This window comes from Hydrogenophaga sp. FW305-3-2-15-A-LB1, assembly GCF_058787875.1.
Genome location: NZ_JBYTAE010000030.1, coordinates 1 through 56,802, shown reverse-complemented (window position 1 = coordinate 56,802; position 56,802 = coordinate 1). Strand labels below are relative to the sequence as shown.

At 65.6% G+C, this 56,802-nt stretch carries 42 protein-coding genes, 4 tRNA genes and 6 rRNA genes; 24 read left to right on the top strand and 28 right to left on the bottom strand.

Features of this window, described 5'->3' with window-relative positions; all coding sequences use genetic code 11:
- Positions 1 to 118 precede the first annotated feature (118 nt).
- The gene (locus AC3WPZ_RS11475; RefSeq protein ID WP_382325849.1) at positions 119 to 502 is read right to left on the bottom strand and encodes a PaaI family thioesterase; all 384 of its coding nucleotides are present in this window, start codon (positions 500 to 502) and stop codon (positions 119 to 121) included.
- A 187-nt stretch (positions 503 to 689) separates the two neighbouring features.
- Here AC3WPZ_RS11475 and AC3WPZ_RS11470 point away from each other — a divergent pair, with 187 nt between their 5' ends.
- The gene (locus AC3WPZ_RS11470) at positions 690 to 1,298 is read left to right on the top strand and encodes an IMPACT family protein (protein WP_492439622.1); all 609 of its coding nucleotides are present in this window, start codon (positions 690 to 692) and stop codon (positions 1,296 to 1,298) included.
- On the opposite strand, the gene AC3WPZ_RS11465 is transcribed toward AC3WPZ_RS11470, so the two are convergent.
- On the bottom strand, positions 1,278 to 1,877 hold the full coding sequence (locus tag AC3WPZ_RS11465; protein ID WP_492439620.1) for a TetR/AcrR family transcriptional regulator: 600 nt from the start codon (positions 1,875 to 1,877) through the stop codon (positions 1,278 to 1,280). The two genes, AC3WPZ_RS11470 and AC3WPZ_RS11465, sit on opposite strands and share 21 nt — an antisense overlap.
- Positions 1,878 to 1,942: 65 nt before the next feature.
- Between AC3WPZ_RS11465 and AC3WPZ_RS11460 the strand changes: the two genes are divergently transcribed.
- Positions 1,943 to 2,371, top strand: coding sequence for a VOC family protein (locus AC3WPZ_RS11460; protein ID WP_382322996.1), 429 nt, complete (start codon positions 1,943 to 1,945; stop codon positions 2,369 to 2,371).
- A gap of 1 nt (position 2,372) precedes the next feature.
- Here the strand turns inward: AC3WPZ_RS11460 and AC3WPZ_RS11455 are convergent, their stop codons facing one another.
- The 11 genes from AC3WPZ_RS11455 to AC3WPZ_RS11405 all read right to left on the bottom strand — a co-directional run bounded on the left by AC3WPZ_RS11455 (position 2,373) and on the right by AC3WPZ_RS11405 (position 12,870).
- Positions 2,373 to 2,738 carry a DUF1304 domain-containing protein gene (locus AC3WPZ_RS11455; protein ID WP_382162507.1) on the bottom strand — a complete coding sequence of 122 codons (366 nt, stop codon included), beginning with the start codon at positions 2,736 to 2,738 and terminating at the stop codon, positions 2,373 to 2,375.
- A 71-nt stretch (positions 2,739 to 2,809) separates the two neighbouring features.
- Positions 2,810 to 3,217 (bottom strand): MerR family transcriptional regulator, encoded by a 408-nt coding sequence (locus tag AC3WPZ_RS11450; RefSeq protein WP_291113012.1) that lies wholly within the window; start codon positions 3,215 to 3,217, stop codon positions 2,810 to 2,812.
- Between the two features lie 89 nt (positions 3,218 to 3,306).
- Complete coding sequence (locus tag AC3WPZ_RS11445; RefSeq protein WP_444688122.1) at positions 3,307 to 4,203, bottom strand: M48 family metallopeptidase; 897 nt, start codon at positions 4,201 to 4,203, stop codon at positions 3,307 to 3,309.
- Positions 4,204 to 4,211: 8 nt separating this feature from the next.
- Entirely contained in the window at positions 4,212 to 4,952 is a 741-nt protein-coding gene (locus AC3WPZ_RS11440; RefSeq protein WP_382163766.1) for a lysophospholipid acyltransferase family protein, read from the bottom strand.
- Positions 4,953 to 4,977: 25 nt separating this feature from the next.
- Positions 4,978 to 5,562: a D-glycero-beta-D-manno-heptose 1,7-bisphosphate 7-phosphatase gene (gene gmhB, locus AC3WPZ_RS11435; protein WP_492439617.1), complete on the bottom strand. Its 585-nt coding sequence runs from the start codon at positions 5,560 to 5,562 to the stop codon at positions 4,978 to 4,980.
- Positions 5,563 to 5,569: 7 nt separating this feature from the next.
- Positions 5,570 to 7,690, bottom strand: coding sequence for a glycine--tRNA ligase subunit beta (gene glyS, locus AC3WPZ_RS11430; protein ID WP_492439616.1), 2,121 nt, complete (start codon positions 7,688 to 7,690; stop codon positions 5,570 to 5,572).
- Positions 7,691 to 7,711: 21 nt separating this feature from the next.
- Complete coding sequence (gene glyQ / locus AC3WPZ_RS11425) at positions 7,712 to 8,617, bottom strand: glycine--tRNA ligase subunit alpha (protein ID WP_297395311.1); 906 nt, start codon at positions 8,615 to 8,617, stop codon at positions 7,712 to 7,714.
- Positions 8,618 to 8,721: 104 nt separating this feature from the next.
- Positions 8,722 to 10,551 carry an apolipoprotein N-acyltransferase gene (gene lnt / locus AC3WPZ_RS11420; RefSeq protein WP_492439615.1) on the bottom strand — a complete coding sequence of 610 codons (1,830 nt, stop codon included), beginning with the start codon at positions 10,549 to 10,551 and terminating at the stop codon, positions 8,722 to 8,724.
- Between the two features lie 62 nt (positions 10,552 to 10,613).
- Positions 10,614 to 11,480 carry a CorC family transporter gene (locus AC3WPZ_RS11415; protein ID WP_492439613.1) on the bottom strand — a complete coding sequence of 289 codons (867 nt, stop codon included), beginning with the start codon at positions 11,478 to 11,480 and terminating at the stop codon, positions 10,614 to 10,616.
- 93 nt (positions 11,481 to 11,573) lie between these two features.
- Positions 11,574 to 12,308 (bottom strand): GNAT family N-acetyltransferase, encoded by a 735-nt coding sequence (locus tag AC3WPZ_RS11410; protein ID WP_291113025.1) that lies wholly within the window; start codon positions 12,306 to 12,308, stop codon positions 11,574 to 11,576.
- Between the two features lie 88 nt (positions 12,309 to 12,396).
- Positions 12,397 to 12,870: an Lrp/AsnC family transcriptional regulator gene (locus AC3WPZ_RS11405; protein WP_291113027.1), complete on the bottom strand. Its 474-nt coding sequence runs from the start codon at positions 12,868 to 12,870 to the stop codon at positions 12,397 to 12,399.
- 116 nt (positions 12,871 to 12,986) lie between these two features.
- Here AC3WPZ_RS11405 and hppD point away from each other — a divergent pair, with 116 nt between their 5' ends.
- Together hppD and phhA are read left to right on the top strand one after the other, a co-directional pair.
- Positions 12,987 to 14,108, top strand: a complete 1,122-nt coding sequence (gene hppD / locus AC3WPZ_RS11400; protein WP_382162524.1) for a 4-hydroxyphenylpyruvate dioxygenase — start codon at positions 12,987 to 12,989, stop codon at positions 14,106 to 14,108.
- An 11-nt stretch (positions 14,109 to 14,119) separates the two neighbouring features.
- Complete coding sequence (gene phhA / locus AC3WPZ_RS11395) at positions 14,120 to 14,974, top strand: phenylalanine 4-monooxygenase (protein ID WP_492439611.1); 855 nt, start codon at positions 14,120 to 14,122, stop codon at positions 14,972 to 14,974.
- Here phhA and AC3WPZ_RS11390 read toward each other — a convergent pair.
- Positions 14,896 to 15,876 (bottom strand): alpha/beta hydrolase, encoded by a 981-nt coding sequence (locus AC3WPZ_RS11390; protein WP_492439609.1) that lies wholly within the window; start codon positions 15,874 to 15,876, stop codon positions 14,896 to 14,898. The genes phhA and AC3WPZ_RS11390 overlap by 79 nt on opposite strands.
- A 67-nt stretch (positions 15,877 to 15,943) precedes the next feature.
- Here AC3WPZ_RS11390 and AC3WPZ_RS11385 point away from each other — a divergent pair, with 67 nt between their 5' ends.
- From AC3WPZ_RS11385 to AC3WPZ_RS11375, 3 genes are all read left to right on the top strand, one after another.
- The gene (locus AC3WPZ_RS11385) at positions 15,944 to 16,690 is read left to right on the top strand and encodes an FFLEELY motif protein (RefSeq protein WP_492439607.1); all 747 of its coding nucleotides are present in this window, start codon (positions 15,944 to 15,946) and stop codon (positions 16,688 to 16,690) included.
- Positions 16,691 to 16,801: 111 nt separating this feature from the next.
- Positions 16,802 to 18,502 carry an AMP-binding protein gene (locus AC3WPZ_RS11380; protein WP_444688116.1) on the top strand — a complete coding sequence of 567 codons (1,701 nt, stop codon included), beginning with the start codon at positions 16,802 to 16,804 and terminating at the stop codon, positions 18,500 to 18,502.
- Positions 18,503 to 18,516: 14 nt separating this feature from the next.
- A complete protein-coding gene (locus AC3WPZ_RS11375; RefSeq protein WP_492439605.1) occupies positions 18,517 to 19,479 on the top strand; it encodes an MBL fold metallo-hydrolase in 963 nt (320 codons plus the stop codon).
- Positions 19,480 to 19,590: 111 nt separating this feature from the next.
- Here the strand turns inward: AC3WPZ_RS11375 and rrf (AC3WPZ_RS11370) are convergent.
- The 10 genes from rrf (AC3WPZ_RS11370) to AC3WPZ_RS11325 all read right to left on the bottom strand — a co-directional run bounded on the left by rrf (AC3WPZ_RS11370) (position 19,591) and on the right by AC3WPZ_RS11325 (position 30,626).
- Positions 19,591 to 19,703, bottom strand: a 5S ribosomal RNA gene (gene rrf, locus AC3WPZ_RS11370).
- A gap of 168 nt (positions 19,704 to 19,871) precedes the next feature.
- A 23S ribosomal RNA gene (locus tag AC3WPZ_RS11365) occupies positions 19,872 to 22,750 on the bottom strand.
- 372 nt (positions 22,751 to 23,122) lie between these two features.
- A tRNA-Ala gene (locus AC3WPZ_RS11360) sits at positions 23,123 to 23,198 on the bottom strand.
- Positions 23,199 to 23,225: 27 nt separating this feature from the next.
- Positions 23,226 to 23,302 (bottom strand) — tRNA-Ile (locus tag AC3WPZ_RS11355).
- Between the two features lie 103 nt (positions 23,303 to 23,405).
- Positions 23,406 to 24,934, bottom strand: a 16S ribosomal RNA gene (locus tag AC3WPZ_RS11350).
- Between the two features lie 348 nt (positions 24,935 to 25,282).
- A 5S ribosomal RNA gene (gene rrf / locus AC3WPZ_RS11345) occupies positions 25,283 to 25,395 on the bottom strand.
- Positions 25,396 to 25,563: 168 nt separating this feature from the next.
- Positions 25,564 to 28,442 (bottom strand): 23S ribosomal RNA (locus AC3WPZ_RS11340).
- A 372-nt stretch (positions 28,443 to 28,814) separates the two neighbouring features.
- Positions 28,815 to 28,890: transfer RNA gene (locus AC3WPZ_RS11335), tRNA-Ala, on the bottom strand.
- Positions 28,891 to 28,917: 27 nt separating this feature from the next.
- Positions 28,918 to 28,994 (bottom strand) — tRNA-Ile (locus tag AC3WPZ_RS11330).
- A gap of 103 nt (positions 28,995 to 29,097) precedes the next feature.
- Positions 29,098 to 30,626, bottom strand: a 16S ribosomal RNA gene (locus tag AC3WPZ_RS11325).
- The 16S, 23S and 5S rRNA genes sit together here with 4 tRNA genes alongside, the layout of an rRNA operon.
- Positions 30,627 to 31,183: 557 nt before the next feature.
- Here AC3WPZ_RS11325 and abc-f point away from each other — a divergent pair.
- Positions 31,184 to 33,082 (top strand): ribosomal protection-like ABC-F family protein, encoded by a 1,899-nt coding sequence (gene abc-f, locus AC3WPZ_RS11320; protein WP_492439603.1) that lies wholly within the window; start codon positions 31,184 to 31,186, stop codon positions 33,080 to 33,082.
- 48 nt (positions 33,083 to 33,130) lie between these two features.
- On the top strand, positions 33,131 to 35,350 hold the full coding sequence (locus AC3WPZ_RS11315; RefSeq protein WP_382322987.1) for an ATP-binding protein: 2,220 nt from the start codon (positions 33,131 to 33,133) through the stop codon (positions 35,348 to 35,350).
- 13 nt (positions 35,351 to 35,363) lie between these two features.
- On the opposite strand, the gene AC3WPZ_RS11310 is transcribed toward AC3WPZ_RS11315, so the two are convergent.
- Positions 35,364 to 36,782 carry an aminotransferase-like domain-containing protein gene (locus AC3WPZ_RS11310; protein ID WP_492436209.1) on the bottom strand — a complete coding sequence of 473 codons (1,419 nt, stop codon included), beginning with the start codon at positions 36,780 to 36,782 and terminating at the stop codon, positions 35,364 to 35,366.
- 143 nt (positions 36,783 to 36,925) lie between these two features.
- On the opposite strand from AC3WPZ_RS11310, the gene AC3WPZ_RS11305 reads away from it, so the two are divergent.
- The 11 genes from AC3WPZ_RS11305 (at position 36,926) to AC3WPZ_RS11255 (ending at position 47,252) form a co-directional block, all read left to right on the top strand.
- Positions 36,926 to 37,540, top strand: coding sequence for a LysE family translocator (locus tag AC3WPZ_RS11305; protein WP_291119826.1), 615 nt, complete (start codon positions 36,926 to 36,928; stop codon positions 37,538 to 37,540).
- Positions 37,537 to 38,481: a DMT family transporter gene (locus tag AC3WPZ_RS11300; protein ID WP_492436207.1), complete on the top strand. Its 945-nt coding sequence runs from the start codon at positions 37,537 to 37,539 to the stop codon at positions 38,479 to 38,481. Before AC3WPZ_RS11305 ends, AC3WPZ_RS11300 begins: the two co-directional genes overlap by 4 nt.
- A 12-nt stretch (positions 38,482 to 38,493) precedes the next feature.
- Positions 38,494 to 39,714, top strand: coding sequence for an aminotransferase-like domain-containing protein (locus AC3WPZ_RS11295; RefSeq protein WP_444688114.1), 1,221 nt, complete (start codon positions 38,494 to 38,496; stop codon positions 39,712 to 39,714).
- Positions 39,715 to 39,718: 4 nt separating this feature from the next.
- Positions 39,719 to 40,333, top strand: coding sequence for a glutathione S-transferase family protein (locus tag AC3WPZ_RS11290; RefSeq protein ID WP_382322984.1), 615 nt, complete (start codon positions 39,719 to 39,721; stop codon positions 40,331 to 40,333).
- A 20-nt stretch (positions 40,334 to 40,353) separates the two neighbouring features.
- Positions 40,354 to 41,208, top strand: a complete 855-nt coding sequence (locus AC3WPZ_RS11285; RefSeq protein WP_444688113.1) for a PhzF family phenazine biosynthesis protein — start codon at positions 40,354 to 40,356, stop codon at positions 41,206 to 41,208.
- 15 nt (positions 41,209 to 41,223) lie between these two features.
- Positions 41,224 to 41,919 carry a VOC family protein gene (locus tag AC3WPZ_RS11280; RefSeq protein WP_382322982.1) on the top strand — a complete coding sequence of 232 codons (696 nt, stop codon included), beginning with the start codon at positions 41,224 to 41,226 and terminating at the stop codon, positions 41,917 to 41,919.
- Positions 41,916 to 42,884, top strand: a complete 969-nt coding sequence (locus AC3WPZ_RS11275; protein WP_382322981.1) for a threonine dehydratase — start codon at positions 41,916 to 41,918, stop codon at positions 42,882 to 42,884. Before AC3WPZ_RS11280 ends, AC3WPZ_RS11275 begins: the two co-directional genes overlap by 4 nt.
- Positions 42,885 to 42,992: 108 nt before the next feature.
- Entirely contained in the window at positions 42,993 to 43,694 is a 702-nt protein-coding gene (locus AC3WPZ_RS11270; protein WP_382163768.1) for a response regulator transcription factor, read from the top strand.
- The gene (locus AC3WPZ_RS11265; protein ID WP_492439600.1) at positions 43,691 to 45,064 is read left to right on the top strand and encodes a HAMP domain-containing sensor histidine kinase; all 1,374 of its coding nucleotides are present in this window, start codon (positions 43,691 to 43,693) and stop codon (positions 45,062 to 45,064) included. The genes AC3WPZ_RS11270 and AC3WPZ_RS11265 overlap by 4 nt, the downstream gene beginning before the upstream one ends.
- Positions 45,065 to 45,220: 156 nt before the next feature.
- Positions 45,221 to 45,706, top strand: coding sequence for a tripartite tricarboxylate transporter TctB family protein (locus AC3WPZ_RS11260; RefSeq protein WP_492439598.1), 486 nt, complete (start codon positions 45,221 to 45,223; stop codon positions 45,704 to 45,706).
- A 34-nt stretch (positions 45,707 to 45,740) separates the two neighbouring features.
- Entirely contained in the window at positions 45,741 to 47,252 is a 1,512-nt protein-coding gene (locus tag AC3WPZ_RS11255; protein WP_291119850.1) for a tripartite tricarboxylate transporter permease, read from the top strand.
- A gap of 121 nt (positions 47,253 to 47,373) precedes the next feature.
- Here the strand turns inward: AC3WPZ_RS11255 and AC3WPZ_RS11250 are convergent, their stop codons facing one another.
- Positions 47,374 to 49,689 carry a hybrid sensor histidine kinase/response regulator gene (locus AC3WPZ_RS11250; RefSeq protein WP_492439596.1) on the bottom strand — a complete coding sequence of 772 codons (2,316 nt, stop codon included), beginning with the start codon at positions 49,687 to 49,689 and terminating at the stop codon, positions 47,374 to 47,376.
- A 215-nt stretch (positions 49,690 to 49,904) separates the two neighbouring features.
- On the opposite strand from AC3WPZ_RS11250, the gene AC3WPZ_RS11245 reads away from it, so the two are divergent.
- Complete coding sequence (locus AC3WPZ_RS11245) at positions 49,905 to 50,588, top strand: histidine phosphatase family protein (protein WP_444688111.1); 684 nt, start codon at positions 49,905 to 49,907, stop codon at positions 50,586 to 50,588.
- An 89-nt stretch (positions 50,589 to 50,677) separates the two neighbouring features.
- Here the strand turns inward: AC3WPZ_RS11245 and AC3WPZ_RS11240 are convergent, their stop codons facing one another.
- Entirely contained in the window at positions 50,678 to 51,520 is an 843-nt protein-coding gene (locus AC3WPZ_RS11240; protein ID WP_382322975.1) for a creatininase family protein, read from the bottom strand.
- A gap of 45 nt (positions 51,521 to 51,565) precedes the next feature.
- Between AC3WPZ_RS11240 and AC3WPZ_RS11235 the strand changes: the two genes are divergently transcribed.
- Complete coding sequence (locus AC3WPZ_RS11235) at positions 51,566 to 52,345, top strand: alanyl-tRNA editing protein (protein ID WP_492439594.1); 780 nt, start codon at positions 51,566 to 51,568, stop codon at positions 52,343 to 52,345.
- A gap of 62 nt (positions 52,346 to 52,407) precedes the next feature.
- Here AC3WPZ_RS11235 and AC3WPZ_RS11230 read toward each other — a convergent pair whose 3' ends face one another.
- On the bottom strand, positions 52,408 to 53,628 hold the full coding sequence (locus AC3WPZ_RS11230; RefSeq protein WP_382322973.1) for a class I SAM-dependent methyltransferase: 1,221 nt from the start codon (positions 53,626 to 53,628) through the stop codon (positions 52,408 to 52,410).
- A 224-nt stretch (positions 53,629 to 53,852) separates the two neighbouring features.
- On the opposite strand from AC3WPZ_RS11230, the gene AC3WPZ_RS11225 reads away from it, so the two are divergent.
- Positions 53,853 to 56,072 (top strand): protein-disulfide reductase DsbD family protein, encoded by a 2,220-nt coding sequence (locus AC3WPZ_RS11225; RefSeq protein WP_492439591.1) that lies wholly within the window; start codon positions 53,853 to 53,855, stop codon positions 56,070 to 56,072.
- A 47-nt stretch (positions 56,073 to 56,119) separates the two neighbouring features.
- Positions 56,120 to 56,746 (top strand): thioredoxin family protein, encoded by a 627-nt coding sequence (locus AC3WPZ_RS11220; protein ID WP_492439589.1) that lies wholly within the window; start codon positions 56,120 to 56,122, stop codon positions 56,744 to 56,746.
- The last annotated feature ends 56 nt before the right edge of the window (positions 56,747 to 56,802 follow it).

Below are 56,802 nucleotides of genomic sequence, written 5' to 3'. Positions count from 1 at the left end.
CTCGGCCTGCGCGAAATCGCGCACCGCGTCGCGCAGCGCGTCGATGTCTTCTCCAAGCTGGAAGTTCAGGCCGGGCAGGTTGGTCATGCGGGTCTCCGTGGGTGTTTGGGAAAAGGGCTCAGCCCTGGATATTGTCGCGGCCGACCACCGCCATGAGGGTGCAGCCCATGGTGGCGATCAGCTTCTCGCGCCCGCCGTCGATGGCATAGGCGTGGCCTTCGCACACCGTGACGGTGCGCCCGGGCTTGATCACCGTGCCGACCATGCGAAAGCTCTCGCCTTGCGCGGGCGCCAGCAGGTTGATCTTGAATTCGATGGTGAGCACCGCGGCCTCCAACGCCATCAGCGTGAAGCCGGCGTAGCCGCACGCGGAGTCGAGCGCGGTCGCCACGATGCCCGCGTGCAGAAACCCGTGCTGCTGGGTCAGCGGCTCGGCCCAGGGCAAGGTGATCTCGACCCGGCCGGGAACCACCGAGGCCAGCGTGGCGCCCAGGGTGCGCATGGCGGCCTGGCGCGCAAAGCTCTCGCGCGTGCGCTGGTCAAAACCGGCGTGGCGCGGCTCGAAGGTGGGAGAGGTCAAGAGGTGTCTCGCAACAGGCAGTGAACCGCGATTCTACGTTGACGTTTACGTAAACGTCAATTTCAACGGCGCCGAGCCGCGTCGGCCACAGGGCTATGCTCGACGCCCCATGCCCTACACCCTGTCCGCCCCGGTTCACAGCGAAAGCCTGATCAAGAAAAGCCGCTTCGTCGGTTGCGTGGAGCCGATGGCGGACCGCGCCTCGGCGCTGCGGCGGGTCGCGGCCTTGCGCGCCGCACACCCGGGCGCCACCCACGTGTGCTGGGCGCTCATGGCCGGTGGCCACTCCGCCGCCAACGACGACGGCGAACCCGGCGGCACCGCCGGGCGGCCCATGCTGGAGGTGCTGCGCCACCAGGACCTGGAGGGCGTGCTCGCGACCGTGGTGCGCTACTACGGCGGCACGCCGCTGGGCGCGGGCGGCCTGGTGCGCGCCTACACCGACAGCGTGGCCCAGGCGCTGCTGCAGGCCGACAAGGTGCCGGTGGTGCGCTGGCGCGCACTGCGCTGCGTGCTGCCCTACGCGCTGGAAGGCTGGCTGCGCCGCGAGCTCGACGGCCACGGCGCGCGCCTGGTCGAAGCGCTGCATGGCGACGGCGTGACGGTGTCGCTGCAAGTGCCCGAACCGCAAGCCGAAGCCCTGGTGACGCGCCTCAACGACGCCGGCCAGGGCCGTGTGGTCTGGCTCGAAGAAGCCTCAGACCGGGACGAGGCGTGACAGCAGCAGACGAACCGCCTGCTCATAGGGCTCGGCCGATTCGCCCCGGGCGATCGCCAGTGCCGCGCGGTCGAACGCCGCCGATAGCAGCACGCTGAGCTCGCGCAGGGGCAGCACGGCCTCGGGGCTGTCTTTCAGCGCGTTCTGCAAACCCTCCTGCAAGGCCTGGAAACCCGCGAGGTCGCTCAAACCGAGCACCTGCTCGGCCGTCAGCACGGCCGGGGCTTCGAGCAGCAAGAGGCGGGCGCGGCCGGCCTCGGCCATGGCGGCGAAATAGGCCTGGGCGCCCGCCAGCAGCGCGTCCACCGGCTTCGGCTGGTGCCGCGAACGCTGCGCGATCTCGTCCGCCACCTCCTGCGCCACCTGACGGGCCACGGCATGGAACAGCTCGGTCTTGTCCGTGAAATGGTGGTACAGCGCGCCCCGGGTCACGTTCGCGGCCGCGACGATCTCGGGCGTGCCCGTGGCGGCGAAGCCCCGGGCCTCGAACAGCGCCCGCGCCGCGCTCACCAGCGCGGCGCGGGTGGCGTCGGTGCGCTCACCTTGGGAACGGCGTTGGGGTGGAAGGGTATTTTGCATACATTCAGACTGTATGTTATATTGAAGTTACATGCATATTGTATGTTTTTTACAGGAGATCCGCCATGAAATCCACCTCGTACTATCCCGTCCTCATGACCGACCGCGTGGCCGAGACGGCCCGCTTCTACGAAACCCACTTCCGCCTCACCAGCCTGTTCGACTGCGGCTGGTATGTGCACCTGCAATCCAGCGAAGACCCGACGGTCAACCTCGCCATCCTTGATGGCACGCACACCACGATCCCGGCCAGCGCGCGGGGCGGCCGGGCCTCGGGGGTGCTGATCAACTTCGAGGTGGCCGACGTGGACGCGGAATACGAGCGCGCGATCGCCCAGGGCCTGACCGTGCTGCTCGGCTTGCGGGACGAAGCCTTTGGCCAGCGCCACTTCATCGTGCAAGGGCCCGACGGCGTGCTGATCGATGTGATCAAACCGATCCCCCCGAGCGGGGAATTCGTGCGCCTGTACACGGCGGGCGCCACCGCGGCCTAGATCAGGCCGTGCGGCTCAGCCAGACCAGCACGAGCCCCAGCGCGGCAGGCAGCGCCTGCACGAACAGGATCTTGCGGCTCGCCGTGACCGCGCCGTAGAGGCCGGCGATCAACACGCAAAGCAGGAAGAACACTTTCACGCCAAAGCCCTCGGGGCCCAGCCACAGGCCCCAGAGCAGGCCGGCGGCCAGAAAGCCGTTGTACAGCCCCTGGTTGGCCGCGAGCACCTTGGTGGCCGCAGCCGACTGGGGCGTCTGGCCGAAGGCGCGCATGCCGGCCGGCTTGTCCCACAGGAACATCTCGAGCACGAGAAAGTAGAAGTGCAGCAGCGCGACGAGCGCAACGACGATGCTGGCGATCAGGGACATGGCAACGGCCTTTCACTTTTCTTCGAGGACGCGGCCCCATGGCCACGGACGCCGGCAGCTTACCCCGGCCGTCAGGCCTTGGGGCTTTTTTCGATCTTGCCCAGCAGGGCGCGGGCTTCCTTCTCGTGCGTCTTCACCTCGTCGAGGTTGGCCAGCAGATCGGCCATCTGCTCCTCCAGCTGGTGGCGGTGGTCGGCCAGCACGGTGAGGAACTTGCGCAGCTGCGGTCCGGTGTCGCGCGGGCTGTCGTACATGTCGATGATGTCCTTGGCCTCGGTCAGCGACAGCCCCAGGCGCTTGGCGCGCAAGGTGAGCTTGAGGCGCGTGCGGTCGCGCGAGGTGTAGACCCGGTTGCGGCCCCCCGGGCCTTCGCGCTGCGGTTGCAGCAGGCCCATGTCCTCATAGAAGCGGATGGCGCGCGTGGTCAGGTCGAACTCGCGGGCCAGGTCGCTGATGGTGTAAGTCGGGTTCGTCGCCATGGGGGGTGCCCTGTTATTTGACGTTTACGTCAACGTCAGGCGGCGATCTTAACGGAATCGCTCTGCGGCGAGACCCGCACGCCGGGGTGTCATTCGTCCAGCGGCACGGCCGCCTCGCGCAGCGCGCGGCGGCGCTGGGCGTGGTCGGGCAGGACCCGCGCGACCACATCCCAGAACTGCGGGCTGTGGTCCATGTGGTGCAGATGGCTGAGCTCGTGCACCACGACGTAATCGATCATGTCCAGCTTGAGGTGGATCAGGCGCCAGTTCAGGCGGATCGACCCGTCGGCGCTCGCGCTGCCCCAGCGCGTGCCGGCGCTGGACAGGCGCAGCTTGCTGTAGCGCACGCCCAGTTGTGGCGCGAAGTGGTCCAGGCGCTCGATGAACAGGGCCTTGGCCCGCTTCATCAGCCAGGCCTGTGCGGCGTCGCGGATCTGCGTTTCCTGGGCATTGCGGGCCAGCCCCATGCGCAGCGTCGCCAGGCCACCCGGCGCCACCGCCGGCTCGAACACCCCGCCCACCTGCGTGAAGGTGTGCGTGGGGTCGAGCACCAGGCGCATGCGCTCACCGAGGTAGTCGAACTCGACCCCATCGGCCCAGCGGATGCGCGCCTGCTCCATTTCGCCGGCGCGCTGGCGGGCGCTCTGCAGCTTCTCCAGCACCCAGGCCGACTTGTCGTGCAGCAACGCCTCGACCTCGCCCACCGGCGTCCAGCGCGGCGCGCTCACGCTCAAGCCGTCGGTGCTGACCGACAGGCCGATGGTGCGGCGTTTGCCGCGCTTGAATTCGTAGGCCACCTCGCAGGCGCCCAGCCGCAGCATGCGGTTGGCGCGCGGGTGGTGCCAGGCCGCCGGTTGGAACACCTGGGTCATGGGCAGGGCCGGGGGTGCGGCCACCGCGGGCGGCGGTGGCGGCGATGCGGGCCGCTGGAGCTCGGGCGCGGGGGCGCCAAGGAAGTCGAGCGCCAGTTGCACGAAGCGCTGCATGGCGGTGCTCAGGCAGTGCGGTAGGCCTCGGGATCGAGGCGGCGCATTTCCGCTTCGATCCAGGCCTCGACCTCGCGCATCAGCTCGTCGGGCTCACGGCCCTCGCTGGGGATGGGCTTGCCGATGGAGAACTCCACCGTGCCCGGCCGCTTGATGAAGGCCTTGCGCGGCCAGCACTTGGCCGAGGTGACCGCGATCGGGATCACGGGCGCGCCCGTGGCCACGGCCAGCCGCGTGCCACCGCTCTTGTACTGGCCCTTCTGGCCGCGCGGGATGCGCGTGCCCTCGGGAAACATGATGACCCAGGTGCCCTGATTGAGCAGGCGTTGGCCTTGTTCGACCACCCTGTTGAAGGCCTGGGCGCGCTTGCTGCGGTCGATGTGGATCATGTCCATGCGGCTCATGGCCCAGCCGAAGAAAGGCACGTAGAGCAGTTCCTTCTTGAACACGTAGGCCAGCGGGTGCGGCATCAGCGCGGGCATGCAGAAGGTTTCCCACGTGGACTGGTGCTTGAGCAGCAGCACCGCCGGCGCGGTGCTGCCCACCGGCAGGTTCTCGAAGCCGATCACCTCGTTGCGGATGCCCAGGATCAGCTGGCCGCTCGCCACCGCGAGCTTGAGCCAGCCCGCGCACATCCAGTAGATCTGCGTGCTGTTGAGAAATGGCGCGGCGATCAGCACCGCGAGCGCCCAGGGCACCACGGTCACGGCCATGAACAGGGTGTGCAGGACCGAGCGCAGCAGATGGATGAGGATCATGTTGGGGAATCGAGGATCAGGTGGTGGGCTGCGCGAGCAGCCAGTCGGCGAAGGCGCCGAGGTCGTCGTGGGGGTGCGTGCCGGGCGGCAGGTCGGGCGCGAGCGCCACGAGGTCCACGGCCGCCCCCGAGCCCAGGCGGCCCCGCAGGTGTTCGGACTTGCCCGTCATCAGCAAATGGGTGCGGCAGCCCGCTGCGGCGGCCGCGCGCACGTGGCGCATCGCGTTGCCGGCCGCATGCACCGTGGGCAGCGGCATGCCGAACCGCGCGCCGATCTGCAGGAACAGGCCGGGCGCGGGCTTGCGGCAGGCACACGCGTCTTCGGGCGCGTGCGGGCACATGAACACCGCCTCCACGCGCGCCCCGGCCGCGGCGAGCTGGCGGTGCATCTTGGCGTGGATGGCGTTGAGCGAAGCCATGTCGAACAGGCCCCGACCGATGCCGGACTGGTTGGTGGCCAGCACGATGCGCCAGCCACCCTGGTTGAGCCGCGCCACCGCCTCGAGCGCACCCGGCAATGGCTCCCACTCGTCCGGCGAGGCGACGTAGTCGTCCCGGCTGCGGTTGAGCGTGCCGTCGCGGTCGAGGATGAGCAGCTTCATGGTGGTGTCAGGTCGCCAGACGGGACAGGTCGGCCACGCGGTTCATGGCGTGGTGCAACTCGCGCAGCAGGCCGAGGCGGTTGGCCTTGAGCGCGGGGTCGTCGGCGTTGACCATCACGCCGTCGAAGAAGGCATCGACCGGCGCGCGCAGCGCGGCGAGCGCCTGCAACGAGCCGGTGTAGTCCTCGGCGTCGAACTTCGCGTTGGCGGCGGGCACGGTGGCCTGCATGGCGGCGGACAGCCCCTTTTCGGCGGCCTCGACCAGCAACGCTTCCTGCACCGCCGCACCCTCGCCTTCGGCCTTCTTGAGGATGTTGGCGATGCGCTTGTTGGCAGCGGCAAGCGCGGGCGCTTCGGGCAACGCGGCGAACGCGCGCACGGCCTGCAGGCGCAGGGCCACCTCGCCCAGGCGCGACGGGCGCAGGGCCAGCACGGCATCGACCTCCTGGGCGCTGTAGCCCTGCTCGCGCAGGCCACCGGCGAGGCGGTCGTAGATGAAGTCGGACAAGGCCGCACTGGGGTCGGTGATCAGCGCGCCGAAAGCGGGCACGGCCGATTGCAACAGGGCGCTCAGATCGATCGGAAGGTTCTTCTCGACCAGCATCCGCACCACGCCCAACGCATGCCGGCGCAGCGCAAACGGGTCCTTGTCGCCGGTGGGCAGGTTGCCGATGCCGAACATGCCGACCAGGGTCTCCAGCTTGTCGGCCAGCGCCACCACCACACCGGTCGTGTTGCGCGGCAGCTCATCGCCGGCAAAGCGGGGACGGTAGTGGTCTTCGATCGCGAAGGCGATGTCCTCGGTCAGGCCATCGTGGCGCGCGTAGTAGCCGCCCATGATGCCCTGCAGCTCGGGGAACTCGCCCACCATGTCGGTCAGCAGGTCGGTCTTGGCGAGCTGCGCGGCGGTGTCGGCCTGTTGCGCGAGCACCTCGCCCCCCAGTTGCTGGCCGATGGCCCGCGCGATGGCGCGCACGCGCTCCATGCGCTCGCCCTGCGTGCCGAGCTTGTTGTGATAGACCACCTTGCCCAGGCCGTCGACGCGCGAGGCCAGCGTCTTCTTGCGGTCCTGGTCGAAGAAGAACTTGGCATCGGCCAGGCGCGGGCGCACCACGCGCTCGTTGCCGCCGATCACCGCGCTCGGGTCCGCGGGGCTGATGTTGCTGACCACCAGGAAACGGTGGGTCAGCTTGCCCTGGGCATCGAGCAAGGGGAAATACTTCTGGTTGGCCTTCATCGTGAGGATGAGGCATTCCTGCGGCACGTCGAGAAACTGGGTCTCGAACTCACAGATGAGCACGTTGGGCCGCTCGACCAATGCGGTCACTTCGTCCAACAGTGCGTCGTCCTCGATCGGCCGGCAACCGCCGCCCACCTTCGCGGCGGCCGCCGCGAGCTGGCGCGCGATCTCGGCCTTGCGTTCGGCGAACGAGGCGATCACCGCGCCGTCTTGGGCGAGCGTGGCGGCGTAGCTGTCGGCGTCCGTCAGCACCACCGGCGAGACCAGCGCCTCGAAGCGATGACCCTGCGTGGTGTGGCGCGCGGTCAGCCCCAGCGCCTTCACCGGCACGACGCTGCCGCCATGCAGCGCGACCAGGCCGTGCGCGGGGCGCACGAAGTTCACGCTGCTCCAGCCGGGCAGTTCGCAATCGGTCTCGAGCTGGTAGCTCATGACCTTGGGGATCGGCAGCTTGGCAATGGCTTCATCCAGCGCCTTCTGCAGGCCGACGGCCAGTTCAGCCCCGGGCGCGATGCTGTCGTGGAACAAGGCCTCGGCCTTGCCGTCCGGCGCGCGCTTGAGGCCGGCCACGGCCGACGCGTCGGCGCCGAGCGCGGCCAGGCGCTTGAGCAGGGCGGGCGTGGGCTGGCCGTTGGCGTCCAGCCCCACGCTCACGGGCATGAGCTTCTGCGACACGGCCTTGTCGGCCGCGCGCGCCAGCACGCCGGTGACGTGCGCGGCCAGGCGGCGCGGCGAGGCGAAGGGGGTCACGGCCGCATCGGCCGGTGCCAGGCCCTGGGCCCTGAGCTGGTCACCCAGCACGCTGGCGAAGGCATCGCCGAGTTTCTTCAGCGCCTTGGGCGGCAGCTCTTCGACAAACAGCTCAACGAGCAGGTTCTGTGCGGTCATTCTTGTTCTTTCACCCGGCGCTCACGCGGCCTTCTTCACCATCTGTTCCACCCACTCGCGCGGCGCCATGGGGAAGCCCAGGCGCTCGCGGCTGTCGTAGTAGCTCTGCGCCACGGCGCGCGCCAGGTTGCGGATGCGGCCGATGTAGGCAGCGCGCTCGGTCACGCTGATGGCGCCGCGCGCGTCCAGCAGGTTGAAGCTGTGCGCGCACTTCAGCACCTGTTCGTAGGCGGGCAGCGCGAGCTGTTGCTCCATCAGGTGCTTGGCCTGTTTCTCGTGCGCGTTGAAGGCGGTGAAGAGGAAGTCGGCGTCGCTGTGTTCGAAGTTGTAGGCCGACTGTTCCTTCTCGTTCTGCAGGTAGACGTCGCCGTAGCTCAGCGTGTCCGTCCATTTGAGGTTGTAGACGTTGTCCACGCCCTGCAGGTACATGGCCAGGCGCTCCAGGCCGTAGGTGATCTCGCCGGTGATGGGCTTGCAGTCGATGCCCCCCACTTGCTGGAAGTAGGTGAACTGCGTCACTTCCATGCCGTTGAGCCAGACCTCCCAGCCCAGGCCCCAGGCGCCGAGTGTGGGGTTCTCCCAGTCGTCCTCGACGAAGCGGATGTCGTTTTTCTTCAGGTCGAAGCCCAGGGCCTCCAGGCTGCCGAGGTAGAGCTCGAGGATGTTGCTCGGCGCGGGCTTGAGCACCACCTGGTACTGGTAGTAGTGCTGCAGGCGGTTGGGGTTCTCGCCGTAGCGGCCGTCCTTGGGGCGGCGGCTGGGCTGCACGTAGGCGGCCTTCCAGGGCTCAGGGCCGAGCGCGCGCAGGAAGGTGGCGGTGTGGCTGGTGCCGGCCCCCACCTCCATGTCGTAGGGCTGCAGCAGCGCGCAGCCCTGGGCGTCCCAATAGGACTGCAGTTTCAGAATGATGTGCTGGAAGGTCAACATGCGAAAGAAGCCGGGAACGAAGCCCGGCCGAGGGATGGTATGGGTGGGGGCGTGGCGCGGCATCGCGCCAGGAATGCCCCAAGTGCCCGATTTTACGGGCGCGCTCAGCGGCGGCGGGTGCGCCCGCCCCGGCGGCCCAGGTTGCGGGTGGAGGCAATCAGCAGCGCCAGCACGGCGCAGACCACCCACAGGGGCACCAGGCCCCAGCGCGCGGTCCACTGTGCGTACGGCGTGAGGCCGCTGCGGCCCTGCACCGAGGCCTCCAGACGGCCGCGCGTGAGCCGCTGCAGCTCGTGCGTGACCTGGCCCTGGTGGTCGATGACGGCCGTGGCGCCGGTGTTGGTGGCCCGCAGCATGGGCCGGCCCAACTCGATCGCGCGCAGGCGCGAGATCTGCAGGTGCTGGTCGATCGCGATGCTGTCGCCGAACCAGGCGATGTTGCTCAGGTTGACCAGCACGGTGGGCGCGGCCGTGGGATCGCGGAACGAGGCCGCGAGCTCTTCGCCGAACAGGTCTTCATAGCAGATGTTGGGCGCCACGCGCTGCCCCGACACCGCCCAGGCCGGCTGCGCCAGGGCGCCCCGGTTGAAGTCCCCGAGCGGGATGTTCATGAGGTCGGTGAACCAGCGGAACAGCGGCGGAATGAACTCGCCGAAGGGCACCAGGTGGTGCTTGTCGTAGCGGTACAGGCCGTTGTCCGGCGTGTCCAGCCGGGGCTGAGCCTGCAGTCGATGGGCCGAGCCCGAGTGGATCCCCCAGACCGAGTTTGTGTAGCCCCGCTCCATGCTGCCCAGCGGCAAGCCCACCAGCGCGCCGACGCCGGTGCCAGCCGGTTGCTCGGCCAGGTGTCCCAGCAGCGGCTGCCAGAAGTCGGGGCCCAGTTGGCCGGGCAGCAGGGGAATGGCGGTTTCCGGCGCGACCACCAGCTGCGGGCCGGTCGCGGAACTGCGCGCGGCCTGCACGGCCTCGGTGATCTGTTGGGGGTACCAGTTCAGCGCCTGGGCCACGCCCGTACCGGGCTCGAATTTCTGATCCTGGGCGATGTTGCCCTGCAGCAGCCACACCCGCAACTCACCCGTCGCGGCGGTGTCCCGGTGACCCAGGCCGCGCCACACCGTGCCGCCGCCGATCAGGCTCACCAGCAGCACCCCCACCACCAGGAACAGGGCCAGCGACCGCAGCACACCGGGCCAGCCATCGGCCAGGCCCGGCACCAGGCGGGCCTGCACCCGGGGCGCCGGCGCCACCATGCCACCCGCCGTGCGGCCCACCGGCCGGCTGACGGGCGACTGCATCCAGACGCTGAAGCGCCGCCAGAGGCCGGAGACGATGGAGGCCAACGAATAGGCCAACACGGCCGCCAGGAAGCCCATGCCATAGACCCCCACCAGCGGCGCCCAAGGGGCCATCAGGTCAACGTGCGCGTAGCCCCCCGCGCCCCAGGGGAAACCGGTGAACCAGTGGCCGCGCGCCAGTTCGGCCAGCGTCCAGAGCGAGGCGAACATCAGCCCTTGAGCGGTGCGCGACACCGGCGCCCAGGCGCAGAGGAAACCCACCACCACCGCGTAATAGATCGACAGCAGCCCCGCCAGCGCGAGCACGGCCAGCACCGCCAGCCAGGCGGGCAGGCCGCCGTAGGTGTGCAGGGAAATGAACAGCCACCAGAAGGTGCCCGCCAGCCAGACAGTGGAAAACACCCAGCCGCGCCACACCGCCTGCCCCACCCGGGTGGCGTACTGCAGCGCCAGCACCAGCAGCGCCAGCGAGGCGATCTGCCACCAGCCATTGGGCTGGCCCTGCACGGCGCCCGGCAGGCTCCAGCCCGCGAAAGGCCAGGCGATGGAGGTCGCCTGCAAGGCACCGCCCAGCAGGCACACGAGGAACCAGGCGAAACCGCTGCCGCGCGCGTTGCGCCCGGGCGGGCGGCGGCTCATCGGGTTGAAACTCGACGGCGTGTGGAGTGACCCGAAAAGGCTTCGCATGGGGTTGGGCGGGCTCAGGCCTCGCCCGGCACGGGCATGACCTTGAACCACTTCACGGCGCCGCCCTTGGTGTGCAGCACGGTGAAGCGCAGGCCGTCGAGCGCATGGACTTCGCCCCGCTTGGGCACGTGGCCCATGGCGTGGGCGATCATGCCGCCGATGGTGTCGAAGTCTTCTTCGGACAGTTTCAACCCGAAGGATTCGTTGATGCGCTCGATCGGCGTGTCGCCGCTCACGCGCCAGGTGCCGTCGGCCAGGGCGAAGATGTCGCCATCGTCCTCGGCCACGTCGAATTCGTCTTCGATCTCGCCGACGATTTCCTCGAGCACGTCCTCGATGGTGATCAGGCCGGCCACGCGGCCAAACTCGTCGATCACGATCGCCAGGTGGTTGCGGTTGCCGCGGAACTCGCGCAGCAGGTCGTTGAGGCCCTTGCTTTCGGGCACGAAGGTGGCCGGGCGCAACAGCGCGCGGATGTTGAGCGCGGGCGCGCGCTGCAGCTTGAGCAGGTCCTTGGCCAGCAGGATGCCGATGATGTTCTCGCGCTCACCCTCGAACACCGGAAAGCGCGAGTGCGCGGTGTCGATGACCAGGTGCAGCAGTTCGTCGAAGGGCGCATCGATGTCCAGCACATCCATGCGCGGGGTGGCCACCATCACATCCCCGGCGGTCATGTCCGCGATGCGGATCACGCCTTCGAGCATGACGCGCGACTCGGCGTTGATGATGTCGTTGTCCTCGGCCTCGGCGAGGGTTTCGATCAGCTCGTCCTTGGAATCCGGTCCGGGATGGATGAATTCCGCAAGCTTTTGCAGAAAACCACGTTTGTCGGCATGCCGCAGGCTGCGCTGCGGCCCGCTACTGGGAGGGGAGTCGGCCACTGAAGGATGGGGGGAGGTTGTAACAGGGCGGAAGGATACCCCATGCGGGTGTCGGCGCGCAAAGCCGCGCGGGCCCCGCGGCCCCGGACGGGCTCAGCCCCGGACGCGCTCGCGTGCTTCGCGCACGCCCTGGCGGATGTCCTGCAGCACCGACAGAAAGCCCCAGAACTGCTTGGCCTGGGCCTTGAGGTGGTAGTCGGTGATGGCCACCTGCTCGTTGACCATTTCTGTCACGCGCGAGTCGAAGTCCGCCGGCGGCAACCGCAGGTGCGCCTCGGACTCGGAGCCGTCGCGCTCGATCACCGCGCCAGCACGGCGGGCGATCTTGAGCATCGCTGTGTTTTCCGACAGCGCATGGATGAACAGCATCTGCACGCCCTCGTTGCGTGCGTGCATGACGGCGCGCTCGAACAGGCGGCCGCCGTAACCCCGGCCACGCGCATGTTTGACCACCGACACGCCGAACTCGGCGCAGCTGGTGTACTGGGGGTCGAGCGAGAACGCGAGGTGGGCCATGGCGATGAGCTCGAGCCGGCGGTTGAAGATGCCGAAGAGCTCGTCGCGATCGAAATTGAGCTGCGCCACGTAGCGGCGGATCTGCTCGTCGTTGGCGGCATACCCGAAGCGCAGGTAGCGGTCGTTCGTATCCAGTTCCAGGAGGTGCGCCTCGATGCGGTCGATCTGCCCGGGACCGATCGACCGGATCGGCACCATCACCGGGTTCGATTTGTCCCCGCGCTCGGGCGTGCCGCCGGTGGACGACGAAGCGCGCACCTCGGCCTGCGCCTGCAGCGGCGTCGACTTGAACCAGCGGGTGGGATCAACCATGGGCACGAATGTACGGGTTATCCCTATAACGACAAGGACGCAAACCCCTAAACCCGCGGGAACCCGACGGACGGGGACGAAAACACCCTCACAACGGCAAAGCCGTGGTGCTTTTCACGCGGTCCATCACGAAACTGGTCTTGCAATCCTGCACGCTGGGGTGCTTGAGCAGGGTATCCATGATGAAGCGCGAATAGGCGGCCATGTCGGCCACCACCAGGCGCAGGTGGAAGTCCATGTCGCCCGTGAGCGCGGCGCATTCCACCACCTCGGGCCACGACAGCACGCTGGCGCGGAACAGGTCCATGGGGTTGCGCTTGGCGCTGTCGGAATGTTTCTCGAGCCGCACGCTCACATGGGCGGTCAGCCCCAGCCCCACCGCCTCGGGCCGCACCAGGGCCACATAGCGGTCGATGACGTGCGCCTCCTCCAGCCGCTTCACCCGGCGCAGCACAGCGCTGGGCGAGAGGCCCACCGCTTCCGCGATCTGGTCGTAGGTGGCGCGGCCGTCGGCCTGCAGGCTGCGCAGAATGTGGCGATCAAGCTTATCGAGTGCTTCCATGCGCGTCATTTTGCAAGATTCCTGCAATTCAGACGAGTGGCGCGCCCCAAAACGCCGGAATCGTGACACCCTGCGCCGATACAGTGGCCCACTGCCCACACACAACGGAGACCGCCATGAACACGCCTTTGCCCGCCGCCGCCCAGACCGCCGCCCCCCCATGGGACAACCCCATGGGCACGGACGGCTTCGAATTCATCGAATACGCGGCGCCCGATCCCGTGGCCATGGGCGCGCTGTTCGAGCGCATGGGTTTCAAAGCGATCGCAAAGCACCGCCACAAGGCCGTCACCCTGTACCGCCAGGGCGAGATCAACTTCATCATCAACGCCGAACCCGACAGCTTTGCGCAGCGCTTCGCGCGCCTGCATGGTCCCAGCGTGTGCGCGATCGCCTTCCGCGTGGCCGATGCCAAGGCGGCCTACGAACGAGCCATCTCACTCGGTGCCTGGGGCTATGCGCAATCGGCCGGGCCGGGCGAATTGAACATCCCGGCCATCAAGGGCATCGGCGATTCGATCATCTACTTCATCGACAAGTGGCGCGGCAAGAACGGCGCCAAGACGGGCGACATCGGCAACATCGGTTTCTTCGATGTGGACTTCGAGCCCCTGCCCGGCGCCGAACTCAACCCCGTCGGCCACGGCCTGACCTACATCGACCACCTGACGCACAACGTGCACCGCGGCCGCATGGAGGAGTGGGCGGGCTTCTACGAACGCCTGTTCAACTTCCGAGAGGTGCGCTACTTCGACATCGAGGGCCAGGCCACCGGCGTGAAGAGCAAGGCCATGACCAGCCCTTGCGGCAAGATCCGCATCCCGATCAACGAAGAGGGCAACGAGAAATCGGGGCAGATCCAGGAGTACCTGGACCGGTACCACGGCGAGGGCATCCAGCACATCGCCATGGGCTCGACCAACCTGTACGACACGGTGGACGCGCTCGAACTCAGCGGCGTGAAGCTGCTCAACACCAGCGAGACCTACTACGAGCTGCTGCCCAAGCGCATCCCGAACCACGGCGAAAACCTCGAGGCCCTGAAGCAGCGCAACATCCTGGTGGACGGCACACCCGGTGAACTGCTGCTGCAGATCTTCAGCGAGAACCAGCTCGGCCCGATCTTCTTCGAGTTCATCCAGCGCAAGGGCAACCAGGGCTTCGGCGAAGGCAACTTCAAGGCCCTGTTCGAGACCATGGAGCTCGACCAGGTGCGCCGTGGCGTGCTCAAGGCCTGAGGGCAGACGCGATGGCCGTTGAACCCGTCGTCTATGGCGCCAGCGACCGCCCGCCGCGCGGCGACTACTCGCGTGCGCGGGGCGACTACACCTGCCCGCAGAACTGGGCCTCGTACACCGAGGCCGACCACGACACCTACCACCGCCTCTACGAGCGCCAGACCGCGCTGCTGCCGGGCCTGGCCTGCGACGCCTTCATCGAGGCCCTGCCTTCGCTGGGCGTGAAGGACCGCATTCCCCGCTTCGAAGAGATCAACGAACGCCTCAAGCCCGCAACCGGCTGGGAAATCGTGGCCGTGCCCGGCCTGATTCCCGAGCGGCCCTTTTTCGACCTGCTGGCCAACCGCCGTTTCCCGGTGACCGATTGGATCCGCACGCCCGCCGAGTTCGACTACATCGTCGAGCCCGATGTGTTCCACGACCTCTTCGGCCACGTACCGCTGCTGTTCAACCCGGTGTTTGCCGACTACGTGCAGCGCTACGGGGCGGGTGGCCTGAAGGCCCACGACCTGGGCGCGGGCGAGCTGCTCTCGCGGCTGTACTGGTACACGATCGAGTTCGGCCTGATCCGCCAGGAAGACGGGTTGCGCGCGTACGGCGCCGGCATCCTGAGTTCGTCGGGCGAGCTGCGCCACAGCGTCACCAGCCCGCAACCCCAGCGCATCGCGCTTGATCTGCTGCGCTGCATGCGCACGCGCTACAAGATCGACGACTACCAGGCCACCTACTTCGTCATCGACGGCTTCGACCAGCTGTTCGAAATGACGGCGCCCGACTTCGCGCCGCTCTACAAGGCGGTGCGTTCGCTCGGCGACCTGCCGGCCGACGCCACGATCGCCAGCGACTCGTCCATCACCCTGGGGTGAAAGGCCAGCGCTACGTGGGCCACGCCGGGCACCAACCGGTTGTCGGCCCCGGGCAAGGTGGCGGTGGAGGCCGGGAACACGATGTTGTCGGCGTTGGAGTACCAGCACACGAAGTCGGCATAGGTGTCCTGCGGCTGGATCTGCGCTTCGCGCCGGGCCAAGGCCGCCAGCCAGTGCCCGTCCTGCCGCATCTGCCGGCCGTTGGCCACACGGCTGAAGCGCCCCAGCCAGGTGCCTCGGTGCGGACTGCCGATGGTGATGACCTGGTGCACCGGCGTGTCCGGCTCGGCCGCCCGCCACGCCCGCGCAACAAGGCCACCCATGCTGTGGCACACCAGCACCGGGGGACGGCCCGTGAGGGCCTGGGCGCGCCGCACGGCGTCGCTCATGAGGGGCACGTAGTCGTCGATGTCGCCGAACACCGGCTCCAGGTTGACCGACACATAGGGCACGCCCTGGCTGCGCAAGCGGCGCATCCAGGGCAACCACAGGCCTCTATTGCACACGAAGCCGTGCACGAACACCACAGCGGGCACCGGGCCTTCGCGCGGGTCGACGTCGTCCGGCAGGCTCGCCCAGAAGAAGGGTTGGCGCCAGGCAAACACCTGCGGCGCCACGCGGACCTCCTGCCACCAGGCGCCCGCCAAACCCGGCCATCCCGCCGGGGGTGCGGCATCGCCCCGGTTCAGCCGGGCCGCGGCCAGCCCCTCCAGGGCGAGCACCAGCGCATAGCCGCCCAGCGACAACAAGGCGCCCACCACAGCCACCGTGGGGGATCGCGGCCACCAGAAGAACACCCACGCCCCCACGAACACCAGCGTACCGAGCACCAGCGCCTGCTGCAAGCGGGCCAGGCTGGAGCGGGGAACGTGTCTTGGGGGCGTCTGCGTCGGAGGGGACATGGCCGAACTATCTCACGGAGTGGGCTGTCCGAATTAGACTGGCACACCGCCTCTGCCTGAGCCCGCCATGACCCAGAACCCCAGCGCCGCCGACCGCATCCGCACGCACCTGGCGCGTGTCAGCGATCTGCGCCAGCAAGCCCGCACGGCAGGCCTCGACCGGGCGGTGAACGAGGTGAAACGGCTGCAGGCCCGGCGCTTCCGCGCCACGTACGCCGACTTCCTTGAGCACCCGGTGTATGCACCCGCGACCCGCTTCTTTCTGGAGGAGCTCTACGGCGTGCACGACTTCGCCCGGCGCGACGCGCAATTCGCCCGCATCGCCGGCGCGTTGGAACGCCTGTTCCCGGAAGCCGTGGCCCAGCTCGCGGTGGATCTGGCCGAGACCCACGCCTTGACCGAAGTGCTCGACCACCACATGGCCACGCACTGGTTGCCGCAGGACGCCACGCTGTCCCCCGCCCTGCGCTACACGCGCGCCTGGCGGCTGACCGGCGACCGCGATGCGCGCGCGCGCCAACTGGCGGTCGTGCAGCACATGGGGCGCGAGTTGCAGCGCCTCACCCGCATGAAGCCCTTGCGGCTGGCCTTGCGCATGATGCGCAACCCGGCCCGCGCGGCGGGCCTCGATGCCTTGCAACATTTCCTGGAAAGCGGCTTCGATGCCTTTGCCTCCTTGGGGGATGCACGGAACTTCCTCGACACCATCAGCGCAAGGGAATCGCGTTGGATCAGTACCCTGTTCGACGAGGGCGAGGCCGCCTGCAGCGCGGCACTGTCCGCCGAGTTGGCCAGGGTCCCTGAGGCTCGTTGAGGCCTCCGGGATCGCGTGTGCTTTGGGTGACAGCGCCTTAGGGCTGGCCCGGTATGCACCCGGGCGCCGGCTTGCCAGAATGGTCCATCCCTCTCTGTCACAGCGAAACCCATGACCCGACCCTGGCTCACCCAATACCCCGAAGGCGTTGCCCCCGAGGTGACGCCCGAACGTTACCGCTCGTTGGCCGACCTGCTCGAAGAGTCGTTCAAGCAACATGCCCGCCAGCCCGTGAGCGTGTGCATGGAACAGTGGATGAGCTACGGCGAACTGGACGGCCTGAGTGCCGCCATGGGGGCCTGGCTTCAGGGCCGAGGCTTGGTGCCAGGTGCGCGCGTGGCCATCATGCTGCCGAATGTGCCGCAGTTCCTGATCACCATGGCCGCGATCGTGCGCGCTGGCTACACCGTGGTGAACGTCAATCCGCTCTACACCGCGCGAGAACTGGAGCACCAGCTCAAGGATTCCGGGGCTCAGGCCATCGTCATCCTGGAGAACTTCGCCCACACGCTCGAACAGGTGATCGACCAGACCTCGGTGGAGCACGTGGTCATCGCCAGCCTGGGCGACCAGCTGGGGTTCTGGTACGGGCGCTGGATCACGTTCGCCGTGCGGCATCTCGCCAAGATGGTCCCGGCCTACAAGCTGGCCCGAACAGGCCCCCTGGGCGAGCGCACCATCGTGAACTTCCGCCACGTCATCGCCGAAGGCAGTGGCATGCGCCTCCAGCCCACCAGCGACACCTTGGACTCCGTGGCCTTCCTGCAGTACACGGGAGGCACCACCGGTTTGTCCAAGGGCGCGGTGCTCACCCACCGCAACATCATCGCCGCCATCCTGCAGGCCGAAGCCTGGTTCAAGCCCGCGCTGCAAAAGGTCGGCGACCTGCGGCAGGTCAACGGCATCGCGGCGCTGCCGCTGTACCACATCTTTGCGCTGACCCTGAGCCTGCTCACCATCCGCTGGGGGGCGCACATGACCCTGGTGCCCAATCCGCGCGACATCCCGCAACTGGTGGCCACCCTCAAGCGGCGCGCATTCCACGTGCTGCCCGCGGTGAACACCTTGTTCAACGCCCTGCTGCAGAACCCCCAGTTCCGTCAGTTGGATTTTTCGAATCTTGCGCTGTCGCAGGCCGGGGGCATGGCCGCGTCGGAAGGCACGGCACGGCAATGGAAGGCCGTCACCGGCTGCACCATGATCGAAGGCTGGGGCATGAGCGAGACCTGCGCGATCGGGACCAACAACCCGGTCACCAGCCAGCAGTTCAGCGGCACCATCGGCCTGCCTCTGCCTGGCATTGACATCGCGATCAAGGACGACGAAGGCCGCAGCGTGGCGCTGGGTGAAACCGGCGAGATCTGCATCAAGGGGCCGAATGTGATGGTGGGCTACTACCAGCAACCCGATGAGACCGCACGCGCGTTCACACCCGATGGTTTCATGCGAACGGGCGATGTGGGGGTCATGGACCCGCAGGGCTTCACGCGCATCGTCGACCGCAAGAAGGACATGATCCTCGTTTCCGGCTTCAACGTGTTCCCCAGTGAGCTGGAGAACGTCATCTCGCTGTGCCCGGGGGTGCTCGAGTGCGCGGCCATCGGCATCGAGGACGACAAGCAAGGCGAGGCGGTCAAGGTGTTTGTGGTGCGTTCGGACCCCACCCTGCGCGAGGAAGACGTGGCACGTTACTGCCAGGACAACCTGACCGGCTACAAGCGGCCCAAGCTCATTGAATTCCGGGACGAGCTGCCGAAGAGCAACGTGGGCAAAATACTTCGGCGCGCCTTGCGCACGCCAGTTGCCCACTGAGGCACTCTCACTGCATGCCATCCCGTTCTTCACCGGCACCGATCGACGACCCCCATTCAACCCTTGCCAACGCCGGTGTCACCTGCCTGGAACGGGGCTGGCTGTCGGCCAACAACATCCTGATTCGAGGCGAGGGCCCTACCGCGTTGGTGGACTCGGGTTATTCGGCGCATGCGCCTCAGACGCTGGCGCTCGTGGCGGCCAACCTGGAGGGGGCGCCGCTGGATCTGCTCCTGAACACGCACCTTCACAGCGACCATTGCGGCGGCAATGCCGAACTGCAGCAAGCCTATCCTGCATTGCGCACCCTGATACCGCCTGGTCAGGCCGCTTCGGTCGCGAATTGGGATCCAGTGGCCCTGACCTTTGAGCCTACGGGCCAGTCTTGCCCTCGGTTCACGCACCAAGGTCTGCTGACGCCAGGCACCTCCATTCGCTTGGGTTCACTGAATTGGGATATCCACGCGGCCAAGGGGCACGATCCTCATTCCATCGTCCTCTTCCAGGCCGAGCATCGGCTGCTGATTTCGGCGGATGCACTGTGGGAAAACGGCTTCGGCATTGTCTTTCCCGAGCTCGAAGGCGTTTCAGCGTTTGATGAGGTAGCGGCCACCTTGGATCTCATGGAAGCACTCACCCCCACGACCGTTATCCCCGGACATGGCCGGGTCTTCAATGATTTTTCTGGAGCACTCGCCCATGCGCGCAGCCGCTTGGAACAGTTCGTGACCCAACCCGACAAGCACCGGCGACATGCCCTGAAGGTGCTGATCAAGTTCAAGCTGCTGGAGTGGCAATCCGTGTCGATGGACGCCTTGCTGGATTGGGTGCTTGCCACCAGCTACTTTTTCAACACCATGCCGCAGGCAGTGCGTCACGACAGAATACAGACCCGCGAATGGCTGGATCAGTTGCTGATCGAGCTTGAACGAAGCCAAGCCCTGTTCAGAAACGGGGACCTAGTCATCAATCGATAGATGGGCGGATCAATAGGTCTGCTGCGACGCGACCCTTTGAGAGATTTCAGCCCATAAATGCCCAAACCCCCAGGTGTCGAAGACACGAGGGGGTTTGGGGGCTGGGTAAGAGCCTGACGATGACCTACTTTCACACGGGAACCCGCACTATCATCGGCGCAAAGGCGTTTCACTGTCCTGTTCGGGATGGGAAGGAGTGGGACCACCTCGCTATGGTCGTCAGGCATAACTTGTTGTTCGGGTTGTGCACACGCACAACCTGAACGAATTCATAGAGCTTCGAATCAGCTATTTTGATTGCTGCCAACGATGGACTCATTGCTGAGCCTTCGGGCATAACATGACTTTTCAGTCGGATGACATTTGACTCTGATGATTTTCATCAAAGTTATAGGGTCAAGCCGCACGAGCAATTAGTATCAGTTAGCTTAACGCATTACTGCGCTTCCACACCTGACCTATCAACGTCCTGGTCTTGAACGACTCTTTAGGGGGCTCAAGGCCCCGGCAGATCTCATCTTGGAACGAGTTTCCCGCTTAGATGCTTTCAGCGGTTATCTCTTCCGCACTTAGCTACCCGGCAATGCCACTGGCGTGACAACCGGTACACCAGAGGTGCGTCCACTCCGGTCCTCTCGTACTAGGAGCAGGCTTCCTCAAATCTGCAGCGCCCACGGAAGATAGGGACCAAACTGTCTCACGACGTTTTAAACCCAGCTCACGTACCTCTTTAAATGGCGAACAGCCATACCCTTGGGACCGGCTACAGCCCCAGGATGAGATGAGCCGACATCGAGGTGCCAAACACCGCCGTCGATATGAACTCTTGGGCGGTATCAGCCTGTTATCCCCAGAGTACCTTTTATCCGTTGAGCGATGGCCCTTCCATACAGAACCACCGGATCACTATGTCCTGCTTTCGCATCTGCTCGACTTGTCAGTCTCGCAGTTAAGCACGCTTATGCCATTGCACTATTAGCACGATGTCCGACCGTACCTAGCGTACCTTCGAACTCCTCCGTTACACTTTGGGAGGAGACCGCCCCAGTCAAACTGCCTACCATGCACTGTCCCCGATCCAGATAATGGACCTAGGTTAGAACCTCAAACACACCAGGGTGGTATTTCAACGTTGGCTCCACAAGATCTAGCGACCCTGCTTCAAAGCCTCCCACCTATCCTACACAGATCTGTTCAAAGTCCAATACAAAGCTACAGTAAAGGTTCATGGGGTCTTTCCGTCTTTCCGCGGGGAGATTGCATCATCACAAACATTTCAACTTCGCTGAGTCTCAGGAGGAGACAGTGTGGCCATCGTTACGCCATTCGTGCAGGTCGGAACTTACCCGACAAGGAATTTCGCTACCTTAGGACCGTTATAGTTACGGCCGCCGTTTACTGGGACTTCGATCAAGAGCTTGCACCCCATCAATTAATCTTCCAGCACCGGGCAGGCGTCACACCCTATACGTCCACTTTCGTGTTTGCAGAGTGCTGTGTTTTTAATAAACAGTCGCAGCCACCAATTTTTTGCAACCCATTCATGCTCAGATGTTCTCATCACATTACTAGGGCACACCTTCTTCCGAAGTTACGGTGTCAATTTGCCGAGTTCCTTCTCCTGAGTTCTCTCAAGCGCCTTAGAATACTCATCTCGCGCACCAGTGTCGGTTTGCGGTACGGTCAATTACAAGCTGAAGCTTAGTGGCTTTTCCTGGGACCTCGTTCAGTTACTTCGCGAGCAAGCTCGCTCGATCGACAGCCTCGGTATATGACACGCGGATTTGCCTACGTGTCGCCTACATCTGTCTAAACCGGCACATCCAACCGCCGGATAACCTATTAAGATCCGTCCCCACATCGCACTTGTAATCGGTACAGGAATATTGACCTGTTTCCCATCAGCTACGCATCTCTGCCTCGCCTTAGGGGCCGACTCACCCTACGCCGATGAACGTTGCGTAGGAAACCTTGCGCTTACGGCGAGGGGGCTTTTCACCCCCTTTAACGCTACTCATGTCAGCATTCGCACTTCTGATACCTCCAGCATCCTTTACAAGACACCTTCACAGGCTTACAGAACGCTCTCCTACCACTTGCAATAAATTGCAAATCCGCAGCTTCGGTAACTGGCTTAGCCCCGTTACATCTTCCGCGCAGGACGACTCGATCAGTGAGCTATTACGCTTTCTTTAAATGATGGCTGCTTCTAAGCCAACATCCTGACTGTTTTAGCCTTCCCACTTCGTTTCCCACTTAGCCAATTTTAGGGACCTTAGCTGGCGGTCTGGGTTGTTTCCCTCTTGAGTCCGGACGTTAGCACCCGGTGCTCTGTCTCCCAAGCTGTACTCATCGGTATTCGGAGTTTGCCTTGGTTTGGTAAGTCGCCATGACCCCCTAGCCAAAACAGTGCTCTACCCCCGACGGTAATACTTGAGGCACTACCTAAATAGTTTTCGGAGAGAACCAGCTATTTCCAAGTTTGTTTAGCCTTTCACCCCTATCCACAGCTCATCCGCTAGTTTTGCAACACTAGTCGGTTCGGACCTCCAGTACCTGTTACGGCACCTTCATCCTGGCCATGGATAGATCACTTGGTTTCGGGTCTACACCCAGCGACTGAATCGCCCTATTCGGACTCGATTTCTCTACGGCTTCCCTATTCGGTTAACCTTGCCACTGAATGTAAGTCGCTGACCCATTATACAAAAGGTACGCAGTCACCCCTTTCGAGGCTCCTACTTTTTGTAAGCACGCGGTTTCAGGATCTATTTCACTCCCCTCCCGGGGTTCTTTTCGCCTTTCCCTCACGGTACTTGTTCACTATCGGTCGATGATGAGTATTTAGCCTTGGAGGATGGTCCCCCCATATTCAGACAGGATTTCTCGTGTCCCGCCCTACTTGTCGTTAGCTCAGTACCACACAGGTCTTTTCACGTACGGGGCTATCACCCGCTATGGCCGCCCTTTCCAAAGCGTTCCGTTAAGTCTTGTGCTATCACTAACAGGCTCTTCCGATTTCGCTCGCCACTACTTTCGGAATCTCGGTTGATGTCTTTTCCTCGAGCTACTGAGATGTTTCAGTTCACCCGGTTCGCCTCGCATGACTATGTATTCATCATGCGATACCTACTGCTAGGTGGGTTTCCCCATTCGGAAATCTCCGGATCAAAGCTAATTTGCCAGCTCCCCGAAGCTTATCGCAGGCTATCACGTCCTTCGTCGCCTATCATCGCCAAGGCATCCACCACGTGCTCTTATTCACTTGACCCTATAACTTTGACATCTCACCAGGTCTCGCAACCCAACAAGATACAAAATCACATCAAGCAAATGTCTGTCAGGTCTTTCACCTGACGCGTTATGCCGTTTCAATTCGCATCTTTCGATCAAATTGAATATTCGTTGACGCAATCAAAAAATGTTGCTGATGGCACGGTGCACATGAAACCTTTACGAATATGTGCTTTCCATCAGCAACGCTGATTCGACTCTATGAATTTTTAAAGAACAGCCGTGGCGATCTTGCGATCGCCTGTCAATCGATGGATATCAATCAACATCAAAACATCCTCAACCAGACTGGCCAAGATGCTTTGATGTAGATTTATCAGACAAGAACGTCACCGGAGCAACGTTGTTTTGGTGGAGGATGACGGGATCGAACCGACGACCCCCTGCTTGCAAAGCAGGTGCTCTCCCAGCTGAGCTAATCCCCCAGGATAACTTGCGCTCATTGGAGGGGATGGTGGGTCTGGTTGGTCTCGAACCAACGACCCCCGCCTTATCAAGACGGTGCTCTAACCAACTGAGCTACAGACCCAAGCCGGTCGCTTGATCTCTCCAGGCCTAAGCCCGAATCGCTGGCGACGTCCTTCCAACAACCGATAAGTGTGAGCGTTTGAGCTTGATTGCTCTTTTTCCAGAAAGGAGGTGATCCAGCCGCACCTTCCGATACGGCTACCTTGTTACGACTTCACCCCAGTCACGAACCCCGCCGTGGTAATCGCCCTCCTTGCGGTTAGGCTAACTACTTCTGGCGAGACCCGCTCCCATGGTGTGACGGGCGGTGTGTACAAGACCCGGGAACGTATTCACCGTGACATGCTGATCCACGATTACTAGCGATTCCGACTTCACGCAGTCGAGTTGCAGACTGCGATCCGGACTACGACTGGCTTTATGGGATTAGCTCCCCCTCGCGGGTTGGCAACCCTTTGTACCAGCCATTGTATGACGTGTGTAGCCCCACCTATAAGGGCCATGAGGACTTGACGTCATCCCCACCTTCCTCCGGTTTGTCACCGGCAGTCTCATTAGAGTGCCCTTTCGTAGCAACTAATGACAAGGGTTGCGCTCGTTGCGGGACTTAACCCAACATCTCACGACACGAGCTGACGACAGCCATGCAGCACCTGTGTTACGGCTCTCTTTCGAGCACTAAGCCATCTCTGGCAAATTCCGTACATGTCAAAGGTGGGTAAGGTTTTTCGCGTTGCATCGAATTAAACCACATCATCCACCGCTTGTGCGGGTCCCCGTCAATTCCTTTGAGTTTCAACCTTGCGGCCGTACTCCCCAGGCGGTCAACTTCACGCGTTAGCTTCGTTACTGAGTCAGAAGAGACCCAACAACCAGTTGACATCGTTTAGGGCGTGGACTACCAGGGTATCTAATCCTGTTTGCTCCCCACGCTTTCGTGCATGAGCGTCAGTGCAGGCCCAGGGGATTGCCTTCGCCATCGGTGTTCCTCCGCATATCTACGCATTTCACTGCTACACGCGGAATTCCATCCCCCTCTGCCGCACTCCAGCCTTGCAGTCACAAGCGCAATTCCCAGGTTGAGCCCGGGGATTTCACGCCTGTCTTACAAAACCGCCTGCGCACGCTTTACGCCCAGTAATTCCGATTAACGCTTGCACCCTACGTATTACCGCGGCTGCTGGCACGTAGTTAGCCGGTGCTTATTCTTACGGTACCGTCATGTGCCCCAGGTATTAACCAGAGCCTTTTCGTTCCGTACAAAAGCAGTTTACAACCCGAAGGCCTTCTTCCTGCACGCGGCATTGCTGGATCAGGCTTGCGCCCATTGTCCAAAATTCCCCACTGCTGCCTCCCGTAGGAGTCTGGGCCGTGTCTCAGTCCCAGTGTGGCTGGTCGTCCTCTCAGACCAGCTACAGATCGTCGGCTTGGTGAGCCTTTACCCCACCAACTACCTAATCTGACATCGGCCGCTCCAATCGCGCGAGGCCTTACGGTCCCCCGCTTTCATCCATAGATCGTATGCGGTATTAGCGCAGCTTTCGCTGCGTTATCCCCCACGACTGGGCACGTTCCGATGCATTACTCACCCGTTCGCCACTCGTCAGCACCTTGCGGCCTGTTACCGTTCGACTTGCATGTGTAAAGCATGCCGCCAGCGTTCAATCTGAGCCAGGATCAAACTCTTTAGTTCGATCTTGAAATTACTCATAAAAACGGAATTGAAGTGAACTTCACTTCTATTCTCATGAGCGTTTAAAGTCTTGCGACTTGGACTCTTTCGAGCCCGTTTTCGCAATCGCCTTCAAACGCCCACGCTTATCGGCTGTATGTTTTTAATGATCCTCGCAAACCCAGCGGCTCTCACCACCTTCGTCTGCTTGCTTAGCTGCGATCAGCTGAGCCTCGTATTATGACACAGTTTTTGGTCGTTTTGCAAGAGGCTTGAAAATCTCTTCAACCGAAAACCATACCCTTACACTTATAAATGCCCAAACCCCCAGGTGTCGAAGACACGAGGGGGTTTGGGGGCTGGGTAAGAGCCTGACGATGACCTACTTTCACACGGGAACCCGCACTATCATCGGCGCAAAGGCGTTTCACTGTCCTGTTCGGGATGGGAAGGAGTGGGACCACCTCGCTATGGTCGTCAGGCATAACTTGTTGTTCGGGTTGTGCACACGCACAACCTGAACGAATTCATAGAGCTTCGAATCAGCTATTTTGATTGCTGCCAACGATGGACTCATTGCTGAGCCTTCGGGCATAACATGACTTTTCAGTCGGATGACATTTGACTCTGATGATTTTCATCAAAGTTATAGGGTCAAGCCGCACGAGCAATTAGTATCAGTTAGCTTAACGCATTACTGCGCTTCCACACCTGACCTATCAACGTCCTGGTCTTGAACGACTCTTTAGGGGGCTCAAGGCCCCGGCAGATCTCATCTTGGAACGAGTTTCCCGCTTAGATGCTTTCAGCGGTTATCTCTTCCGCACTTAGCTACCCGGCAATGCCACTGGCGTGACAACCGGTACACCAGAGGTGCGTCCACTCCGGTCCTCTCGTACTAGGAGCAGGCTTCCTCAAATCTGCAGCGCCCACGGAAGATAGGGACCAAACTGTCTCACGACGTTTTAAACCCAGCTCACGTACCTCTTTAAATGGCGAACAGCCATACCCTTGGGACCGGCTACAGCCCCAGGATGAGATGAGCCGACATCGAGGTGCCAAACACCGCCGTCGATATGAACTCTTGGGCGGTATCAGCCTGTTATCCCCAGAGTACCTTTTATCCGTTGAGCGATGGCCCTTCCATACAGAACCACCGGATCACTATGTCCTGCTTTCGCATCTGCTCGACTTGTCAGTCTCGCAGTTAAGCACGCTTATGCCATTGCACTATTAGCACGATGTCCGACCGTACCTAGCGTACCTTCGAACTCCTCCGTTACACTTTGGGAGGAGACCGCCCCAGTCAAACTGCCTACCATGCACTGTCCCCGATCCAGATAATGGACCTAGGTTAGAACCTCAAACACACCAGGGTGGTATTTCAACGTTGGCTCCACAAGATCTAGCGACCCTGCTTCAAAGCCTCCCACCTATCCTACACAGATCTGTTCAAAGTCCAATACAAAGCTACAGTAAAGGTTCATGGGGTCTTTCCGTCTTTCCGCGGGGAGATTGCATCATCACAAACATTTCAACTTCGCTGAGTCTCAGGAGGAGACAGTGTGGCCATCGTTACGCCATTCGTGCAGGTCGGAACTTACCCGACAAGGAATTTCGCTACCTTAGGACCGTTATAGTTACGGCCGCCGTTTACTGGGACTTCGATCAAGAGCTTGCACCCCATCAATTAATCTTCCAGCACCGGGCAGGCGTCACACCCTATACGTCCACTTTCGTGTTTGCAGAGTGCTGTGTTTTTAATAAACAGTCGCAGCCACCAATTTTTTGCAACCCATTCATGCTCAGATGTTCTCATCACATTACTAGGGCACACCTTCTTCCGAAGTTACGGTGTCAATTTGCCGAGTTCCTTCTCCTGAGTTCTCTCAAGCGCCTTAGAATACTCATCTCGCGCACCAGTGTCGGTTTGCGGTACGGTCAATTACAAGCTGAAGCTTAGTGGCTTTTCCTGGGACCTCGTTCAGTTACTTCGCGAGCAAGCTCGCTCGATCGACAGCCTCGGTATATGACACGCGGATTTGCCTACGTGTCGCCTACATCTGTCTAAACCGGCACATCCAACCGCCGGATAACCTATTAAGATCCGTCCCCACATCGCACTTGTAATCGGTACAGGAATATTGACCTGTTTCCCATCAGCTACGCATCTCTGCCTCGCCTTAGGGGCCGACTCACCCTACGCCGATGAACGTTGCGTAGGAAACCTTGCGCTTACGGCGAGGGGGCTTTTCACCCCCTTTAACGCTACTCATGTCAGCATTCGCACTTCTGATACCTCCAGCATCCTTTACAAGACACCTTCACAGGCTTACAGAACGCTCTCCTACCACTTGCAATAAATTGCAAATCCGCAGCTTCGGTAACTGGCTTAGCCCCGTTACATCTTCCGCGCAGGACGACTCGATCAGTGAGCTATTACGCTTTCTTTAAATGATGGCTGCTTCTAAGCCAACATCCTGACTGTTTTAGCCTTCCCACTTCGTTTCCCACTTAGCCAATTTTAGGGACCTTAGCTGGCGGTCTGGGTTGTTTCCCTCTTGAGTCCGGACGTTAGCACCCGGTGCTCTGTCTCCCAAGCTGTACTCATCGGTATTCGGAGTTTGCCTTGGTTTGGTAAGTCGCCATGACCCCCTAGCCAAAACAGTGCTCTACCCCCGACGGTAATACTTGAGGCACTACCTAAATAGTTTTCGGAGAGAACCAGCTATTTCCAAGTTTGTTTAGCCTTTCACCCCTATCCACAGCTCATCCGCTAGTTTTGCAACACTAGTCGGTTCGGACCTCCAGTACCTGTTACGGCACCTTCATCCTGGCCATGGATAGATCACTTGGTTTCGGGTCTACACCCAGCGACTGAATCGCCCTATTCGGACTCGATTTCTCTACGGCTTCCCTATTCGGTTAACCTTGCCACTGAATGTAAGTCGCTGACCCATTATACAAAAGGTACGCAGTCACCCCTTTCGAGGCTCCTACTTTTTGTAAGCACGCGGTTTCAGGATCTATTTCACTCCCCTCCCGGGGTTCTTTTCGCCTTTCCCTCACGGTACTTGTTCACTATCGGTCGATGATGAGTATTTAGCCTTGGAGGATGGTCCCCCCATATTCAGACAGGATTTCTCGTGTCCCGCCCTACTTGTCGTTAGCTCAGTACCACACAGGTCTTTTCACGTACGGGGCTATCACCCGCTATGGCCGCCCTTTCCAAAGCGTTCCGTTAAGTCTTGTGCTATCACTAACAGGCTCTTCCGATTTCGCTCGCCACTACTTTCGGAATCTCGGTTGATGTCTTTTCCTCGAGCTACTGAGATGTTTCAGTTCACCCGGTTCGCCTCGCATGACTATGTATTCATCATGCGATACCTACTGCTAGGTGGGTTTCCCCATTCGGAAATCTCCGGATCAAAGCTAATTTGCCAGCTCCCCGAAGCTTATCGCAGGCTATCACGTCCTTCGTCGCCTATCATCGCCAAGGCATCCACCACGTGCTCTTATTCACTTGACCCTATAACTTTGACATCTCACCAGGTCTCGCAACCCAACAAGATACAAAATCACATCAAGCAAATGTCTGTCAGGTCTTTCACCTGACGCGTTATGCCGTTTCAATTCGCATCTTTCGATCAAATTGAATATTCGTTGACGCAATCAAAAAATGTTGCTGATGGCACGGTGCACATGAAACCTTTACGAATATGTGCTTTCCATCAGCAACGCTGATTCGACTCTATGAATTTTTAAAGAACAGCCGTGGCGATCTTGCGATCGCCTGTCAATCGATGGATATCAATCAACATCAAAACATCCTCAACCAGACTGGCCAAGATGCTTTGATGTAGATTTATCAGACAAGAACGTCACCGGAGCAACGTTGTTTTGGTGGAGGATGACGGGATCGAACCGACGACCCCCTGCTTGCAAAGCAGGTGCTCTCCCAGCTGAGCTAATCCCCCAGGATAACTTGCGCTCATTGGAGGGGATGGTGGGTCTGGTTGGTCTCGAACCAACGACCCCCGCCTTATCAAGACGGTGCTCTAACCAACTGAGCTACAGACCCAAGCCGGTCGCTTGATCTCTCCAGGCCTAAGCCCGAATCGCTGGCGACGTCCTTCCAACAACCGATAAGTGTGAGCGTTTGAGCTTGATTGCTCTTTTTCCAGAAAGGAGGTGATCCAGCCGCACCTTCCGATACGGCTACCTTGTTACGACTTCACCCCAGTCACGAACCCCGCCGTGGTAATCGCCCTCCTTGCGGTTAGGCTAACTACTTCTGGCGAGACCCGCTCCCATGGTGTGACGGGCGGTGTGTACAAGACCCGGGAACGTATTCACCGTGACATGCTGATCCACGATTACTAGCGATTCCGACTTCACGCAGTCGAGTTGCAGACTGCGATCCGGACTACGACTGGCTTTATGGGATTAGCTCCCCCTCGCGGGTTGGCAACCCTTTGTACCAGCCATTGTATGACGTGTGTAGCCCCACCTATAAGGGCCATGAGGACTTGACGTCATCCCCACCTTCCTCCGGTTTGTCACCGGCAGTCTCATTAGAGTGCCCTTTCGTAGCAACTAATGACAAGGGTTGCGCTCGTTGCGGGACTTAACCCAACATCTCACGACACGAGCTGACGACAGCCATGCAGCACCTGTGTTACGGCTCTCTTTCGAGCACTAAGCCATCTCTGGCAAATTCCGTACATGTCAAAGGTGGGTAAGGTTTTTCGCGTTGCATCGAATTAAACCACATCATCCACCGCTTGTGCGGGTCCCCGTCAATTCCTTTGAGTTTCAACCTTGCGGCCGTACTCCCCAGGCGGTCAACTTCACGCGTTAGCTTCGTTACTGAGTCAGAAGAGACCCAACAACCAGTTGACATCGTTTAGGGCGTGGACTACCAGGGTATCTAATCCTGTTTGCTCCCCACGCTTTCGTGCATGAGCGTCAGTGCAGGCCCAGGGGATTGCCTTCGCCATCGGTGTTCCTCCGCATATCTACGCATTTCACTGCTACACGCGGAATTCCATCCCCCTCTGCCGCACTCCAGCCTTGCAGTCACAAGCGCAATTCCCAGGTTGAGCCCGGGGATTTCACGCCTGTCTTACAAAACCGCCTGCGCACGCTTTACGCCCAGTAATTCCGATTAACGCTTGCACCCTACGTATTACCGCGGCTGCTGGCACGTAGTTAGCCGGTGCTTATTCTTACGGTACCGTCATGTGCCCCAGGTATTAACCAGAGCCTTTTCGTTCCGTACAAAAGCAGTTTACAACCCGAAGGCCTTCTTCCTGCACGCGGCATTGCTGGATCAGGCTTGCGCCCATTGTCCAAAATTCCCCACTGCTGCCTCCCGTAGGAGTCTGGGCCGTGTCTCAGTCCCAGTGTGGCTGGTCGTCCTCTCAGACCAGCTACAGATCGTCGGCTTGGTGAGCCTTTACCCCACCAACTACCTAATCTGACATCGGCCGCTCCAATCGCGCGAGGCCTTACGGTCCCCCGCTTTCATCCATAGATCGTATGCGGTATTAGCGCAGCTTTCGCTGCGTTATCCCCCACGACTGGGCACGTTCCGATGCATTACTCACCCGTTCGCCACTCGTCAGCACCTTGCGGCCTGTTACCGTTCGACTTGCATGTGTAAAGCATGCCGCCAGCGTTCAATCTGAGCCAGGATCAAACTCTTTAGTTCGATCTTGAAATTACTCATAAAAACGGAATTGAAGTGAACTTCACTTCTATTCTCATGAGCGTTTAAAGTCTTGCGACTTGGACTCTTTCGAGCCCGTTTTCGCAATCGCCTTCAAACGCCCACGCTTATCGGCTGTATGTTTTTAATGATCCTCGCAAACCCAGCGGCTCTCACCACCTTCGTCTGCTTGCTTAGCTGCGATCAGCTGAGCCTCGTATTATGACACAGTTTTTGGCGTCTTGTCAAAAAGTTTGATTTTTTATCTCGCTTTTTGCACCGCCTTGGCTGCATCTCCTTCACCGCTTTTCTTTGCCTTCCGAAGAAGTCTTTGTGAGCAGCGAAGCCTTGCAGTATACGACAGTTTTTGGGCTTTCGTCAAAGCCTCGCAAAAAACTTTCGCGCAAGGCCTCTCGGTATCGCCACGCTTCGGCAGGAGCGCCGCGCATCCACCCCTATATATAGAAGAGGTGCGTCCAGCGCCACCACGGAGCCCCCCGCTCGCTCGCACGGCTTGGGCGCGCACGGATAATCAAGACTCCTTTCGACTCGGACTTTTCATGGCACTCATCACTCTGCAGGACGCGCAACTGGCCTTTGGCCACGTGGCTCTGCTCGACCACACCGACTTCGCGCTCGAGGCGCAGGAGCGGGTCGGTCTCATCGGACGCAACGGCACCGGCAAATCGTCGCTGCTGAAGATCCTGGCGTCCCTGGAAAAGGCCGATGACGGCACGCTGCAGGTGCAGACCGGTCTGCGCATTGCCTATGTGCCGCAAGAACCGGTGCTGGATCTGCAGTCGTCGGTGTTCGAGGCCGCCAGCGTGGGTCTGGCCGATGCGCGCGCTGCGCGGGATCTCTATTTGAGTGGCGCAGACGGGCTGGACCTCGATGCGCTGCAGAACCGCATCGAGGCCCTGGACGCCTGGAACTGGGAGCAACGGGTGGAGGAAACCCTGCACCGGCTTCACCTGGACGGCGCGGTGCGCGTGGGCGAACTCTCGGGCGGCAACAAGAAGCGCGTGGCCCTGGCCCAGGCGCTGGTGAGCCGCCCCGACGTCCTGCTGCTGGACGAGCCAACCAACCACCTGGACCTGGACAGCATCACCTGGCTGGAAGACCTGCTGCTGGAGTACAAGGGCAGCGTCGTCACGATCAGCCACGACCGGGCCTTTCTGGACCGCGTGGCCACACGCATGGTCGAACTCGATCGCGGCCGGCTGCTCAGCTATCCCGGCAACTTCGCGCAGTACCAGCTGCTCAAGGAAGAGCAGATGGCACAGGAAGCGGTGATCAACGCCCGTGCGGACAAGCTGCTGGCACAGGAAGAGGTGTGGATCCGCAAGGGTGTGGAAGCGCGGCGCACGCGGGCTCAAGGGCGCATCACCCGGCTGGAGCGCCTGCGCGAGCAGCGCGCGCAGCGGCGCGACGCGGTGGGCAGCGTGAAGCTGGAGGTGGCCAGTGGCAACGCCAGCGGCAAGATCGTGGCGGAGCTGGAGAAGGTCACGCAGACGTTCGCGACCGCAGACGGCGGCCAGCGCACCGTGATCCGGGACTTTTCGGCCACCATCCTGCGCGGCGACAAGATCGGCCTGATCGGCCCGAATGGCGCGGGCAAGACCACTTTGCTCAAGATCATTCTGGGTGAACTGATCCCCACCAGCGGCACCGTGCGCCAGGGCAGCAAGATCAGCGTGGCCTATTTCGACCAGATGCGCGACCAGCTCGATCTGGACGCGACACTCGAAGACTTCATCAGCCCGGGCAGCGAGTGGATCGAGATCGGCAACAAGCGCACCCATGTGAAGAGCTACCTCAGCGACTTCCTGTTCTCGCCCGCGCGGGCCAACGCCCCGGTCCGCACGCTCTCGGGCGGCGAGCGCAACCGCCTGCTGCTGGCGCGGTTGTTCGCGCGGCCGGCCAACGTGCTGGTGCTCGACGAGCCCACCAACGACCTGGACATCGACACGCTGGAGCTGCTGGAAGACCTGCTGCAGCAGTACGAAGGCACGGTGTTCCTGGTCAGCCACGACCGGCGCTTCCTGGACAACGTGGTCACCAGCACCCTGGTGTTCGAGGGTGAAGGGCGCTGGCGCGAGTACGTGGGGGACGTGCAGGACTGGCTGACCCAGTCGGCGCGGTCGGCCGCCCTGCAGCGCGAGCGCGAGGCGTCCACCCCGCCGCCGGCCGCCCCGGCCGCCAAACCGGCCAGTTCGGCGCCCGCACCAGCACCCGCCAAGAAAAAGCTAAGCTACAAGGAACAGCGGGAGTTCGACGCGCTGCCTCAGCTGATCGCGGCCCTGGAGGCCGAACAAGCCACCATTGGCAAGGACCTGGAGAATGGCCAACTATTTCACAGCGATCCCACCCGCGCGGCTCAACTTGGCGCCCGACATGCCGAAGTCGAGGGGGAATGGCTTCAGGCGCTGGAGCGCTGGGAAGCGCTTGGCGGCAGCTGAGGGCCCGGCACGGGAACCCTAGGCCTTCGCACCACCTCACACACGCCCATGACGCCCGATCGTCTCGCCTTTGACTTGCAACGCACGCTGGACGAGCTTCAGCAGGAGCGCGAGCGCACGCAAAGGTTGCAGGGCGAACTGGAACACCAAAGCCGCGAGCTCGACCGCCTGCGCAGCACCGCGCACCGCGAATCCAACAGCCGCCTGCTGGCCGAGGAGGCGCTGGACGAAGCGCGCGACCGCCTGCAACTCGCGGTAGATGCCGCCGGCCTGGCACTGTGGGACTGGCAACTGCCCGCCACCCAGGTGTTCCTGACGGCGCGCTGGGGCGAACTGCTCGGCGACATCGCCGCCGACGGCTACTGGGAGGCGATCGACCTGCGCGCGCGCCTGCACCCCGACGACATCGAGCCGCTGCGCGTGCAGGTGATGGCCTTGCTCGAAGGCCGCAGCCAGCGCGCCGTGGTGCAGCACCGGGTGCGCGCCTCCGAAGGCTGGCGCTGGGTCGAAACGCACGCCATGGTCGCCGAGCACGACAGCAAGGGCCAGCCCCTGCGGCTCATGGGCACCCTGGCCGACATCGGCGAGCGCAAGCGCATCGAGCAGGATGGCGAGCGCGCCCGCGAATTGACCGAACAGGCCAGCCGGGCCAAGAGCGAATTCCTGGCCAACATCAGCCACGAGGTGCGCACGCCCCTCAACGCGTTCATGGGCCTCACGCGCATGCTGATGGATTCGCCGCTCAATGGGGACCAGTCCAGCTGGCTGGCGCTGATGGACAACTCGGCGCACGAGTTGCTGGACCTGCTCAACAACCTGCTGGATCTCTCCCGCATCGAAGCCGGCCAGTTCGACATCGAGAACGTGCGCTTCGACCTGCACCAGGCCCTGGAACAGGCCATCGTGCCGTACGCCGAGCAGGCGGGCGAACAGGCTTTGGACTTCCGCTTCGAACTGCCACCGACCCTGCCCCAATGGGTGATGGGCGATGCGGTGCGCCTGCGCCAGGTGCTGAACCACCTGCTCTCCAACGCGCTCAAGTTCACGCCCCGCGGCGGCCGGATCGAGGTGCGCATCCAGCCGATCGAGCCCGCGGGCCAGGCCCCGAAGCGGCTGCAGCTGCAGGTCCGCGACAGCGGCGTGGGCATCGCGCGCGAACACCACGCCACCGTCTTCGACGCCTTCACGCAGGCCGACGCCTCCACCGCGCGCCCCTATGGCGGCAGTGGCCTGGGTCTGGCGATCTGCGCGCAGCTGGCCCGGCTCATGGGCGGCGAGATCGACCTGCAGAGCGACCCCGGCGAAGGCAGCACCTTCACCCTGACCCTGCCCTTGCGCGAGCTGGACCAGAGCCCGCTCAGCGCCTCGGCCGAGCTGCAGGAAGTCGCGCAGGCCGGTGCCCGCTATGTCGGCCTGGTGGTGCTGCTGGCCGAAGACCACCCGGTCAACGAACTGATGATGCGGCAGTTGCTGCTGCGCCTGGGCTGCATCGTGCGCGTGGCGCGCGGTGGCGTGCACGCCATCGCCCAATGGGAACAGGGCGGCATCGACCTGGTGCTGATGGACGTGCAGATGCCTGGCATGAGCGGCCTGCAGGCCACGCACGAGATCCGCGACATCGAGACCCGCCGCAAGCTGCCCCGCACGCCCATCGTGGCCGTGACGGCCAATGCCATGCCGGGCGACCGCGAAGCCTGCCTGGCCGCCGGCATGGATGGCTATACCGCCAAGCCGGTCAGCCCGCAGGCGCTCATCAAGGAAATGGACCGGGTGCTGAAGCTCGACGACGGCCTGGCCGAGCCCGAGCAAGCCCCGGCCACACCCGCACCGGCCCCGGTGACCATCCCCGCCCCCGTCGTCCCCAGCGCCGTGTCGGGCTCGCGCGCCGCCGCCACGCACCTGGAGGCGCTGGACGTCGAGAAACTGCTGCGCCGCCTGGATGGCGACGAAGAGACGCTGGGGCAACTGGCCCAGGCCATGCGCGCCGACCTGGCTTCGCGCCAGAGCGAATTGCAGAAGGCGCTTCAGACACGCGATTCGGCCGCGGCCGTGGCCCACGCGCACGGCCTCAAGGGCTCGCTGGGCAGCATGACCGCCGAGCGTGGCGCGCGCCTGGCCAAGGGCCTGGAGCTGGCCGCCCGGTCGGGCGACTGGCACTTGTTCGCGCGCGCCCTGCCCTTGATGCAGGCCGAAGCGCGCCAGATCGACCGCGCGCTGGCGGACATCCTGCAGGCGCGCGGCCGCGACCTGTTCGACACCAAGCTCTAGCCAGCCCCAGGGCTCAGCCCGAGGCCTTCAGGCGCGAGAACACACGCCAGAACGCCGCGTCCTGCGTGGTCGTGAAGTTGATGCGCATGAGGGTGCTGGGCGCCCGCGCGGCATGGAACAGCGCACCGGGCGCGATCAGGTAGCCCTCGTCCAGCATGCGCTGCGCCAGCGCGTCGGTGTCCACCCCGGTGTCGACCCAGCCGAACAGCCCCACCGGCTCGGCCGCGAAGCTGCAGCCCGCGCCCAGCGCCAGCTTCACGCTGCGCGCCCGCGCGGCATCGAGCCGGGTGCGGATGCGCTCGGCGTGGCGGCGCAACTGGCCTTGCTCGATGCACAGCGCCAGCGCCCTTTCCAGCAAGGAGGGTGTGGTCAGCGTGGACAGCAGCTTGGTGTCGAGCAGCGGCTCCACCAGCGCCGGCGGCGCGGCCAGGTAACCGATGCGCCAGTTGGGCGCGAGGATCTTGGCGAAGCCGCTCACGTAGATGGTGCGCTGCAGGCCGTCGAGCGCGGTCAGGCGCGTGGCGTGTTCGGGCGCGATGTGGCTGTAGGTGTCGTCCTCGACGATGTGGAAGTTGTGCCGGTTGGCCAGCTGCAGCAGGCGGTGCGCGCTGCCGGGCGACAGGCAGTAACCGGTCGGGTTGTGGAACACGCTCACGCTCACGTACAGCTTGGGCTGGTGCACCTCGCAGTACTTCGCCATCACCTCCAGGTCGGGCCCGTCGGCGCGGCGCGGCACCGGCAGGATGCGCATGCCCAGCGCGGCCAGCCGCGCGAACTCCACCGCCCAGCCGGGCTCCTCCACCATCACCGGATCGCCCGCGCGCAGCAGCGTGCGGCTCACGATGTCCAGCGCGTGTGTGGCGCCCACGGTGGTGATGATGTGCTCGGCATCGGCGTGCACGTTGAGCGAGGCCAGCTTCTGCGACAACACCCGGCGCAGGCTGCTGTCGCCCATCGGCTCGCCGTATTGAAGCGAGAAGTCCTGCAAGGCGCGCGTGCCGGTGACCTTGCGCACGGCGGCCGGCATGAAGGTCGACTCCAGCCAGTCGGGCGGGAACACGCCCATGCCCGGGTGCGGCTTGTTGCTGACCTTGTGGAACATGCCGCGGATCAGCGCCGTCGCGTTGATGGGCGACGCTCCGCCGCCGGCCCTCGCGGCAGCGGCCTTGGTTTCGCTCGACTGACCGTCGGCGCGCGGCGTGGGCATTTCGCGCACGAAGAAGCCCCGGTTCTTGCGCGCCTGCACCAGGCCTTGCGCGAGCAGCTGGTCGTAGGCGGCCACCACGGTGGAGGGGCTCACGCCGTGCTGCAGCGCGCACTGGCGCACCGAGGGCAGGCGCGCACCGGGCGCCAGCAGGCGGCTGCGGATGCGGTCGGCGAAGCGCACGGCGAGCTGCTCGGTCAGGGATTGTGCGGGGGTCTTCATCAGCATGTCGGGGGCATCCTTCCAGCGCCTGTACTGTCGCATCGACCAATACAGACTCGCAACTGCGCCGGTCAACTGTATTGGTTGTGTACTGGCGCAAAAGCGTACATTGAACCTCCCGTGTTGACAAGCCCATCCCTCCGATCTTCATGAGCGCCACCGAGCTGACCGCCCTGCTGCTGTTCTGCACCGCGATGAGTTTTTCGCCGGGGCCAAACACCACGCTGTCCACCGCCCTCGCGGCCAACCTGGGCCTGCGGCGCGCCCTGCGCTTCTGCTTCGCGGTGCCCACCGGCTGGACGCTGCTCATGCTGGCCTGCGGCCTCGGCCTGGGCGCGCTGGTGCTGGGTGTGCCGGCGCTGCGCTGGGGCGTGAAGCTGCTGGGCGTGGCCTACATGCTGTGGCTGGCCTGGAAACTGGCGGGCGCCTCCAAGCTCTCCGAGGTCGACGCCTCGCGCCTGAACGTCAGCTTCCTGCAGGGCGTGGGCCTGCAGTTCCTCAACATCAAGGCCTGGATGCTGGCGCTCACGCTCACCGCCGGCTGGGTGGTCAACGCCGCCGGGCAGCCCGCGCCCAACCCGGGCCAGCGGCTGGCCATCATCTGCGTGGTGATGGTGTTCTTCGCCTTCACCAGCAACCTCACCTACGCGGTCGCCGGCTCGCTGCTGCGCCAGTGGCTCACGCAGGGCACGCGCCTGGTCTGGTTCAACCGCGTGCTGGCCGCCGTGCTGGTGGCCACCGCCCTCTGGATGCTCACTGTATGACCACCCACAGCCTGCCCGCACCGCGCTGGATCGACCGGCCTGCCAACAAGGGGCTGATGCTCGGCCTGCTGGGCGTGGTGATCTTCGCGCTCACCCTGCCCATGACGCGGCTGGCCGTGGGCTCGGTCGATGCGCCCCAGATGTCCGGCGTGTTCGTCGCGCTGGGCCGCGCCGTGGTGGCGGCCCTGCTGTCGATCGCCTTCCTGGTCGCCACGCGCGCGCCGCTGCCGCACCGCGAAGACCTGCTGCCGCTGGCCATCACCTCGGCCGGGGTGGTGTTCGGTTTTCCGCTGTTCACCTCGGTGGCCATGCGCTATGTGGAAGCGGTGCACGCCAGCGTGATCGTGGGTGTGCTGCCGCTGGCCACGGCGGCGGTGGGCGCGCTGCTGCACCGCCAGCGGCCCTCCGTCGGCTTCTGGGCCTGCGCCGCCCTGGGCAGCGCGCTGGTGGTGGGCTTTGCGGTGCTGCGCTCGGGCAGTGCCGGCCTCACACTGCATCCGGCCGATGCGCTGCTGCTCGCCGCCATGCTGTGCGCCGCCGTGGGATATGCGTACGGCGCGCGCCTGTCGCAGCGCATGCGCGCCGAACACGTCATCTGCTGGGCCCTGGTGATCGCCCTGCCACTCACCCTGCCCCTGGCCACCCTGACCCGGCCGCAGGCGGTGCTGCAGGCCTCGGCCTGGTGGGGCTTCGCCTACACCGCCGTGTTCTCGATGTGGATCGGTTTCTTCGCCTGGTACCGCGGCCTGGCCCTGGGCGGCACGGTGCGCGTGAGCCAGGTGCAGCTGGTGCAGCCTTTTCTCGGCATGCTGTTCGCCGTGCCCTTGCTCGGCGAACGGCTCGACGCCGTCTCGCTGGGTTTTGCGATCGCGGTGATCGCCACCGTCTTCATTGGAAAGAAAATGCCGGTACACGCCAGCGCGCCCACCGAACACGTTTGAACGGAGACCTTCATGAAACCCAACGACCTGCCCACCACGCCCACCACCGCCATGCCCTGGACGCTGGCCCGCCGCGCCGCGCGCATGAACCCCTCGGTGATCCGCGAGATCCTCAAGGTCACGGAGAAGCCCGGCATCATCAGTTTCGCCGGCGGCCTGCCCTCGCCCAAGACCTTCCCGGTGAGCGCGTTCGCCGACGCCTGCGCCAAGGTGCTGCGCGAAGACGGCCTGGCGGCCTTGCAATACTCGGCCAGCGAAGGCTACGGCCCGCTGTGCGAGGCCGTGGCGGCGCAACTGCCCTGGGAAGTGGATCCGGCCCAAGTGCTCATCACCACCGGCAGCCAGCAGGGCCTGGACCTGGTGGCCAAGGTGCTGATCGACACCGACAGCCGCGTGCTGGTGGAAACGCCCACCTACCTTGGCGCGCTGCAGGCCTTCACCCCCATGGAGCCCATCATCGAAGCCGTGGCCAGCGACGCCGAGGGCGTCGACGTGGGTGACCTCGAACGCCGGGTGGGCAGCGGCGCGAACCGCGCGCGTTTCCTCTACGTGCTGCCCAACTTCCAGAACCCCACCGGCCGCAGCATGAGCGAGGCCCGCCGCGCCGCGCTGGTGGCCAGCGCGGCCGCGCACGGCCTGCCGATCGTGGAAGACAACCCGTATGGCGACCTCTGGTTCGACGCGCCGCCGCCGCTGCCGCTGAGCGCGCGCAACCCCGACGGCTGCATCTACCTGGGTTCTTTCTCCAAGGTGCTCGCGCCCGGCCTGCGGCTGGGTTTCATCGTCGCGCCCAAGGCGGTCTTCCCCAAGCTGCTGCAAGCCAAGCAGGCAGCCGACCTGCACAGCCCCGGCTTCAACCAGCGCATGGTGGCCGAGGTGCTCAAGGACGGTTTCCTGGACCGCCATGTGCCCACCATCCGCGCGCTCTACAAGAGCCAGTGCGCGGCCATGCTGGCCAGTCTGGCGCAGGAGATGCAGGGCCTGGACGTGCAGTGGAACTCGCCCGACGGCGGCATGTTCCTCTGGGTGCGCCTGCCCGAAGGCATGAACGCCATCGACCTGCTGCCACGCGCGGTGGACAAGGGCGTGGCCTTCGTGCCCGGCGCCGCGTTCTACGCCGACGAACCCGATCCACGCAGCCTGCGCCTGAGTTTCGTCACCGCCAGCGTGGAGCAGATCCGCATCGGCATCACCGCGCTGGCCCAGGCCATTCGCGAACAACCGAAGGCCTGAGCCCATGCTGCAGCTGTGGGGCCGGCTGAGCTCGATCAACGTGCGCAAGGTCGTGCTGTGCGCGCAGGTGCTCGGCCTCGACCTGCCGCGCACCGACGCCGGCCTGGCCCACGGCGTCGTGGACACGCCCGGCTACCGCGCGCGCAACCCCAACGGCCTGGTGCCGCTGCTGCAGGACGGCGACTTCACGCTCTGGGAATCGAACGCCATCGTGCGTTACCTGTGCGCGCGCGAGAACCGGCTCTACCCGAGCGATCTGCGACAACGCTTCGATGCCGAGCGCTGGATGGACTGGCAGCAGACCACGCTCAACCCCGCGGGCAGCCCGGGCTTCAAGCAGTGGATCCGCACACCGGCCGCGCAGCGCAACGCCCAGGTGATCGCGCAATCGGTCGCCGCCACCGAGCCGCTGTTCGCCCTGCTCGACGAGCACCTGTCGCGCCAGGCCTTCATGGCCGGCGATGCGCTCACCATGGCCGACATCCCCATCGCCTGCGAAGTGCACCGCTGGTGGGGCCTGCCGCAGCCGCGCCCCGCGTGGCCGCACCTCGAACGCTGGTACGCCGGCTGGCTGGCCCGGCCCGCGAGCCGCGGCGTGCTCGACCTGCCCCTGTCCTGACGAACCCGGAGAACCTTCCCATGGCCCAACGCCCCTTCAAGCAAGTCGACGTGTTCACCGAAACACCCTACCGCGGCAACCCGCTGGCCGTGGTGCTCGACGGCACCGGCCTGAGCACCGAGGCCATGCAGCAGTTCACCGACTGGACCAACCTCTCGGAGTGCACCTTCGTGCTGCCGCCCACCGACGAAGGCCACGCGGCCGGTGCCGACTACCGCGTGCGCATCTTCTGCCCCGGCCGGGAACTGCCTTTCGCGGGCCACCCCACGCTGGGCACCTGCCACGCCTGGCTGCAGGCCGGCGGCCAGCCCCGGGCCCAAGCCCACGTGGTGCAGGAATGCGGCGTGGGCCTGGTGCGCATCCGGCGCGATGGCCAGCGCCTCGCGTTTGCCGCGCCGCCGCTGCGGCGCAGCGGCCCGCTCGACGAGGCCGACGTGGCCCTGATCGCGCGCGGCCTGGGCCTGGCGCGCGATGAGATCGTGGCGCACGCCTGGTGCGAGAACGGCCCACCCTGGCGCGGCGTGATGCTGCGCTCGGCCGAGCAGGTGCTCGCGGTGCGGCCCGATGCGCAGGTGCTCGCCGGGCTGGAGATCGGCCTCGTCGGCCCGCAACCCGCCGGCTCGGACACCGCCTTCGAGGTGCGCGCCTTCTTCCACGGCCACCAGACGCTGAGCGAAGACCCGGTGACCGGCAGCCTCAACGCCGCCGTGGCGCAATGGCTGATCGGCGCGGGCATGGCGCCACCGGACTACGTCGCCGCGCAAGGCACGGCCATGGCGCGCGCCGGGCGCGTGCACATCCACCGCGACGCCGAAGGCACCATCTGGGTCGGCGGCGCCTCCGTCACCTGCATCGACGGCGAGGTGACGCTGTGACCTCCGGGAGAGACCATGGCTGAGCCCCGGGCGCAGATCGACCACCTGGTGGTGGCCGCGCGCACGCTCGACGAGGGCGTGGCCTGGTGCGAAGCCACGCTGGGCGTCACGCCCGGCCCGGGCGGGGAACACCCGCTGTTCGGCACCCACAACCGCCTGCTTCGGCTCGACGGGGATGAGGCACCCGAGGCCTACCTGGAGGTCATCGCCATCGACCCGCGCGCCACGCCCGGCCGCGCACCGGGCCAGCGCCGCTGGTTCGACCTCGACGACCCCGCGCTCCAACAGCGCCTGCAGCGCCAGGGGCCGCAACTGGTGCACTGGGTGGCGCGCGTCGCCGACATCGATGCCGCCCTCGCGGCGCTGCGCGCCATCGGCATCCAGCGCGGCCCGGTCGTCAGCGCCTCGCGCCAGACACCGCAGGGCCTGCTGCAATGGCGCATCAGCGTGCGCGACGACGGCCAACGCCTCTTCAACGGCGCGCTGCCCACGCTGATCCAGTGGAGCGGCACCCACCCCACGCGGCACATGCCCGCCAGCGGCGTGGCGCTGCGCCGCCTGCACCTGCGCCACGCGGGCGCCGCCGGGCTGCGCGCAGCCTTGCAGGCCGTGGGCCTGCCGGGCATCACCGTGAGCGACGGTCCGGCCGGCCTCGCGGCCGAGCTCGACACCCCGGCCCACGGCCGGCTCAGCCTGCTGTCCCCGCCATGAACCACCTGCTGCCCACCCTGCACGACATCGAGGCCGCCGCGCAGGTGGTCTACCGCGAGTTCGGCCCCACACCACAGTACCGCTGGGCCACGCTCAGCGCGCGCCTGGGCACCGACTGCTGGGTCAAGCACGAGAACCACACACCGGCGGGCGCGTTCAAGATCCGCGGCGGGCTGACCTACTTCGACCAGCTCAAGGCGCGCGGCGAGCTGCCGCGCGAGGTCATCAGCGCCACGCGCGGCAACCACGGCCAGAGCATCGGCTGGGCCGCGCGCGCGCATGGCGTGGCCTGCACCATCGTCGTGCCGCGCGGCAACTCGGTGGAGAAAAACGCCGCCATGCGCGCGCTCGGCGTCACGCTGATCGAACACGGCGACGACTTCCAGGCCAGCCGCGAGCACGCCATGGAGCTCGCCGCTGCACGCGGCGCGCACATGGTGCCAAGCTTCCACCCCGATCTGCTGCGGGGCGTGAGCACCTATTGGTGGGAATTCTTTCGCGCCGTGCCGGCGCTCGACATCGTCTACGTACCGATCGGCCAGGGATCGGGCGCGTGCTCGGCGATCGCCGCCAAGCTGGCGCTGCGGCACCCCGTGCGCATCGTCGGCGTGGTCAGCGCCCACGCCACCACCTACGCGGTTTCACTGGCCGAAGGCCGGGTGGTCGAAGCGCCCGTGACCACCACACTGGCCGATGGCATGGCCTGCCGCGTGGCCGACGCCGCCGCGCTCGAGGTGCTGCGGCCGCACCTGGAGCGAATCGTGCAGGTCAGCGACGCGGAAGTCGCGCAGGCCATGCGCATGCTGTTCGCCGACACCCACAACGTGGCCGAAGGCGCGGGCGCCGCCAGCTTCGCCGCCGCCTGGCAGGAGCGCGCCGCGCTCCCGGGCCAGGTGGTGGGCACCACCCTGAGCGGTGGCAACGTGGACAGCGCGGTGCTGGCCGGTGTCCTGGCCGAGGGCTGAATCTCGCGCGGCGGCGGATCAAGCAGAATGGGCACCCGGCAAAAAACGCGGAGTGCAACGCATGTTCGATCTGAGTGAAAGGGCGCAGGCCTGATGGAAGCCACCGTGATGTGGCGCTGCCTGGTGGTGGAAGACGACGCGGACAACGCGCGCTACATCGCCAATGGTTTCCGCGCGCTCGGCCACGTGGTCGTGATCTGCCGCGACGGCATGGAAGCGCTCGGCCGGGCCACCAGCGAGCAGTGGGACCTGATCATCCTGGACCGCATGCTGCCCAACGAGGTGGACGGCCTCTCGATCCTCGCGACCCTGCGCGGCCTGGGCAAGAAGACACCCGTGCTGGTGCTCAGCGCGCTCAGCGCCCTGGACGAACGCGTGCGCGGGCTCAAGGCGGGGGGCGACGACTATCTGACCAAACCCTTCGCCTTCTCCGAACTCGCCGCGCGGGCCGAGGCCCTGGTGCGGCGCTCGCGGCCGGGCCCGGCGATCCGCACGCTGCAGGTGGCCGATCTCAAGCTCGATCTCGCGAGCCGCCATGTCGAGCGCGGCGGCCGGCCGGTGGCGCTGCAGCCGCGCGAGTTCCGCCTGCTCGCCTACCTGATGAGCCATCCCGGCCAAGTGCTGACCCGCACCATGCTGCTCGAAGCCGTGTGGGACTACCAGTTCGATCCGCAGACCAACGTGATCGATGTGCAGGTCAGCCGGCTGCGCGGCAAGCTCGATGCGGGCGGTGCGCCGCCGCTGATCCACACCGTGCGCGGCATCGGCTACCGCATCGCCGCCGCCGACGACCCAGACCGCGCCGGATGATCGCCAAGCTGGGTGGGCTCTGGCGCTCGGTCGGTTTTCGCCTGGCGTTCTCCTACGGTTTCCTGGTCGCCGTCACCATGCTGGCCGCCCTGGCCATCGTCTACCTGCAGACCGTCGGCGTGCTGCACCAGCGCATGGCGCGGCAGGTCGGCCTGTCGGCGCAGCAGCTGATGGCGGACATGAACGAGGGCGGCACCGCGGCCGCGGCCGCAGCCATCACCCGGGCGCTGACCGACGGCCGCGACTCCGACAGCGAGATCTACCTGCTGACCGACCGCGAGGGCCACCGGCTCGCGGGCAACCTCGACCGCGCGCCCGACGCCGCCGCGAACACCGGGCCGACCCAGCGGCGCGTGGAGCGCGACGGGCGCAGCGTGAACGCCTACCTGGTCACGCGCACCCTGCCCGACGGCGGCGTGCTGGTGGTCGGGCAGGACCTGCGGGACCAGGAGCTGATCGAGTCCCTGGTGGCGAGCGCGAGCGCGGCCGCCGGCATCGTGGCCGTGCTGCTGCTGATCGGCGGCACCTTCGTGTTCCGCCAGGAACTCGAGCGCAGCGTGAGCGCGGTGCGCCTCACCGCGAAGCGCATCGCCACGGCCGGCGAGTTGCGCGAGCGCGTCGCGGAGTCGGGCGCGGACGATGAGTTCGCGCTGCTCAACCGCGAGATCAACACCATGCTCGACCGCATCGAGTCGCTGATGGACGGCGTGCGCCACGTCTCCAACACCATCGCGCACAACCTGCGCACGCCGCTCACGCGCATCCTGGTGCGCCTGCGCCACGCGGAGCAGGCCGACACCGATCCGGCGCAACGCCGCGAGGCCATCGGCGCGGCCATCCGCGAGATCGAAGAGCTGACGCTGGTGTTCGAGAAACTGCTGCAGATCGCCGAGGCCGAGGCCGGCGCGCGGCGCCGCAGCTTCACGCCGGTGGCGCTCGACGTGGTCGCCGCCGACGTGGTGGAACTCTACGAGGCCGTTGCCGAGGCCCAGGACGCCGTGCTGCGGCACGAACCGGCCGACGAGGTGCAACTGCCCGGCGACCGCGACCTGCTGGCCGGCGCGCTGGCCAACCTGCTCGACAACGCGCTCAAGTACGCCGGCCCGGGTGCGGTGATCCAGGTGGGCACGCAGGAGCTGCCCGATGGCGTGCGGCTCAGCGTGCAGGACAACGGCCCCGGTGTGCCCGATGCCGAACTCGCGCGCCTGGGCACGCGCTTTCACCGCCTGCACCCGGACGACGCGCCGGGGCATGGCCTGGGCTTGGCCAGCGTGCAGGCGGTGGTGGCCCTGCACGGCGGGCGCCTGCATTTCGAGAACGCGGCACCGGGCCTGCGCGCCGTCATCGAACTGCCGCGACCCAACCGCTGACGCGGCACCGCGACGGCCGCGGCCCACATTGCCAAATGGCAATGTTTTGGTCACCCACACACCCCCACGGTCTTCTTACCATCGCGCGGCGCACGTCTTGTGCCCTCGCCGAGCCCTGTGCAGGAGCCGGCGATCAACGCCATTTCAGGAGACATCGTGAGAATCAAGAGTCAGAGAGACTTTGCCTCGGGCGTGCTGTTCAGCGCGTTCGGTGTGGCCTTCGCCTGGGGTGCCACCACCTACAACGTGGGCACCGGTGCCCGCATGGGCCCAGGCTATTTCCCGCTGGTGGTGGGCGTGCTCATCGCCATCATGGGCGTGCTGATCACGCTCAAGGCCCTGACGGTGAAGACCGAGGATGGCGAGCCGATCGGCCGCATCGCCTGGCGCCCCCTGATCTTCATCATCGGCGCCAACCTGATCTTCGGCGTGCTGCTGGTGGGTGTGCACAGCTGGGGCCTGCCGGCCATGGGCCTGATCGTCGCGATCTACGCCCTCACTTTCGTCGCCAGCCTGGCGGGCGACCAGTTCAAGGCCAAGGAGGTGTTCGTGCTCGCCACCGTCCTGTCGATCGGCAGCTACATCGCCTTCGAGCTCGCGCTCAAGCTGAACTTCCCGATCTGGCCGGCCTTCATCGGCTGATGCGCGTGACCACGACCCCCACCAGACAAGAACCATGGATCTGATCACCAACCTCTCGATCGGTTTCGGCGTCGCCTTCACGGCGCAGAACCTCATCTACGCCTTCGTCGGCTGCCTGCTGGGTACGCTGATCGGTGTGCTGCCCGGCATCGGCCCGGTCGCCACCATCGCCATGCTGCTGCCCGCCACCTACGGCCTGCCGCCGGAAGCGGCGCTGATCATGCTCGCCGGCATCTACTACGGCGCGCAGTACGGCGGCTCCACCACCGCCATTCTGGTCAACCTGCCGGGCGAAGCGTCCTCGGTGGTGACCGTGATCGACGGCTACCAGATGGCGCGCAAGGGACGGGCCGGGCCCGCGCTGGCGGCTGCCGGTCTGGGTTCGTTCTTCGCGGGCTGCGCCGGCACCCTGATCCTCGCGGCCTTCGCGCCGCCGCTGACCGAAGTGGCGCTGAAGTTCGGCCCGGCCGAGTACTTCTCGCTGATGGTGCTGGGCCTGATCGGCGCCGTGGTGCTGGCCTCGGGCTCGCTGCTCAAGGCGGTGGCCATGATCCTGCTCGGCCTGGCCTTCGGCCTGGTGGGCACCGACGTGAACTCCGGCGTGGCGCGCTACAGCTTCGACATCCCCGAACTCACCGACGGCATCAGCTTCATCGCCATCGCGATGGGCGTGTTCGGCTACGGCGAGATCATCGCCAACCTGGCCACGCCGTCGGACCAGCGCGAGGTCTTCACGGCCAAGGTCAAGGGCCTGATGCCGACCAAGGAAGACTTCCAGCGCATGACGCCCGCCGTGCTGCGCGGCACGGCCCTGGGCTCGGTGCTGGGCATCCTGCCCGGCGGCGGCGCGCTGATGTCGGCCTTCGCCTCGTACACGATCGAGAAGAAGATCAAGCTCAAGAAGGGCGAAGTGCCGTTCGGCCAGGGCAACATCCGCGGCGTGGCCGGCCCCGAGTCGGCCAACAACGCCGGCGCGCAGACCTCCTTCATCCCGCTGCTCACGCTGGGCATTCCGCCCAACGCCGTGATGGCGCTGATGGTGGGTGCGATGACCATCCACAACATCCAGCCGGGCCCGCAGGTCATGACCAGCAACCCCGAGCTGTTCTGGGGCCTGATCGCCTCGATGTGGATCGGCAACCTGATGCTGATCGTGCTCAACCTGCCCCTGATCGGCATGTGGATCAAGCTGCTGACCATCCCCTACAAGTGGCTGTTCCCGGCGATCGTGCTGTTCTGTGCCGTGGGTGTGTACTCGGAGAACAACAACACCTTCGAGATCTGGATGGTCGCCATCTTCGGCGTGATCGGCTACCTGTTCCACAAGCTCAAGTGCGAGCCGGCGCCGCTGCTGCTGGGCCTGATCCTGGGGCCGATGATGGAAGAGTACCTGCGGCGCGCGCTGCTGATCTCGCGCGGCGACTGGAGCGTGCTGGTCACGCGCCCGATGTCGGCCAGCCTGCTGGCCATCGCCGTGGTGCTGCTGGTGGTGGTGCTGCTGCCCTCGGTCAAGGCCAAGCGCGAGGAAGCGTTCGTGGAAGATTGAGGGGCTCCCCCTGCGCCGCCCTTGGCGGCTTCCCCCTCTCTGGCGCGCCTTCGGCGCTGGGAGGGGGACGGCATTTCGGGCCGGCGAAGCCGGACCCTTGATGCCTTTGGATGCGGTGGCGTCAGTCCGGCTTGACCAGGCGGGCCACCACCTCGCAGAAGGCCTCGACCGCGTCGGTCTTGAACACCACCTCGCGCACGCCGGCCGTCTTGGCCTCGGCCTGCAGTTCGTCGGTGATGTAGCCGGAGGCGACGGCCACCGGCAGCTTGGGGTTGATCGCCAGCACGGCGCGCGCCACGTCCAGCCCCGACATGCCCGGCATGTTGTAGTCGGTCAGCAGCAGCTGGAAGGCCTCGGGTTGCTCGCGCACCGCGTTCACCGCCAGTTGCTGGTCGGTGAAGGACGTCACGCGGTAGCCCCGGCGCTCCAGCAGGCGGCGCACCAGGAAGACCAGCGTGTCGTCGTCGTCGAGGTACAGGATGTGGGGCTGGTCCGCTGGCGGGGCGTCGGCCATGAGGGGGGTCTCCAAAAGGGCGGTCTCGGCGCCCTCGGGTGGGCGAGGGGCCATTGTGACGGGATCGGCCCCCGCATGTCCAACCACGGGATCAAGGGCCAGCTCGGGCGGACCGTCGGGCGCCGCGGGGAAGTAGAGCGTGAAGGTGGTGCCCTTGCCGGGCCGGCTCTCGACATCGATGGCACCCCCGTGCACCTGCACGATGCCCAGCACCACCGGCAGGCCCAGGCCGGTGCCGCGCCCCACCACCTTGGTGGTGAAGAAGGGCTCGAAGATGCGGCTGCGCACCGCCTCGGTCATGCCGCAGCCGTTGTCGCTCACCCGCAGGCGCACCGCATCCACCCCGGCTTCGGCGCAGGCCTGGGCCACCTCGGCGGGCAGCCGGGGGTCGTGGCCCTTGAGGCCATCGAGCTGGCACTCGACCCGCCCCGGGCGGCCTTCGAGCGCGTGCACGGCGTTGGTGCCCAGGTTGATCAGCACTTGGCCGAGCTGGGTGGCGTCGGCCAGCAGGGGCGGCGTGTCGGGGTGGCAGTCGTGCAGCAGTTGCACGTGCGGCGGCATGGCTGCCCGCATGAGGTTGCAGGTCTCGGCCAGGATGGCGCCCACGTCCACGCGGGTGCGTTCGGCCGGCTGCTGGCGGCTGAAGGCCAGGATCTGCCGCACCAGCTCGCGGCCGCGGCGCGCGGCCGTGCTGATCTCGTGCAGGCTTTCGCGCGCCGGCGCATCGTGCGTGAGGTCCTGCCGCGCCAGGTCGGCGTTGCCCAGGATCGCGGCCAGGATGTTGTTGAAGTCGTGCGCCACGCCGCCCGCCAGCGTGCCCAGGGCCTCCATCTTCTGCGACTGCGAAAGCTGCGCCTGCAGGGTCTTCTGCTCGGCCTGCGCGGTCTTGAGCGAGGTGATGTCGATGAAGGTCAGCACCACGTGGCGCAGACCGCCCTGGGCGTTGTTCTCGGGGTAGGCATTGAACAGGGCCCAGTGCACCTCGTCGCCGTTGCCCACCGGCACGCCCACCACCACGCTCTTGACCGGCTGGCCGGTGGCCAGCACGCGCTCGAACGGCATGTCGTGGCGGCGCATGGGCTGGCCGTCCTCACGCAGCATCTGCCAGCCCGGCCCGGTCGGTTCGGGCAAGGCCGTGTTGGCGCCACCCGGGCTCCAGCCGAAGAAGCGGCGCGCCGCGCTGTTGATGCTCGAGAGCGTGTGGTTGGGCCGGAACACCATCACCCCGGCACTGAGGTTCTCGATCAGCGCGCGCGAGTCCGCCTCGCGGATCAGCAGGCCCTGGCGCGCGCGATCGCCTTCGAGCCGCAGCCGGTAGGTCACCAGGGCCCCATAGAGCACCACGCGCAGCAGGCCCGCGAGCAGGAAGAAGAACACCGTGACCGGCCCCACCTGCGACAGCGGCAGGCCCGCCACCGGCCCGGCCAGGGCGAACAGCAGCATGGCGACGAACTCCACCGCGGTCAGCAGCTTGAGGGCCTGCATCTCGGGCACGCGCCGCTGCGGGTCGGCGCTCACCATGTCCCGGTACGCCATGCCCATGACGATGAGCACCGCCAGCGCGAACACGGCCTGGCGCGCCTGCGGCAGGTCCCACACGAAGATGAACACGGTCTGCAGCGCGGCCGCCACCAGGCCGGCCGCGGCCACCCGCGCCACCGGCTGCAGGAACTGCAGGTGGCTGCGAAGGCCCATCCAGGCCAGCAGGGGCGCGATGCACAGGGCCGCGTTGCCGACGCCGTAGGCGAGGAAGTCGGGCACGCTGCCACGCAACCACAGGCCCAGCGACCCCAGGATGGACACCGTGGCCGACAGCGACCACCAGCCCGGCCCCCCGATGGTCGGGTAGCGGCGCAGCAAGCCAAAAAATGCCAGGGCCGTGAGCCCATCGATGCCGACCCGCATCGCGAGCAGGGTGGGCATGTCAAACAGCATGGCAACGGGAAAAGACGCACATGCCGACGATTGAAGCACAGGGCCTGTGCCGCCTAGCAATGGAAAAAGACCGCAAAGCCGCGCGAGTTCGGGCGACCGACATCCGTCACGGTTGCGGGGGCAGACACCTGCGCGACTGCCGGGCGGCGGCCCAGTCGCTGCCGGGACAAAGTCGGGCCGCCACGCGGCCACAGAATGCCGCCATGGGAACCCTCTACCTTGTGCGCCACGGCCAGGCCTCGTTTGGCTCGGACGACTACGACCGGCTCAGCGACATGGGCCAGCGCCAGAGCGTGCAGCTGGGCCGCTACTGGGCCGAGCGCGGGATGGTGTTCGACGCCGTGATCACCGGCACCCTGCGCCGGCACCAGCAGACCTGGGCCGGCATCGCCGAAGGCGCGGGGCTCTCACACGAACCCCTGGCCTGGGCCGGCCTGAATGAGTACGACAGCGAGGCGGTGATCCGCGCCATCCACCCGCACCCCTTGCAGAAGCCGCGCAGCGCCGCCGAGGCCCCCGAGCTCTACCGCCACCACTTCCGCCTGTTGCGCGACGGCCTCGCGCAGTGGATGGCTGGCACCGTGAGCCCGCAAGGCATGCCCAGCTACACCGAGTTCGTGCGCGGCGTGACGGGCGCGCTCGACCATGTGCGCGCGAACCACCACGGCCAGAACGTGCTGCTGGTGTCCAGCGGCGGGCCGATCTCCACCGCCGTAGGGCATGTGCTCGGGCTGAGCCCCGAGGCCACCATCGAACTGAACCTGCGCATCCGCAACAGCGCGGTGACCGAGTTCCAGTTCAACCCCAAGCGCCACACGCTGCTGAGCTACAACACACTGCCACACTTGGACCGGGCAGAGTTCAGGGACTGGATGACCTACGCCTGAGGCGAAGCCCCCACGCTCCGCCGCTGCGCCGGTCGCTGCCCCCCAAGGGGGCTGATCCGGCTTGGGGCGGCCCGGCGCCGGATCGGTCGCTACCGGGCCGGCGGGAAGGCGACGCGATCGGTGAGCGTGTCCGGCGGCAGCCGGTCGATCTCGCTCAAGAGCTGGGCCAGCGCGCGGCCGGCGGCCTCGAGCACGGCCTGCCCCTTGTCGGCGCTGGCGGCGGCGGCGTTGCCCACGGCACCCTGTGGGTTGTAGTCCTGCATCTGCCAGGCCAGCTTCGCGCTCTTGCCGTTGCCCAGGATGGGGAAACGCTGGGCACGGCCCTGCGAGGCCGACCGGAAGTGCTCGGCCTCGCGCAGGTGCACCCGCTCGGGTGACAGCGCAAGCATGAGCGAGGTCTCGATCTCGCCCGCGTGAATGCCGAAGCGGTGCTCCTCGGCGCTGAACAGCGCGTTCAGGTCGTGCCCCTTGGCGTCGGTCAGCGGCAGGTGGAACCAGTTCACGCTGTAGACCAGCATGCCCAGCCGCGCGCGCAGGTCGCGCGCCACGAGGTCGAGCGCGCCCACCTGGCCGCCGTGCGCGTTGAATAGCACAAGCTTCTTCACGCCGCTGGCCGCCACGCACTCGGCCAGCTCGGTCCACACCCGCATCAGGGTCTCGATCCTGAGCGTGAGCGTGCCCGCGAAACCGGTGTGCTCGGGGCTGTAGCCCACGGCCTGTGTGGGCAGCACCAGCACCGGCAGCTCGCTGGCGATGTGCGGCAAGGCCGCGCGCAGCACGCCGTTGACGATGTCGGTGTCGACCGACAGCGGCAGGTGCGGCCCGTGCTGTTCGGTGGCGGCCACCGGCAGCACGGCGATGGCGCGCGCGCTGTCCAGCGCGGCGAAATCGGCGGTGGTGAGGTCGGACCAGAAGCGGGATGGGGCGGACATGCCCGCATCTTAAGTGCGTTAAGCGCGCCCCCGTAAGATGGCGCGATGACCCACGACCTTTTCCGCCAGGACGCCTACCTGCAGCAGTGCGACGCCACCGTGGCGCGCATCGACGACCACGGCATCGTGCTCGACCGCACGGTGTTCTACCCGCTCGGCGGCGGCCAGGCCGGCGACGCCGGCACGCTCACGCTGGCCGACGGCACGGCCATCGCGATCGCCGACACCCGCAAGGGCAAGGACGCCGAAGGCCGGGCCACCGCCGACATCGTGCACGTGCCGGCGCCGGGCCAGGAGGCGCTGCTGACCCGGCTCGCCACCGGCCTGCCGGTCACCGCGCGCATCGACTGGGACCGCCGCCACCGCCTGATGCGCTTTCACACCGCGACCCACCTGCTCTGCCACCTCGTGCCGGTGCCGGTGAACGGCTGCTCGATCACGCCCGACTACGCGCGCATGGACCTGCACCTGACCGACCCGCTCGACAAGGAAGTGCTCACGCAAGGCCTGGCACGGCTGGTGGCCGAGTCGCACCCGCTGACCGTGGGCGCGATCACCGACGCCGAACTCGACGCCAACCCCGCGCTGGTCAAGAGCATGAGCGTGGCGCCGCCGCGCGGCAGCGGCACGGTGCGCACCATCCGCATCGGCGAGGGCGATCTGCTGATCGACCTGCAGCCCTGCGGCGGCACGCACGTGGCCAACACGGCCGAGATCGGCCGCGTGGTGGTCACCAAGATCGAGAAGAAATCGGCCACCACCAGGAGGGTGGTGCTGGGGTTTCAGGAAACACCCCCCGCGTCGCCTTCGGCGCCTCCCCCCTGAAGGGGGACGACACCTGAGGCCCGGCAAAGCCGGTTCCTCGGTGCCTCTGGACGGGCTCGTTGCTAGCGGTAGATGAAGCGCCGCGACCAGGGCAGGCCTTGGGCGGGCTGGCCCGCCGCGCGGCAGATCACCTGGTAGATCGACACCTCGTCGTGTTCGAAGGCCCAGGCGCAGCCCGCGAGGTACACGCGCCAGATGCGCCATTTGCGCTCGTCCACCAGTGGCTTGATCTGCGCCGTGCGCGCCTCGAAGGCCTCGCTCCAGAGCTGCGTGGTGCGCATGTAGTGGCGGCGCAGGCTCTCGATGTCGAAGGCTTCGAGCCCGCCTTCCTGCATGGTGCGCAGCACGGTGCCGATGTGCGGCAGCTCGCCCTGCGGGAACACGTAGCGGTCGATGAAGGTGCCGCCGCCGTGCCGCGTCTCGCCATCCTGCGGGTCGGTGCTGGTGATGCCATGGTTCATGGCCCAGCCGCCGGGCTTGAGCAGCGAGCGGATGTGCCCGAAATACCCCGCCAGGTGGTTCAGCCCCACGTGCTCGAACATGCCCACGCTGGTGATGCGGTCGAACGGGCCGTCCTTCACGTCGCGGTAGTCCTGCAGGCGGATGTCGATGCGGTCTTCCAGGCCGGCGGCCTTCACGCGCTCGCGCGCCAGCTCGTGCTGGTTCTTCGAGAGCGTCACGCCCACGCAGTGCGCGCCGAACTTCTGCGCCGCGCGCAACACCAGCGCGCCCCAGCCACAGCCGATGTCGAGCAGGCGCTGGCCGGGCTGCAGCTGGATCTTGGTGAGGATGTGGTCGATCTTCTTGACCTGCGCCTCGTCCAGCGTTTCGTCGCCGTTCTCGAAGTAGCCGCAGGAATAGACCATGCGCTCGTCCAGCCACTGGGCGTAGAACGCGTTGGACACGTCGTAGTGGTACTGGATGGCCTCGCTGTCGCTCTCGCGCGTGTGGGCGAAGCGCCGGCGCAGGCGCCCGAGCAGGCCGCCATCGGGTTCGGCGGTCTCGGCCAGGCGGTGCGCCACGGCCAGGATGTCCGCCATCGAACCCTCCACGTCGATCAGGCCCTCCACATAGGCCTGGCCCAGGGTGTCCAGGCCGGGGTCGATGAGCAGCGGCAGCGCCGAGGCGTCGCGCACCCGGATCTCCACCTGCGGCGCATCGAACTCGCCCAGGGACAGCGAAGACGAGCCCCGCTCACCCCAACTCAGGCGAACCGGCAGGTTCACCCGCGACTTGACTCTTTGCGCCCATGGCAGCAAGGCGCGTTCAACGATCGATCCCATGCACAAAACCCTCCATGCTGGTCAACCACCCGTCCGCCCCCGGTTGTACCCAAACATGAAAGCCCTGTGAAGCCTGGGTGAAAAGCCCCCAGCGTGTCGCGGCGCACAGACAAACAGTGCTCGCTTATATTTGAGCGGCCTGCCCCAGGAACTTGGGCGCGCCCGGCCTCTCATACCCACGGGCGGCGCCACCGCCCCGCCCCGATCCCCCTGCCTGTTGCCCGATGCCCCTCAACGCCTTTTCCTCGGTCCGCCACGCCACGCGCCACCTGCTCGGCGCCCTGCTGCTGGCGCTCGCCCCCCTCTCGGTGCCCGCCCAGGGCCTGCTGTCGGGCGCGGCGCCCGCGCAGACCGTGGTGCAGAGCGACCAGGCGCGCGCCGAGCTGCTGGCCCACGCCCCCGAAGGCGCCGGGCCGGGCCAGCCGGTCTGGGTCGGGCTGCAGATCACCCACGCGCCCGACTGGCACACCTACTGGAAGAACTCGGGCGACTCCGGCCTGCCCACCGACCTGCAGTGGACGCTGCCGCCGGGCGTGACGGCCGGGGCCATCGCCTGGCCCACGCCGCGCAAGTTCCCGATCGGCAACCTCGCCAACTACGGCTACGACGGCACCGTGGTGCTGCCGGTGCCGCTGACCGTGGACCCCGGTTTCACCGGCAGCCACATCGACGTCAAGCTCCAGGCGACCTGGCTGGTCTGCCGCAAGGAATGCATCCCGGAAGAAGGGAGCTTCGCCCTGCGCCTGCCGGTGCGCGGCTCCACCGGCCTGCACGGCGCCGCCTTCGACGCCAGCTTCCAGACTGCGCCCAAGGACCAGCCGGCGCAGGACAGCCGCGCCGCCCCCGAGCCCGGCTTCCTGAACGTGGCACTCAACGGCCTGCCCGCCGCCTGGCGCGGCCAGGCGCTCGAATTTTTCCCCGAGGCCGCCGGCCTGATCGAGCCCGGCCAGCCCTGGACACAGGCCTGGGACGGCGAGCGCTGGACCGCGCGCGTGCCGCTCTCGCCGCACCGCAGCGACAGCCCGGACCGGCTCGCGCTGGTGGTGGCCCAGGCCTCGCCCGCGGGCCAGGGGCCGGGCAGCCCCGGCGTGCGCCTGGACGTGCCGGTGCAAGGCACCTGGCCGGCCGCCGCGCCCCTGCCCGCCGCGGTGCCCGAGGCGCTGCAGGCCGCACTGGACGCCAATGCGGCCCGCGCGACCGCCGCCACCCCCGCGGTCGGCGCCACCTCGCTCACCCTGGGCGCGGCCCTGCTGGGCGCGCTGCTCGGCGGGCTGATCCTCAACCTCATGCCCTGCGTGTTCCCGGTGCTGGCCATCAAGGTCCTGGCCTTCGCCCAGCACGCCGACAACCGCCGCGCCCACCGCGCCAACGGCATCGCCTACACCGCCGGCGTGGTGCTCTCCTTCGTCGCGCTCGGAGCGCTGCTGCTCGGGCTGCGCGCGGCCGGTGAACAACTCGGCTGGGGCTTCCAGCTGCAAAGCCCGGGCGTGGTGGCCGCGCTGGCCGTGCTGTTCACCCTGATCGGCCTGAACCTGGCCGGCCTGTTCGAGTTCGGCAGCGTGCTGCCCAGCCGCATCGCCAGCCTGCAGGCGCGCAACCCGACCACCGACGCCTTCCTCACCGGCGTGCTGGCCACCGCCATCGCCTCGCCCTGCACCGCGCCCTTCATGGGCGCCTCACTCGGCCTGGCCATCGCCCTGCCCGCCGCGCAGGCGCTGGCCGTGTTCGCCACGCTCGGCCTGGGCATGGCCCTGCCCTACCTGCTCGCCAGCTGGGTGCCGGCGGTGGCGCGCGCGCTGCCGCGCCCGGGTGCCTGGATGGCCACCTTCCGCCACCTCATGGCCTTCCCCATGTTCGCCACCGTGGTCTGGCTGCTGTGGGTGCTGGGCCAGCAAAGCGGCATCGACGGCGCGGCCGCGCTGCTCATGCTGCTGGTGGTGCTCGCGCTGCTGGTCTGGGCCCTGGGCCTGCGCGGGCGCGGCCGCACCGTGATCGCCGGGCTCTCGCTCGTCGGCCTGGCCTGGCTGGGCTGGACCATCGGCCCGAACGTGACGCGCCTGCAGGACCCCACCCCCGGCCAGGCCGTGGCCACGGCGGTCGAGGGCGTGAGCTGGCAACCGTGGAGCCCGCAGGCGCAGGCCGAGCTGGTCGCGCAGGGCCGCCCGGTGTTCGTGGACTTCACCGCCGCCTGGTGCGTGACCTGCCAGTACAACAAACGCACCACCCTGGCCGACGCCAGCGTGCTCGGCGACATGGCCGGCAAGAACGTGGCCCTGCTGCGCGCCGACTGGACGCGCCGCGACCCGGCCGTGACGGCCGCGCTCGCCAGCCTGGGCCGCAATGGCGTGCCGGTCTACGCGATCTACAAGAACGGCCAGACCCCGCAGGTGCTGACCGAAGTGCTCAGTGTCGAGGAGGTCCGCGCGGCGCTGGCCCGGCTGTAGACAGGCCAGCCCCGTTGTTCTTCAACCGTGTTTTCAGGAGTTCCACCATGCAACGCCGTCCCCTGCTCGCCCTGGCCGTCTTTTCGCCCCTGGGCACGATGCTGGTCACGCCCGCGTTCGCGGCCCCCGGTGTGGGCCAGCCCGCGCCCGACTTCAGCCTTCAGGACACCACCGGCAAGCCCGTCAAGCTCTCGGACTTCAAGGGCAGGACCGTGGTGCTGGAATGGAACAACCCGGGCTGCCCCTTCGTGCGCAAGCACTACCAGGGCAACATGCAGGCGCTGCAGAAGGAAGCCACCGCCCAGGGCGTGGTGTGGCTCGCGATCAACTCCACGCGCGACGACAGCGCCGACTACCAGTCGCCCCACCAGCTCGGCCGCTGGATGACCGAGAAACAGGCCAGCCCCACCGCCACGCTGATGGACGAGGACGGCAAGGTGGGTGAAGCCTATGCCGCGCGCGTCACGCCGCACATGTACATCGTCAATGCGCAGGGCCTGCTGGTGTACGCCGGCGGCATCGACAGCATCCCCTCGGCGCGGGTGGACGACATCCCGAAGGCCACCAACTACGTGCGCCAGGGCCTGGGCGAACTGCGCTCGGGCAAACCGGTGAGCGTGGCCACCAGCCGTGCCTACGGCTGCGGCATCAAGTACAAGAACGGCGCGGCGTAGCCGACCTGCGCCTGCGCCCTGGGTGGGGGCCGATAATCCCCCGATACCCCCCACCC

Bases quoted from the DNA above. Each gene is read 5' to 3' on its own strand.
- AC3WPZ_RS11245 (WP_444688111.1), top strand. From the start codon at position 49,905: ATGGGAACCCTCTACCTTGTGCGCCACGGCCAGGCCTCGTTTGGCTCG.
- AC3WPZ_RS11220 (WP_492439589.1), top strand. From the start codon at position 56,120: ATGCAACGCCGTCCCCTGCTCGCCCTGGCCGTCTTTTCGCCCCTGGGC.
- AC3WPZ_RS11455 (WP_382162507.1), bottom strand. From the start codon at position 2,738: ATGTCCCTGATCGCCAGCATCGTCGTTGCGCTCGTCGCGCTGCTGCAC.
- AC3WPZ_RS11250 (WP_492439596.1), bottom strand. From the start codon at position 49,689: ATGCCCACCCTGCTCGCGATGCGGGTCGGCATCGATGGGCTCACGGCC.
- AC3WPZ_RS11280 (WP_382322982.1), top strand. From the start codon at position 41,224: ATGGCTGAGCCCCGGGCGCAGATCGACCACCTGGTGGTGGCCGCGCGC.
- AC3WPZ_RS11285 (WP_444688113.1), top strand. From the start codon at position 40,354: ATGGCCCAACGCCCCTTCAAGCAAGTCGACGTGTTCACCGAAACACCC.
- lnt (WP_492439615.1), bottom strand. From the start codon at position 10,551: ATGAGCCGCCGCCCGCCCGGGCGCAACGCGCGCGGCAGCGGTTTCGCC.
- AC3WPZ_RS11305 (WP_291119826.1), top strand. From the start codon at position 36,926: ATGAGCGCCACCGAGCTGACCGCCCTGCTGCTGTTCTGCACCGCGATG.
- AC3WPZ_RS11465 (WP_492439620.1), bottom strand. From the start codon at position 1,877: ATGCAAAATACCCTTCCACCCCAACGCCGTTCCCAAGGTGAGCGCACC.
- gmhB (WP_492439617.1), bottom strand. From the start codon at position 5,562: ATGAAGCTGCTCATCCTCGACCGCGACGGCACGCTCAACCGCAGCCGG.
- AC3WPZ_RS11300 (WP_492436207.1), top strand. From the start codon at position 37,537: ATGACCACCCACAGCCTGCCCGCACCGCGCTGGATCGACCGGCCTGCC.
- AC3WPZ_RS11390 (WP_492439609.1), bottom strand. From the start codon at position 15,876: ATGTCCCCTCCGACGCAGACGCCCCCAAGACACGTTCCCCGCTCCAGC.
- AC3WPZ_RS11290 (WP_382322984.1), top strand. From the start codon at position 39,719: ATGCTGCAGCTGTGGGGCCGGCTGAGCTCGATCAACGTGCGCAAGGTC.
- AC3WPZ_RS11310 (WP_492436209.1), bottom strand. From the start codon at position 36,782: ATGCTGATGAAGACCCCCGCACAATCCCTGACCGAGCAGCTCGCCGTG.
- AC3WPZ_RS11225 (WP_492439591.1), top strand. From the start codon at position 53,853: ATGCCCCTCAACGCCTTTTCCTCGGTCCGCCACGCCACGCGCCACCTG.
- phhA (WP_492439611.1), top strand. From the start codon at position 14,120: ATGGCCGTTGAACCCGTCGTCTATGGCGCCAGCGACCGCCCGCCGCGC.
- AC3WPZ_RS11410 (WP_291113025.1), bottom strand. From the start codon at position 12,308: ATGGTTGATCCCACCCGCTGGTTCAAGTCGACGCCGCTGCAGGCGCAG.
- abc-f (WP_492439603.1), top strand. From the start codon at position 31,184: ATGGCACTCATCACTCTGCAGGACGCGCAACTGGCCTTTGGCCACGTG.
- AC3WPZ_RS11255 (WP_291119850.1), top strand. From the start codon at position 45,741: ATGGATCTGATCACCAACCTCTCGATCGGTTTCGGCGTCGCCTTCACG.
- AC3WPZ_RS11295 (WP_444688114.1), top strand. From the start codon at position 38,494: ATGAAACCCAACGACCTGCCCACCACGCCCACCACCGCCATGCCCTGG.
- AC3WPZ_RS11450 (WP_291113012.1), bottom strand. From the start codon at position 3,217: ATGGCGACGAACCCGACTTACACCATCAGCGACCTGGCCCGCGAGTTC.
- AC3WPZ_RS11380 (WP_444688116.1), top strand. From the start codon at position 16,802: ATGACCCGACCCTGGCTCACCCAATACCCCGAAGGCGTTGCCCCCGAG.
- AC3WPZ_RS11375 (WP_492439605.1), top strand. From the start codon at position 18,517: ATGCCATCCCGTTCTTCACCGGCACCGATCGACGACCCCCATTCAACC.
- glyS (WP_492439616.1), bottom strand. From the start codon at position 7,690: ATGACCGCACAGAACCTGCTCGTTGAGCTGTTTGTCGAAGAGCTGCCG.
- AC3WPZ_RS11235 (WP_492439594.1), top strand. From the start codon at position 51,566: ATGACCCACGACCTTTTCCGCCAGGACGCCTACCTGCAGCAGTGCGAC.
- AC3WPZ_RS11475 (WP_382325849.1), bottom strand. From the start codon at position 502: ATGCGCACCCTGGGCGCCACGCTGGCCTCGGTGGTTCCCGGCCGGGTC.
- AC3WPZ_RS11265 (WP_492439600.1), top strand. From the start codon at position 43,691: ATGATCGCCAAGCTGGGTGGGCTCTGGCGCTCGGTCGGTTTTCGCCTG.
- AC3WPZ_RS11385 (WP_492439607.1), top strand. From the start codon at position 15,944: ATGACCCAGAACCCCAGCGCCGCCGACCGCATCCGCACGCACCTGGCG.
- AC3WPZ_RS11230 (WP_382322973.1), bottom strand. From the start codon at position 53,628: ATGGGATCGATCGTTGAACGCGCCTTGCTGCCATGGGCGCAAAGAGTC.
- AC3WPZ_RS11240 (WP_382322975.1), bottom strand. From the start codon at position 51,520: ATGTCCGCCCCATCCCGCTTCTGGTCCGACCTCACCACCGCCGATTTC.
- AC3WPZ_RS11315 (WP_382322987.1), top strand. From the start codon at position 33,131: ATGACGCCCGATCGTCTCGCCTTTGACTTGCAACGCACGCTGGACGAG.
- AC3WPZ_RS11470 (WP_492439622.1), top strand. From the start codon at position 690: ATGCCCTACACCCTGTCCGCCCCGGTTCACAGCGAAAGCCTGATCAAG.
- hppD (WP_382162524.1), top strand. From the start codon at position 12,987: ATGAACACGCCTTTGCCCGCCGCCGCCCAGACCGCCGCCCCCCCATGG.
- AC3WPZ_RS11445 (WP_444688122.1), bottom strand. From the start codon at position 4,203: ATGCAGCGCTTCGTGCAACTGGCGCTCGACTTCCTTGGCGCCCCCGCG.
- AC3WPZ_RS11270 (WP_382163768.1), top strand. From the start codon at position 42,993: ATGTGGCGCTGCCTGGTGGTGGAAGACGACGCGGACAACGCGCGCTAC.
- AC3WPZ_RS11405 (WP_291113027.1), bottom strand. From the start codon at position 12,870: ATGGAAGCACTCGATAAGCTTGATCGCCACATTCTGCGCAGCCTGCAG.
- glyQ (WP_297395311.1), bottom strand. From the start codon at position 8,617: ATGTTGACCTTCCAGCACATCATTCTGAAACTGCAGTCCTATTGGGAC.
- AC3WPZ_RS11460 (WP_382322996.1), top strand. From the start codon at position 1,943: ATGAAATCCACCTCGTACTATCCCGTCCTCATGACCGACCGCGTGGCC.
- AC3WPZ_RS11275 (WP_382322981.1), top strand. From the start codon at position 41,916: ATGAACCACCTGCTGCCCACCCTGCACGACATCGAGGCCGCCGCGCAG.